The sequence below is a fragment of the Halobacterium sp. KA-6 genome (genome assembly GCF_021029015.1).
Taxonomy (GTDB): domain Archaea; phylum Halobacteriota; class Halobacteria; order Halobacteriales; family Halobacteriaceae; genus Halobacterium.
The window spans coordinates 1-54608 of sequence record NZ_JAJJZH010000012.1 but is presented as its reverse complement, the minus strand read 5'-3'; the positions used below and the strand labels follow the sequence as shown (position 1 = coordinate 54608).

Annotated in this window: 57 protein-coding genes, 2 tRNA genes and 3 pseudogenes (1 of these 62 running past the window's edge); 23 read left to right on the top strand and 39 right to left on the bottom strand. The window is 62.4% G+C overall.

Features of this window, described 5'->3' with window-relative positions; genetic code table 11:
- The 3 genes from LPA46_RS16950 to LPA46_RS16940 form a co-directional block, all read right to left on the bottom strand.
- On the bottom strand, window positions 1–883 hold the 5' portion of the coding sequence (locus LPA46_RS16950) for a UDP-glucuronic acid decarboxylase family protein (RefSeq protein ID WP_230893533.1). It extends 50 nt beyond the left edge of the window; only the first 883 of its 933 coding nucleotides appear in the window; it begins with the start codon at window positions 881–883; its stop codon lies off the left edge, out of view.
- Window positions 880–1746, bottom strand: a complete 867-nt coding sequence (gene galU / locus LPA46_RS16945) for a UTP--glucose-1-phosphate uridylyltransferase GalU (protein WP_230893532.1) — start codon at window positions 1744–1746, stop codon at window positions 880–882. The genes LPA46_RS16950 and galU overlap by 4 nt, the downstream gene beginning before the upstream one ends.
- Window positions 1747–1953: 207 nt before the next feature.
- Window positions 1954–2247, bottom strand: coding sequence for a DUF5779 family protein (locus tag LPA46_RS16940; RefSeq protein WP_230893531.1), 294 nt, complete (start codon window positions 2245–2247; stop codon window positions 1954–1956).
- A 76-nt stretch (window positions 2248–2323) separates the two neighbouring features.
- On the opposite strand from LPA46_RS16940, the gene LPA46_RS16935 reads away from it, so the two are divergent.
- Window positions 2324–2470: a DUF4806 domain-containing protein gene (locus tag LPA46_RS16935; protein ID WP_230893530.1), complete on the top strand. Its 147-nt coding sequence runs from the start codon at window positions 2324–2326 to the stop codon at window positions 2468–2470.
- Here LPA46_RS16935 and LPA46_RS16930 read toward each other — a convergent pair.
- The 3 genes from LPA46_RS16930 to LPA46_RS16920 all read right to left on the bottom strand — a co-directional run bounded on the left by LPA46_RS16930 (window position 2467) and on the right by LPA46_RS16920 (window position 4193).
- Complete coding sequence (locus LPA46_RS16930) at window positions 2467–2910, bottom strand: DUF5799 family protein (protein ID WP_230893529.1); 444 nt, start codon at window positions 2908–2910, stop codon at window positions 2467–2469. The genes LPA46_RS16935 and LPA46_RS16930 overlap by 4 nt on opposite strands.
- Window positions 2911–2981: 71 nt before the next feature.
- Complete coding sequence (locus LPA46_RS16925; RefSeq protein WP_230893528.1) at window positions 2982–3377, bottom strand: OsmC family protein; 396 nt, start codon at window positions 3375–3377, stop codon at window positions 2982–2984.
- Between the two features lie 90 nt (window positions 3378–3467).
- On the bottom strand, window positions 3468–4193 hold the full coding sequence (locus tag LPA46_RS16920; RefSeq protein ID WP_230893527.1) for a metal-dependent hydrolase: 726 nt from the start codon (window positions 4191–4193) through the stop codon (window positions 3468–3470).
- 81 nt (window positions 4194–4274) lie between these two features.
- On the opposite strand from LPA46_RS16920, the gene LPA46_RS16915 reads away from it, so the two are divergent.
- Window positions 4275–4472, top strand: a complete 198-nt coding sequence (locus tag LPA46_RS16915) for a hypothetical protein (RefSeq protein ID WP_230893526.1) — start codon at window positions 4275–4277, stop codon at window positions 4470–4472.
- A 57-nt stretch (window positions 4473–4529) separates the two neighbouring features.
- Window positions 4530–5513 (top strand): aldo/keto reductase, encoded by a 984-nt coding sequence (locus LPA46_RS16910; RefSeq protein WP_230893525.1) that lies wholly within the window; start codon window positions 4530–4532, stop codon window positions 5511–5513.
- Here LPA46_RS16910 and minD read toward each other — a convergent pair whose 3' ends face one another.
- The 10 genes from minD to LPA46_RS16860 all read right to left on the bottom strand — a co-directional run bounded on the left by minD (window position 5514) and on the right by LPA46_RS16860 (window position 15992).
- Window positions 5514–6458 carry a MinD/ParA family ATP-binding protein gene (gene minD / locus LPA46_RS16905; protein ID WP_230893524.1) on the bottom strand — a complete coding sequence of 315 codons (945 nt, stop codon included), beginning with the start codon at window positions 6456–6458 and terminating at the stop codon, window positions 5514–5516.
- Between the two features lie 48 nt (window positions 6459–6506).
- Entirely contained in the window at window positions 6507–8246 is a 1740-nt protein-coding gene (flaJ, locus tag LPA46_RS16900) for an archaellar assembly protein FlaJ (protein WP_230893523.1), read from the bottom strand.
- Window positions 8247–8248: 2 nt separating this feature from the next.
- Entirely contained in the window at window positions 8249–10138 is a 1890-nt protein-coding gene (locus LPA46_RS16895) for a type II/IV secretion system ATPase subunit (protein ID WP_230893522.1), read from the bottom strand.
- A gap of 15 nt (window positions 10139–10153) precedes the next feature.
- Entirely contained in the window at window positions 10154–10915 is a 762-nt protein-coding gene (locus LPA46_RS16890) for an ATPase domain-containing protein (RefSeq protein ID WP_230893521.1), read from the bottom strand.
- Window positions 10912–11364: a flagellar protein G gene (locus LPA46_RS16885; RefSeq protein WP_230893520.1), complete on the bottom strand. Its 453-nt coding sequence runs from the start codon at window positions 11362–11364 to the stop codon at window positions 10912–10914. Before LPA46_RS16885 ends, LPA46_RS16890 begins: the two co-directional genes overlap by 4 nt.
- Entirely contained in the window at window positions 11365–11811 is a 447-nt protein-coding gene (locus LPA46_RS16880) for a fla cluster protein FlaF (protein WP_230893519.1), read from the bottom strand. It abuts the gene before it with no gap.
- Window positions 11795–13150 carry a FlaD/FlaE family flagellar protein gene (locus LPA46_RS16875; protein WP_230893518.1) on the bottom strand — a complete coding sequence of 452 codons (1356 nt, stop codon included), beginning with the start codon at window positions 13148–13150 and terminating at the stop codon, window positions 11795–11797. Before LPA46_RS16875 ends, LPA46_RS16880 begins: the two co-directional genes overlap by 17 nt.
- 173 nt (window positions 13151–13323) lie before the next feature.
- Complete coding sequence (locus LPA46_RS16870; RefSeq protein WP_230893517.1) at window positions 13324–13794, bottom strand: FlaD/FlaE family flagellar protein; 471 nt, start codon at window positions 13792–13794, stop codon at window positions 13324–13326.
- Complete coding sequence (locus LPA46_RS16865) at window positions 13791–15686, bottom strand: methyl-accepting chemotaxis protein (protein WP_230893516.1); 1896 nt, start codon at window positions 15684–15686, stop codon at window positions 13791–13793. The genes LPA46_RS16870 and LPA46_RS16865 overlap by 4 nt, the downstream gene beginning before the upstream one ends.
- 72 nt (window positions 15687–15758) lie before the next feature.
- Window positions 15759–15992: a DUF7385 family protein gene (locus LPA46_RS16860; RefSeq protein WP_230893515.1), complete on the bottom strand. Its 234-nt coding sequence runs from the start codon at window positions 15990–15992 to the stop codon at window positions 15759–15761.
- 157 nt (window positions 15993–16149) lie between these two features.
- On the opposite strand from LPA46_RS16860, the gene LPA46_RS16855 reads away from it, so the two are divergent.
- From LPA46_RS16855 to cheF1, 3 genes are all read left to right on the top strand, one after another.
- Entirely contained in the window at window positions 16150–16725 is a 576-nt protein-coding gene (locus tag LPA46_RS16855; RefSeq protein ID WP_230893514.1) for an archaellin/type IV pilin N-terminal domain-containing protein, read from the top strand.
- A gap of 65 nt (window positions 16726–16790) precedes the next feature.
- Complete coding sequence (locus LPA46_RS16850) at window positions 16791–18011, top strand: HEAT repeat domain-containing protein (RefSeq protein WP_230893513.1); 1221 nt, start codon at window positions 16791–16793, stop codon at window positions 18009–18011.
- Between the two features lie 175 nt (window positions 18012–18186).
- Window positions 18187–19056: a chemotaxis protein CheF1 gene (gene cheF1 / locus LPA46_RS16845; RefSeq protein ID WP_230893512.1), complete on the top strand. Its 870-nt coding sequence runs from the start codon at window positions 18187–18189 to the stop codon at window positions 19054–19056.
- A gap of 37 nt (window positions 19057–19093) precedes the next feature.
- Here cheF1 and LPA46_RS16840 read toward each other — a convergent pair whose 3' ends face one another.
- From LPA46_RS16840 to LPA46_RS16795, 10 genes are all read right to left on the bottom strand, one after another.
- Entirely contained in the window at window positions 19094–19957 is an 864-nt protein-coding gene (locus LPA46_RS16840) for a CheF family chemotaxis protein (RefSeq protein ID WP_230893511.1), read from the bottom strand.
- 64 nt (window positions 19958–20021) lie between these two features.
- Complete coding sequence (locus LPA46_RS16835; RefSeq protein ID WP_230893510.1) at window positions 20022–20825, bottom strand: CheR family methyltransferase; 804 nt, start codon at window positions 20823–20825, stop codon at window positions 20022–20024.
- Window positions 20822–21298 (bottom strand): chemotaxis protein CheD, encoded by a 477-nt coding sequence (locus LPA46_RS16830; protein ID WP_230893509.1) that lies wholly within the window; start codon window positions 21296–21298, stop codon window positions 20822–20824. The genes LPA46_RS16835 and LPA46_RS16830 overlap by 4 nt, the downstream gene beginning before the upstream one ends.
- Complete coding sequence (locus LPA46_RS16825) at window positions 21295–22467, bottom strand: chemotaxis protein CheC (protein WP_230893508.1); 1173 nt, start codon at window positions 22465–22467, stop codon at window positions 21295–21297. The genes LPA46_RS16830 and LPA46_RS16825 overlap by 4 nt, the downstream gene beginning before the upstream one ends.
- Entirely contained in the window at window positions 22467–23054 is a 588-nt protein-coding gene (locus LPA46_RS16820) for a chemotaxis protein CheC (protein ID WP_230893507.1), read from the bottom strand. Before LPA46_RS16820 ends, LPA46_RS16825 begins: the two co-directional genes overlap by 1 nt.
- 3 nt (window positions 23055–23057) lie before the next feature.
- Complete coding sequence (gene cheA / locus LPA46_RS16815; protein ID WP_230893506.1) at window positions 23058–25058, bottom strand: chemotaxis protein CheA; 2001 nt, start codon at window positions 25056–25058, stop codon at window positions 23058–23060.
- On the bottom strand, window positions 25059–26105 hold the full coding sequence (cheB, locus tag LPA46_RS16810; RefSeq protein ID WP_230893505.1) for a protein-glutamate methylesterase CheB: 1047 nt from the start codon (window positions 26103–26105) through the stop codon (window positions 25059–25061).
- Entirely contained in the window at window positions 26102–26464 is a 363-nt protein-coding gene (gene cheY / locus LPA46_RS16805) for a chemotaxis protein CheY (protein WP_230893504.1), read from the bottom strand. Before cheY ends, cheB begins: the two co-directional genes overlap by 4 nt.
- A 178-nt stretch (window positions 26465–26642) precedes the next feature.
- The gene (locus tag LPA46_RS16800) at window positions 26643–27188 is read right to left on the bottom strand and encodes a chemotaxis protein CheW (protein WP_230893503.1); all 546 of its coding nucleotides are present in this window, start codon (window positions 27186–27188) and stop codon (window positions 26643–26645) included.
- Between the two features lie 161 nt (window positions 27189–27349).
- On the bottom strand, window positions 27350–27991 hold the full coding sequence (locus LPA46_RS16795; RefSeq protein WP_230893502.1) for a DUF7500 family protein: 642 nt from the start codon (window positions 27989–27991) through the stop codon (window positions 27350–27352).
- Between the two features lie 106 nt (window positions 27992–28097).
- On the opposite strand from LPA46_RS16795, the gene LPA46_RS16790 reads away from it, so the two are divergent.
- Window positions 28098–29000 carry a DUF7544 domain-containing protein gene (locus LPA46_RS16790; protein ID WP_230893501.1) on the top strand — a complete coding sequence of 301 codons (903 nt, stop codon included), beginning with the start codon at window positions 28098–28100 and terminating at the stop codon, window positions 28998–29000.
- A gap of 28 nt (window positions 29001–29028) precedes the next feature.
- On the opposite strand, the gene LPA46_RS16785 is transcribed toward LPA46_RS16790, so the two are convergent.
- The 3 genes from LPA46_RS16785 to LPA46_RS16775 form a co-directional block, all read right to left on the bottom strand.
- Window positions 29029–29313 (bottom strand): type II toxin-antitoxin system RelE family toxin, encoded by a 285-nt coding sequence (locus LPA46_RS16785; RefSeq protein ID WP_230893500.1) that lies wholly within the window; start codon window positions 29311–29313, stop codon window positions 29029–29031.
- The gene (locus tag LPA46_RS16780) at window positions 29310–29579 is read right to left on the bottom strand and encodes a ribbon-helix-helix domain-containing protein (protein ID WP_230893499.1); all 270 of its coding nucleotides are present in this window, start codon (window positions 29577–29579) and stop codon (window positions 29310–29312) included. The genes LPA46_RS16785 and LPA46_RS16780 overlap by 4 nt, the downstream gene beginning before the upstream one ends.
- A 117-nt stretch (window positions 29580–29696) precedes the next feature.
- Window positions 29697–31991: a DEAD/DEAH box helicase gene (locus tag LPA46_RS16775; RefSeq protein ID WP_230893498.1), complete on the bottom strand. Its 2295-nt coding sequence runs from the start codon at window positions 31989–31991 to the stop codon at window positions 29697–29699.
- A gap of 105 nt (window positions 31992–32096) precedes the next feature.
- Between LPA46_RS16775 and LPA46_RS16770 the strand changes: the two genes are divergently transcribed.
- The 4 genes and pseudogenes from LPA46_RS16770 to LPA46_RS16755 all read left to right on the top strand — a co-directional run.
- The gene (locus LPA46_RS16770) at window positions 32097–33194 is read left to right on the top strand and encodes a pyridoxal phosphate-dependent aminotransferase (RefSeq protein WP_230893497.1); all 1098 of its coding nucleotides are present in this window, start codon (window positions 32097–32099) and stop codon (window positions 33192–33194) included.
- Window positions 33195–33260: 66 nt separating this feature from the next.
- Window positions 33261–33551, top strand: coding sequence for a PRC-barrel domain-containing protein (locus tag LPA46_RS16765; RefSeq protein WP_230888658.1), 291 nt, complete (start codon window positions 33261–33263; stop codon window positions 33549–33551).
- A gap of 95 nt (window positions 33552–33646) precedes the next feature.
- The gene (locus LPA46_RS16760) at window positions 33647–34027 is read left to right on the top strand and encodes a DUF2267 domain-containing protein (RefSeq protein WP_230893496.1); all 381 of its coding nucleotides are present in this window, start codon (window positions 33647–33649) and stop codon (window positions 34025–34027) included.
- 92 nt (window positions 34028–34119) lie between these two features.
- Window positions 34120–34362, top strand: a pseudogene (locus LPA46_RS16755) (AEC family transporter); the annotation flags it as partial.
- 72 nt (window positions 34363–34434) lie between these two features.
- Here LPA46_RS16755 and LPA46_RS16750 read toward each other — a convergent pair.
- Both LPA46_RS16750 and LPA46_RS16745 read right to left on the bottom strand, forming a co-directional pair.
- Window positions 34435–35754 (bottom strand): transposase, encoded by a 1320-nt coding sequence (locus LPA46_RS16750; RefSeq protein ID WP_230893494.1) that lies wholly within the window; start codon window positions 35752–35754, stop codon window positions 34435–34437.
- Window positions 35751–35888 (bottom strand): hypothetical protein, encoded by a 138-nt coding sequence (locus tag LPA46_RS16745; RefSeq protein ID WP_230893493.1) that lies wholly within the window; start codon window positions 35886–35888, stop codon window positions 35751–35753. Before LPA46_RS16745 ends, LPA46_RS16750 begins: the two co-directional genes overlap by 4 nt.
- Before the next feature lie 140 nt (window positions 35889–36028).
- On the opposite strand from LPA46_RS16745, the pseudogene LPA46_RS16740 reads away from it, so the two are divergent.
- Window positions 36029–36697 (top strand): annotated as a pseudogene (locus LPA46_RS16740) (AEC family transporter); the annotation flags it as partial.
- 15 nt (window positions 36698–36712) lie between these two features.
- Here LPA46_RS16740 and LPA46_RS16735 read toward each other — a convergent pair.
- The 3 genes from LPA46_RS16735 to tnpA all read right to left on the bottom strand — a co-directional run bounded on the left by LPA46_RS16735 (window position 36713) and on the right by tnpA (window position 40041).
- Window positions 36713–38170 carry a DHH family phosphoesterase gene (locus LPA46_RS16735; protein WP_230893491.1) on the bottom strand — a complete coding sequence of 486 codons (1458 nt, stop codon included), beginning with the start codon at window positions 38168–38170 and terminating at the stop codon, window positions 36713–36715.
- 246 nt (window positions 38171–38416) lie between these two features.
- Window positions 38417–39655, bottom strand: coding sequence for an RNA-guided endonuclease InsQ/TnpB family protein (locus LPA46_RS16730; RefSeq protein WP_230893490.1), 1239 nt, complete (start codon window positions 39653–39655; stop codon window positions 38417–38419).
- The gene (gene tnpA, locus LPA46_RS16725; protein WP_230893489.1) at window positions 39652–40041 is read right to left on the bottom strand and encodes an IS200/IS605 family transposase; all 390 of its coding nucleotides are present in this window, start codon (window positions 40039–40041) and stop codon (window positions 39652–39654) included. The genes LPA46_RS16730 and tnpA overlap by 4 nt, the downstream gene beginning before the upstream one ends.
- Before the next feature lie 188 nt (window positions 40042–40229).
- Here tnpA and LPA46_RS16720 point away from each other — a divergent pair.
- From LPA46_RS16720 to LPA46_RS16705, 4 genes are all read left to right on the top strand, one after another.
- A tRNA-Lys gene (locus LPA46_RS16720) sits at window positions 40230–40303 on the top strand.
- Between the two features lie 457 nt (window positions 40304–40760).
- A complete protein-coding gene (locus LPA46_RS16715) occupies window positions 40761–41936 on the top strand; it encodes a GAF domain-containing sensor histidine kinase (protein WP_230893488.1) in 1176 nt (391 codons plus the stop codon).
- A gap of 430 nt (window positions 41937–42366) precedes the next feature.
- Complete coding sequence (locus LPA46_RS16710) at window positions 42367–42975, top strand: response regulator (RefSeq protein WP_230893487.1); 609 nt, start codon at window positions 42367–42369, stop codon at window positions 42973–42975.
- Complete coding sequence (locus LPA46_RS16705) at window positions 42975–43922, top strand: ATPase domain-containing protein (protein ID WP_230893486.1); 948 nt, start codon at window positions 42975–42977, stop codon at window positions 43920–43922. Before LPA46_RS16710 ends, LPA46_RS16705 begins: the two co-directional genes overlap by 1 nt.
- Here the strand turns inward: LPA46_RS16705 and LPA46_RS16700 are convergent.
- Window positions 43836–45089 (bottom strand): RNA-guided endonuclease InsQ/TnpB family protein, encoded by a 1254-nt coding sequence (locus LPA46_RS16700; protein ID WP_230893485.1) that lies wholly within the window; start codon window positions 45087–45089, stop codon window positions 43836–43838. The genes LPA46_RS16705 and LPA46_RS16700 overlap by 87 nt on opposite strands.
- A gap of 140 nt (window positions 45090–45229) precedes the next feature.
- Here LPA46_RS16700 and LPA46_RS16695 point away from each other — a divergent pair.
- The 3 genes and pseudogenes from LPA46_RS16695 to LPA46_RS16685 all read left to right on the top strand — a co-directional run.
- Window positions 45230–45847, top strand: a pseudogene (locus LPA46_RS16695) (ATPase domain-containing protein); the annotation flags it as partial.
- Between the two features lie 7 nt (window positions 45848–45854).
- Window positions 45855–47297, top strand: coding sequence for a PAS domain-containing sensor histidine kinase (locus tag LPA46_RS16690; RefSeq protein WP_230893483.1), 1443 nt, complete (start codon window positions 45855–45857; stop codon window positions 47295–47297).
- Window positions 47298–47328: 31 nt separating this feature from the next.
- Window positions 47329–47748, top strand: coding sequence for a universal stress protein (locus LPA46_RS16685; RefSeq protein WP_230893482.1), 420 nt, complete (start codon window positions 47329–47331; stop codon window positions 47746–47748).
- A 216-nt stretch (window positions 47749–47964) separates the two neighbouring features.
- Here the strand turns inward: LPA46_RS16685 and guaB are convergent, their stop codons facing one another.
- A complete protein-coding gene (gene guaB, locus LPA46_RS16680) occupies window positions 47965–49464 on the bottom strand; it encodes an IMP dehydrogenase (RefSeq protein ID WP_230893481.1) in 1500 nt (499 codons plus the stop codon).
- Between the two features lie 495 nt (window positions 49465–49959).
- On the opposite strand from guaB, the gene LPA46_RS16675 reads away from it, so the two are divergent.
- On the top strand, window positions 49960–50847 hold the full coding sequence (locus LPA46_RS16675) for a DUF5794 domain-containing protein (protein WP_230893480.1): 888 nt from the start codon (window positions 49960–49962) through the stop codon (window positions 50845–50847).
- A gap of 45 nt (window positions 50848–50892) precedes the next feature.
- On the top strand, window positions 50893–51117 hold the full coding sequence (locus tag LPA46_RS16670) for a DUF5795 family protein (protein WP_230888648.1): 225 nt from the start codon (window positions 50893–50895) through the stop codon (window positions 51115–51117).
- Here LPA46_RS16670 and LPA46_RS16665 read toward each other — a convergent pair.
- Entirely contained in the window at window positions 51114–51320 is a 207-nt protein-coding gene (locus LPA46_RS16665; protein ID WP_230893479.1) for a hypothetical protein, read from the bottom strand. The two genes, LPA46_RS16670 and LPA46_RS16665, sit on opposite strands and share 4 nt — an antisense overlap.
- Before the next feature lie 37 nt (window positions 51321–51357).
- Window positions 51358–51723, bottom strand: a complete 366-nt coding sequence (locus tag LPA46_RS16660) for a hypothetical protein (protein WP_230893478.1) — start codon at window positions 51721–51723, stop codon at window positions 51358–51360.
- Between the two features lie 31 nt (window positions 51724–51754).
- On the opposite strand from LPA46_RS16660, the gene LPA46_RS16655 reads away from it, so the two are divergent.
- Window positions 51755–51931 (top strand) — tRNA-Trp (locus tag LPA46_RS16655).
- A 144-nt stretch (window positions 51932–52075) separates the two neighbouring features.
- A complete protein-coding gene (locus LPA46_RS16650; protein WP_230893477.1) occupies window positions 52076–53590 on the top strand; it encodes a hypothetical protein in 1515 nt (504 codons plus the stop codon).
- Window positions 53591–53808: 218 nt separating this feature from the next.
- Here the strand turns inward: LPA46_RS16650 and LPA46_RS16645 are convergent, their stop codons facing one another.
- Window positions 53809–54429 carry a DUF6414 family protein gene (locus LPA46_RS16645; RefSeq protein WP_442908272.1) on the bottom strand — a complete coding sequence of 207 codons (621 nt, stop codon included), beginning with the start codon at window positions 54427–54429 and terminating at the stop codon, window positions 53809–53811.
- Window positions 54430–54608: the final 179 nt, after the last annotated feature.

Below are 54608 nucleotides of genomic sequence, written 5' to 3'. Positions count from 1 at the left end.
GCGAGACATCTGGCTCCCAACCGAGCTCCGAGCGCGCCTTCGAGATATCTGGCCGGCGAACCTGGGGGTCCTGTGGCGGGAGTTCTTCGTGGGTGATGCCGCTGACGCTGTCCGTCACGTCGATGACGAGCTCCGCGAGCTGGTTGATGGTTCGCTCGTCGGAGTTCCCGACGTTCACAGGCTCCTGGACGTCGGATTCCAGCAATGCCACCAGCCCGTCGATCATGTCGGAGACGTAGCAGAAGCTCCGCGTCTGCTCACCGTCGCCATACACGGTCAAATCCTTCCCAGTCAGCGCCTGTTTCGCGAAGTTCGGAATGACGCGGCCGTCGTCAAGGCGCATCCGCGGACCATACGTGTTGAAGATGCGCGCCACTCGAACATCCAGATCGTGTTCGTCGCGGTATGCACGGACGAGCGATTCGCCGTAGCGCTTGGACTCGTCATAACACGACCGCGGCCCGTACGGGTCGACGTTCCCGCGGTAGTCCTCGGGCTGGGGGTTCACTTCAGGATCGCCGTACACTTCACTCGTCGACGTAAAAAGGTACGTCGCATCCTTCTCTTTGGCGAGACCAAGGGTCTTGTGCGTGCCCAGCGCTCCGACTTTCAGTGTCTTGATCGGGTGCTCGCGGTAGAACACGGGCGACGCCAGGCTCGCTAGGTGTAATACGGCGTCGAGGTCGCCGGAGACGTGAATGAACTCCGTGACGTCGTGCTCGTGGAACGAGAAGTTCTTGTGATCGAAGGCGTCGCCGAGATTCTCCGTCTGCCCGCTCACGCGGTTGTCCATCCCGATGACCTCGTGGCCGTCCGCGAGCAGCTGATCGCAGAGATGTGAGCCGAGGAAGCCAGCAGCCCCGGTGACGAGAATCCGGCTCATTCGACTTGCTCCTGGAGGAGTGCTTCCACGGCCTCATTCATCTCGCCGTCGTCGTGCTTGAGCGCCATCTCGATGTTCGCCTGAAGCCAGCTCGGGATGTTCCCGATGTCGTAGCGGTCACCCTTGAGCTCCACGCCACGCACGTCCTCAAGCTCGCGAATCGCGTCCGTCAGCTGAAGTTCACCACCGACGCCCCTCTCCGTCTGCTCAAGGCGGTCGAAAATTTCTGGTGTGAGGACGTACCGCCCCGTGATCGCGAGATTCGACGGTGCCTCTTCCTGAGGCGGCTTCTCGACGAAGTCCTCGACGGGGAAGCTCCCTCCAGTCGATTCCTCGCCACCGAGGTCCGCGACTCCGTACGAGGGAACGTCCTCCCAGGGTACGCGTTCCAGGGAGAGCACGGACGACTCGTGTTCCTCGGCCGCCGAGATGAGCGACTCGGTGCACGTCGTATCACTCTCGATGATAGTGTCGCCAAGAAGGAGCGCGAACGGCTGATCGCCGACGTGCTTGCGAGCGTACATGACGGCGTCACCGAGGCCGTCGCGCTCCTTCTGGCGGACGTAGTGGATGTCCGCCAAGTCAGCGATCTCTTGGACGCGGTCCAGACGGTCAATCTTTCCGTCCTTCTCTAGGGCCTCTTCAAGCTCGTAGGACTTGTCGAAGTGGCGTTCGATCGCTTGCTTCCCGCGCCCCGTGATGATGAGGATGTCGTCGATACCGGCTTCGACGGCCTCCTCGACGACGTACTGAATCGTCGGCCTGTCCAATACGGGCATCATCTCCTTGGGTTGGGCTTTCGTCACGGGGAGGAAACGCGTCCCAAACCCCGCTGCAGGAATGACAGCCTTGGTGACGTCCATGAATTGTCCGACCGTCGGCCTTCCAGGTAGATACTTCTTGCCATTAGACCGATCCGGATCGTGAGGTCCCTGGTCCCGAACGGATGGACGCCGCTACAACCGACACTTGAGGTCAGGAACTTGGGATTGTCTGCATAGACTTCGTCGCGGCGGCTTCGCCCACCAAGAATCAACCTAATAGCCGCGCGATGCGACGTTCCCGAAGTTCTACAACCGGTCGGCGTCCACGCCAACGCCGGGTGGTGCGACGACGAGGAATTCTCGGAAGTGCATGAGCGTGCCGCCGGCGTCCTTGACGTCGCTGGCGAATCCCGAGGCGAGGTCGTTGAGATCGCCGTCGACGGCGAGTAAGAGGACGTTGCCGTCGTGGACTTCGTCGAGCCAGTCGCCGTCGGGCGTGGTGCCGTCGAGGACGCCGAGGACGACGCTCCCATCGAAGGACTCGGGAACATCGATTTCCTCCTCGGCGTTCCGCAGGTCGAGGTTGAAGCCGTCAGACATGGTCGTAGCGTGGGCGCGACGGGGCAAAAACCTTCCCGACAGTGGATTTATGCTCGCGGCGGCTGTAGCTACGTGTATGCCGGACGTCCACCTCAGTGAGGAGACCGTCGAGCGACTGGACGCGCTCCGCGAGGACGACGAGTCCTACGACGAACTCGTGGAGGAACTCCTCAACATCTACGAAGCCGAGGAGCTCACGCTGTTCCACTCCGGGGACGGCTAGTCGTCGGCCGCCGCACGTCGGACTGCCTCCCACTTCCCCTTGTCTTCGAGGTGGGACTGGAGCGCGTCGGCGTACTCGTCGGCGAGCTGCGTCGCTTCCGCTTCGAGTTCCTCGTCGCCGTCGTCGTCGCTGCCGAGGCCGAGCGCGTCCTTGATGCCGCCGACGACGCCACCGCTACTTTTCGACTGGTCGCGGCCGCCACCCATTGCCATCTGCTTGTCGACGTTCTGCATTTCCGGGAGGACGTGTTCGAGCTTCGAGGTGTCGGCGACGATGCGGGCGCTCTCGGGATCGTCGGCGTCCTCGATGTCGAACTCGACGGCGGTCATCACGAGCCCCCACTGGGAGTTCGACAGCGAGGAGCCGCGTACTCGGTCCGTGAATTCGGTGTCAACTGCCATGCGCGCGCCGACCACCATGTCCTGCCAATCGTCGGTCATGGCCGCGGCTACGCGGTGGGCGTGCTTGTATGCTACGACGAAAAAACGAGTTTCGTGTCGGGAGCGCGCGTTTAGAACGCGCCGGTCTCGCCGGTGATTTCGGCGTGGAGGCCCTCGCGGAGCGCGCTGTGGACGTGGCAGATGTCCTCGGCGCGGGCGACGATGGCGTCGAAGTCGTCGTCGTCAAGGTCTTCTTCGACGAGGATGTGGAATCGAATCGCCTCAAGGTCGTCCTCGTCGTCGAGGTCGCCCTCAACGTCGACGTCGATTCGGCCGAGGTCGTCGAAGCCTTCCTTGTTGCCGCCGACGCGGAATGCCGGGATGAAACACGACGCGTAGTCCGCGAGGAGAACGCCGTTGGGCTCAGGGCCTTCTTCCTCGGTTGCGTCGACAGTCAGTTCGTAGTCGCCGACGCGCGACCGCGTGACGTAGCCTTCCTCGGACGTACTGGTGACTTCGATTGTCATTACGTGCGAGGCAACTCGCGCCCGCGCCGTAAGCGTTGTTCTTTCGGAAGCCGGTCCGGACACGGTCCTCATGACCGCACACCAGACCCGTCAGTAGAAGTGCTCGGAGAGGTCGAACGTCTCGTCGCCGTCGAGCACCTCGACATCGGCGGGGCTGCCGGTGGCTTCGACCTCGCGCACGAAGTCGTCGGTGTCGATCTCGATGGGTGGGAACGTGTCGTAGTGCATCGGGAACGCGACGTCGGCGTCAAGCCAGTCGACGGCGACGGCAGCCTGCCACGGCCCCATTGTGAAGTGGTCGCCGACAGGAACGGCGACGGCGTCGGGTTCAAGGAACGGCGCGATGACGTCCCGCATCTCCGTGTGGAGGCTGGTGTCGCCGGCGTGGTAGAACGTCTCGCTGTCCTCGTCGGCGACCTGCGTGGGCTTGGTGTCCGAAATCACGTAGCCCGCGGGCATCCCGGCGGAGGTGCCGTAGCCGGTGTCGATGCCGTTGGAGTGGTCCGCGCGCACCATCGTCACGTAGGCGTCGCCGAGTTCGACGGTGCCGCCGAGGTTCATCCCGGTGGCGTCCTCGATGTCGTACTGGTCGCCGAGGTAGCCCGCGAGCTCGGGTGTCGAGACGAAGTGCGCGCCCCGGAACCGGTCCACGTCGGCGATGTGGTCGGCGTGCCCGTGCGTGAGCAGCACGTGGTCAGGGTCCACTTCCTCGGGGTCGGTGTCGGTCTTTGGGTTGTCGAAGAACGGGTCAATGAGCAGCGTCGTCTCGCCGACTTCGACACGCCACGTCGAGTGGCCGAACCAGGTCAGTTCCATAGCATCTCCAACTACTCCCGAAGCACACATAAAAGCTGACGGCCCGGTGGGTTCTTCCGAGAGCGCTACGCGCCCCCATCTATGGACGCCGCCCGAAAGTCCACGAATGGAAGCGCCGCCGACAGGCGCGACGGACTACTCGCGCTGGTCCTCGCCCAGCTGACGCTGCTGACGGCCGTCGTCGACGGTCTGAACCCGCTTGGTGTCGCGTCCCTGCTCGTCGTCGGCCTGCCAGCGTTCGCCGTCGGGCTCGGACTGCTCGCACCGGACTTCGACTAACCGGACAGCCTCGCGGCTTTCCCACACCGTTAGGTAGGTCCGGGTTCGTCGTCCGGTATGAAGCAGCGACGACTCGGCTCGACCGGGTTCGACGTCAGCGAAGTCAGCCTCGGGACGTGGGAAATCGGCGCCGACTGGGGCGATGTCGGTGAAGAGGAGGGCAAGGACGCCGTGCGCGCCGCGCTGGACGCAGGCGTGAACTTCCTCGACACTGCGGACGTCTACGGCGACGGCCGCAGCGAACGCCTCATCAGCGAAGTGCTAGACGAGCGCGACGAGGACCCCGTGGTTGCGACGAAGGCAGGCCGCCGCCTCGACCCGCACGAGGCCGACCGCTACACGCACGAGAACCTCGAACGGTTCGTCGACCGCTCCCGCGACAACCTCGGCACCGACTCGTTGGACCTCGTCCAACTCCACTGCCCGCCGACGGAGACGTACTACCAGCCCGAGACGTTCGACGCGCTCGCCGACCTCCAGAGCGCGGGCAAAATCAATCACTACGGCGTCAGCGTCGAGAAGGTCGAGGAGGGCATGAAGGCCATCGAGTACCCCGGTGTGGAGACCGTCCAGATCATCTTCAACCCGTTCCGGCAGCGGCCCGCCGAGCGCTTCCTCGAAGCCGCCGCGCGCGAGAACGTCGGCGTCATCGTGCGCGTCCCGCTCGCCTCGGGGCTGCTCACGGGCGCCATCGACGAGGACACGGAGTTCCCGGAGAATGACCACCGGAACTTCAACCGTGAGGGCGACGCCTTCGACGTTGGTGAGACGTTCGCTGGCGTCCCCCTCGAACCGGGCGTCGCGGCTGTCGACGAACTCCGCGAACACGTCCCGGATATGCTCACGCTGCCGCAGTTCGCACTCCGTTGGATTCTGGACTTCGACGCCGTCTCCACGGTGATTCCTGGCTCGACCTCACCCGAGCACATTCAAACCAACGTCGCTGCATCGAACGCCCGCCCGCTCACGCACGAGGCCCACGGCGCAACTCGTGACGTCTACGAGAAGTACGTTGAGGAGCACGTCCACCACCGCTGGTAGTTACGAGAATTTCGATTTCACGCGGTCGTAGAGTTTCACCCGTCGCTCGGAGGCGTCGTCATCGGCATTCAGGCCTGCCTCCTCGATCAGGTCCTCAAGGGGGATTTCGTATACTGGACCGTCGCCATCATCTACTGGTGCTGTTGGCTTCTCGGCTTCTCCGGTAGCGGGATCAACCCATTCGAAGCCGGCTTGCTCAGGAGAAGTCGCAGGTTCAATACCGATGCTATCCGCGAGTTTCGCGGCAAGCCTGGCATACGCGCGGGCCGCTGGGCTCTCCGGCTTCAGCGAGACGACTGGCTGTCCCTTTCGCACCGCGAGTTTCACGGCATCGTCATGGGGCACACTGACGGTTACGGCATCTGTTGTTCCCAGTGCAGTTGCGATTCCCTCAACGTCGTCAAAGCTGCCGTCGCCGGTACGCGTGAATACTGCCCCCACAACCGGTTTGTCGAGTTTCCCGACGAGCTTCCCAGTCTTCGTAGCATCGGTCAGTGATGCTAGCTCAGCAGTAGTCACGAGTAGAACGCCATCGGCGACGCTCATCGCCATCGCGATGTCATGGCTCAGCCCCGCACCAGCGTCAAGCAACACTACGTCGTTACGCTGGCGGAGATATTCGACTACCCGATGTAGGGATTTGGCGTCTGCTCGTGCGAACTGCTCTAAGTCAGTCGATCCGGGGACGAGTGTGAGGCCATTCACCGCATAGGTAGCATCAGCAGTCGACGCATCCCCGCCGAGCACGTCGTGCAGGGTGACGTCCGGATTAACGCCGAGGAGGCCAGCGAGGTTCGCCATACCGAGGTCAACGTCCACGAGGGCCACGTCAAACCCGTCGTCAGCGAGCGCGACCCCAAGGTTCGCTGTGGTCGTTGACTTCCCGACGCCGCCTTTTCCACTGGCGACAGCGAATACATATCCGTCCCCACCGGCCTCATTCATCGTACGAAAGTAGCAGACTACGATATATAAGTGTGGCCCAAGGAAAGGTCACACTGCAAGGAGTGATTCTACGAGCGTGAGTGTTAGCGAGCCGATGATGGCAGAGATCCACGTCATTACGACAAAGTGGATGTACGCGTTGACTTTGTGACCACCATCAATCACGCGAACCATCAGCGACGACAATAAGGCGTTAATGAGAATCGTCAACACCAGCAGATACTCAATTAATTGGATATCATATACTGCGGTATTAATAATCTCGCCGACGTCAAACGCGGGATTTGAAAAGTCAAGACCAAGGCCCGAAATGACGTCCACAACACCCAACCCGATAAAAAATGCAAACGTTGCTGCTGCTGTAATTCCATACAAGACACCAACCATCGTTGACGCTGCTTGATTGCGCTGCTGGCGAAGCTGTTGAACTTCGCTCATATTGCTGGAAATGAGATCGCCAAGGTGTTTTGGATCACCACCCATCTGCCGGCCGATAAGGTACATCTCGCTGAATTTCTGAATTAGATATGAGTGTGCGTCACCGGAGAAATACCGCCACGCCCGCTCCGCGTCAATACGAAGATTCAGGCGCTTATACAGGTCCTCTACAAGCTCCGTGAGTGCGCCGAAGTTCTTGTTTCGAAGCGTCTCAAGCACTCGCGTCGTCGTCGTCTGGCGAGCAGTTTCACTGGCCCCAAGTGCACGGATGAAACTCGTGAAGGCGTCGTCGCGATCTTTCACGCGTCGTTCCTCACCACGAGCAACCAGCCCAGGAATAACCAACGGCGTGGTCGGTACCGCCGCGTACATCGGCAACGGGATGGAACGCGGGTCAATTCCCGTCCACCCAAGGAACACCATTAATACACCCAAAGTGAGGGCCAGCGACAGTCCAACTCCGACTCCGGTCGAAATACGGAGCCGCCACTCCGTCCACGTGGTCCGATTTTCAGGAAAGTACCATAGTGGGTCGCTCGGTGAAATCGTATAGATTGCATAGAGGAAGCCAACTTGGATGAACGAATACAACACGACAACTGCCGACACGGTCAGAGTCGGATTCGCACCTGATAGGATCGGCAGGACTGTCGCGAATACCAGCGCGAACGTCACCGAAAGCACCATCGACAAATACAGATCTTTCATCACCTGCAGATTTTCTAATTGCCCCTCGTAGACGGTCGCATAGTTCCGGATGATGACATCCTGTTCGGACGTGAGATACGCCTCCAGACTCTCCCCGGAGTTAATTGTGTATGCTAGCCGGTCGAGAAAGTCCGCAACAAGGTCGCTCGGTACCTTGTTCGCACGCATTCGGCATGCGTCGTCAAGACTCTGATTCCACGCATCAATAAGCTGGACGATGCGTCGTGCTTCCTCCGCAAGCGGGCCATACTCGTATTCTTCACCAATACGGCGAAACACCTCCACCCGATCAATATTCGTCGTCGACAGGATAGTCATATGTGTGACGAATAAGTGAAAGCGATTCTCCATCCGTGTCCGACGCTGGTCAAGTTTGATTTTTGGGTACAGTAGCGCCGTTACCAACCCGAGCGCACCGAGCATCGGAACTAAGACAGCGACGAAGATTGGCAAATCGATAAGAAAAATGGCCGCCACAGTTGCGGCCAAGAATACAAACGCCGGCACAATAACAATCAACGCATACGTGTACGCCGGCATCGGCATTTGCCGGTAGGACGCGATAATTGAATCAAAGAGATCGCCGAGTTCGATGTCTTCGAGTGTTCCGGTCGGCTCAGCTTCGACGTCCTCGGTGGCCATTATTAGAACCCGCGCGTGATGGTGAACGGCAGGCCTTCGATGCCGTCCCGCTGGAACGACTCGATGGTCTCGTTGAACTCGTGGTACCCCGTCAAGTCCTCCTGGATGATGCGCTCCATGATGTCCGCGCGGAAATCCAGTTCGTCGTAGATCTCACGGGTGTCAGCATACCCCAGCAGCGTCGCAATCTGCTCTTCGAGGACGTAGGAGTTGTTCCGGCCTTGGAAGACAATCTCGTCCTCGACGGGGTCCCAGTAGAACGCCTGCCGGGTGACGACCCCACCCATCTCCTTGGAGTAGCCCTCGATTTCCTGCACCGAGGTAACCCGGCGCAACACGTCGTCGCCCTGCTTGACGCGGTTCTGGAACAGCGCGACGTCGGCGTTGTCCATGAACGTCTCCGGGACGTTGATGGGTTCGCCCGTGAAGCGCTGAATCATCGAGACGATGTCGCTGGCGTGGAACGTCAGCATGACGGGGTGGCCGGTCTGGGCCGCCTGGAACGCCATGCGCCCCTCCTCGCCACGCACCTCACCGACGATGATGTAGTCGGGCCGTGAACGCAGCGCGGCCGCGACTAGGTCGAACATGTCCACGTCCGCGGAGTTCTCGCCCTGCCCCTCCCGGGTGAGCAGTTGCTGCCACGTGTCGTGAGGCGGCAGCACCTCGGCAGTGTCCTCTGCGGTGTAAATCTTGGAGTCCCGGGGGATGAACGACATGATGGCGTTCAGCGTCGTGGTCTTCCCGGACGCCGTCTCCCCAACCACGAACACTGTTTGCTCGTTCTCCAGGCACAGCCAGAGGTACGCCGCCAGCTCGGGAGACAGCGTCCCCCAGTCGGTAATCTGACCGACCGAGAGCGGCACCTCGTCGCCCTGACGAATCGTCAGTGACGGCCCCTTCAGGGAGACGTCGTCGCTGTAGATGATGTTCACACGGGAGCCGTCCGGGAGCGTCGAGTCCACGATGGGGTCGGAGTCGGACACCGGGTCGCCGATGCGCTCGCCCATGTTCCGCAGCCAGCCATCGAACTCCTCGGGCGTCCCGAAATCAACGGTCGTCTCCAACATCCCGAACGTGCCGTGGTCGACGTAACAGTGGCTCGGGCCGATAACGTGAATGTCCTCGTTGTACGGGTCACGCATCACCGGTTCTAATGGCCCAAACCCAACGATGTTGCGGTTCAGCTGATAGCGGATGTTCTCGTACGTCGACTCAGTCACGGGGATCCGGCCGAATCCGAACGCTTCCTCTAATGCATCCCGAACGAGGGGGACCGCTGCGCGGACCTGTCTGGCAGCTTGCTTTGGTGCGGTTGCGACCCGACGTGCACCGGCCTTCACTTGTTTTCCGGAGAGGTCCCCAGAGTCCATCGACATCTGGCCGCGCTCATCACTGACCATCTGATCGGCAACCGATGACGTGTTGAAGTTCCGAACCAGCGTCCCGAGATTGTTCGGCAGTGACCGCACTCGTTGGAAGACGCCACCGTCCTCGTCATCGTTGATTCGAACAGTTTCTTCGAGGAGTTCCTCGATACGGTCGTCATACTCGGCTTCTTGCTCGGGCGCCGGCTTGTTCACCGACTTCTCGAGGATGCGCTCGCGGACTTGGCTGAATACCGCGGCTTCCGGGCCAGAGAGCTCCGGCTCGATGGTGTAGTACTTGGTGTCTTTCCCGAGGTCGCCGTACACATGGCAGTAAATCGGGCCGCCGACGGGGTAGAGGACGTTCGGCTTGTCCGCTTCCCACTCGTCGTCGGGCTCATCAATGAGTTCTGGGAACTCCCCCGTGAACTGCTTGAATCGCTGGAGGTACTCGCGCAGATGGGCGTTCCGACTCGCTGTCTCCCGGAGTTCGTGCCCGATCTGACGGCTCCCGTGGTCTGCCATAGTGGTGTGGTTGTGCTACGCTACGCTCCGACTCTCGATGACTATGCCGGTTCCGGACCGCACCGAATACCCGATCGTGTCACCGACCTGCTCGCCCATCCCGGCGAACCGCCGCACCGCAATCGAGCGGCGGACGTCGTTTCCAACCTCCGCCATCTGTAACTCGAAATACACGTCGGCGATGGAGCGGAACGGTCCGATTGCTTCCTCATCTACAGTACTGGGGTCCACGGTCAAAACGATGACCTTTCCTTTCGAGACCAAATCCCTGAAGAAAGAAATAATTTCTAGTGCAGCCTGACGCTCGTCGTTCTGGCGGACAAGCGCCTCAAACTTCGGGTCGTTGCGGAGGATAGCGTCGAACGTGTCGATGACGACGACGTCGGCATCCCACATCTTCTCGGCCTCCATCAGGCGCTTGAGTAACTGTTTGCGGTTTCCCTCGTCGGGGTCTTCGCCTCGTAACGTGCTTCCTCCGGAGTCGACGTCCGCTTGGAAGAACAACAGGTTCTCGTTGAGGAGATGTTCCTCGACGTCGTAGCTCAGCGAGTGCATCTGGTCGATAAACCCGCGCACGGTGAGTTCCGTCGACACCAGCGTCACTGAGTGTTGTTCCTCGCAGAGGCCGTACGTGATGCGCTGGCTCAACGCGGACTTCCCCGCGCCGTAGTCGCCCTCAACGAGGACGATGCTGCCACCCGGAATCCCGCCGCCGAGCTCGTTGTTCAACCGGTCGTGTTCGTCCAGCCCAAGCGAGTAGAGGTTTCGGGTGCTCATGGTGTTCTGAACTCCAACAGTTCTTCGTCGCTGTTAACTGTCATCACGATTCGGTGGTCGCCCGCGGAGAGGTTGTGCTCGAGCGTTACACGCGCAACATCTCCCACCTGCCAGCGCTCGCTGTCGATGACTGTTACAGTCGCCGGCGTGACGTACTCGCCATCGACGAGGATATCAAAGGAGTCTGGTGTCGGAGCTAACGTCCGTGATCCCGTATTCTTCACGAGTAATGTGATGTTACTCGTACCACTGTCGTAGATCGAGGACGGTGTCCCGGGATCACTAATCAGTTCAACGTCCGTCCGGATATCTTGGCTGACATCCACGCTGCGGTCACCAAGCGCCCCGCTGAGCCGCTGGACACCGTTTGTCATCGTTCCCGCGACTGACGCCGCAACAAGGATGCTCGCGATAAAGATGATGAGTGTCGACGAAGAGACGCTCGCCATTCAGGCCACCACCTTTGCGGTCTCTGTCACGCCGGATGATGTGACAAGTTTCACACGATCAGGTTGAGTAGCCATCCGGACCGTGATGTTGTAGGTTTCTCCGGGCAACCACAGTGTCGTATTCGACTGGCCCGCAACGTCCCAGGTTTCGTAACTGTCCCGGGGCTGGAATTCACCATCAATCAGGAGATCTGTCTCGTTAACGGTCAACGATGTCGACCCCTCGTTAGTTACGGACACGTTCACGTACTCGTTCCCGCTGGCATTGTATGTTGCATTAGTCACGTTCACGACCGTGTTGCGTTGTTCAAGGACTCTATCATCGTAGCTATCCTCGGCGTCTTGGACACGCTCGTATCCATTGTACGCGGCCGAGTAGAGGATACCGACGCAGACGAACGCGGCAATAAACAAGATTGCCGCGGAGCCACTAACGCTGAATCCCATTCCTGTGGAGGTCGTCGAAGCGGTCGACGATGGCGCGCTCGATGTTCTCGCTCGCCAGCTCGTCGATGTAATCCAGGCTCTCGAGGTGATCGTCCATCGTGAGTTCGGTCGTCCCGAACTCCTCGCGGTAGAGGTAGTCCGAGTCGGTCAATCCCTCAAGGTAGTCGAAGAGGTGGTCTCGGACCGGCTCGCCGATCCAGCCGATGCGCTCGTAGTAGTTCAGCGTCCGGACCGTGTTCTTCGGCCCGAACTCCGAGAGCAGGTAGTCCAGCCACTCCAAGGCGACGACGTCAGCGAGGTAGCCCGTCGGCGGCTCCGTGAGGTGTGGCTCGTCGCCATTCGAAGCGAACCCGAGCCCGGGTGCTGCCGGTGCCGCGCTAGTCGGCTCGTCGACGCTCGTCTCCTCTTCCTCGAACTCGAAACCGCCATCCTCCTCATCATCCTCAGTGTCAGCTTCGAGGTCCGAGTCGTCGAACCCGAGGTCGGAGTCATCGGACTCCACCGGCGCTGTGCTCTCGGCGCTGGCTGCCACCGGTTCGTCGTCGTCCTCCTCGGCCCAGTCAGCGTCGCCGGACTCGTACTCCTCTTTGAGGTCCTCGAACGAGGTGCCGTCGCCACCGGTTTCAGACTCGTCCTCGTCAGCTATTTCGTCGTCTTCGGCTTCATCGTCCTCGTCGAACTCGTCGAAACCGTCCATCTCGTCGTCGCCATCGTCGAAGCCGTCGTCGAACTCCCCCATACCATCGTCGTCGAGGTCGTCCTCAGCTTCGTCGTCCTCTTCGAAGGCGTCGTCCTCGAAGAAGTCGTCGGCGTCGGCGTCCGTGATGTCGGCGTCGAGGTCCTCTTCAGCGGTGTCCTCGCCGTCATCGTCGTCATCGAACAGGCCGAAGCTCTCGGCGCCCCCGCCGCCCATCGCGTCGGCGTTCACGTCGTCGACGAACGGGTTGACCCCGCGAGTCACCATCTCGTAGATTTCCAGGAGCTTGCGGACGTTCTCCTCGACGTCCTCGACGCTCTCGCTAATCTGTTCGTTCTCGCTGCGGACGGTGTTGGCCTTTGATGCGACGTTCGACACTTCGGTCTCGAGTTCCTCGATACGGTGTTCGAGCTCGTTGACGGACGCGTCCTGGCCCGCACCACCGCCCCCGCCATCCATGTCGTCGAATGACCCGAATTCGTCGTCGAAGTCGTCATCGAACTCATCGCCGCCGAACTCCTCGTCGCCGGCGGAGTCCCCTGACCCCTCCTCGTCGTCGTCGAGCCAACTGGCCATCCCGACGGCCAGCGCCCCGAGCTGCACGAAGACGAGCGCAGCCGGGGTGAGGTGGATAAACTTCATTCGAAGAGATACAGGTGCCCCGGACGTAATTAATGTTCTCCCCCAATTCTCAGAACGAACAATTGGGATCGTAGCGCCTGCAGTTGGCTACGTGACGTGAACGGCAGTAATAACGAGTGTATCGGCAGGATAGCGCCTCTGAGAGTTGGATGACTAGTTCCCAGTTTAACGTGTCACTCCATCGACGCGAGGCGCGCGATGAACACGAGACTGAGCACGTGGTCGGTCATCTCGAAGTCCGAGTGCGCCTCCTCGTCGGCCGGCCCCGCGAACCCACGAACGTGGTCACGGAGTTCCTCGGCCGCGTTCTCACCGACCCAGCCGATGGATGCGTAGTAGTCGATGGCGTCCAGCGAGCGCTTCACGCCACCACGCTCCAAGAGAAACTCCAGCCACTCGAACAGCGTAATTTCGGCGGCGTACTTCCCCGGCATCGTCTCGAGGTACGGCCGCTGAAGATTCTCCTCGCTCGCACTCGAATGCATGAACAGCAGCTGCTTGAGCTGGCTCGACCGAATCGCCTCGTCGGCAGTTTGTTCGTGCTCGGTGAGCCGTTCTTTGAGTTCGCGAATGTTCTGCCCGTCGCTCTGGCGGGCCGCACTGCGCAACTCTTCGGGGTCGTACTCGCGTGGGTTCAGGGTCATCCTTGGGTTTCCTCGGTGAGCCGCTCGTCGTTAGACGTCAACTGGTCGACGCTGTCGTCCAGCTCGCGCACCGCCTCGGACTGCTCGCTGGTCGCGTCGACGATACGCTGGGACGCATCCGCGGCCTGCTCGGCCTGATCTTGGACTTCCTCGATGGTAACGATGACGTCTTCGACCGTCGAGGCTTGTTCGTCGTTCGCGCGCGCGACCTCCGTAATTCCTGTGGCGGCCTCATCAACGGCGTCCGCAATTTCCTCGAGCGCGGTCAGCGCGTCGTCGATTTCGTCGCCCGCCCGATAAATCTGCTCGTGGGACTCCTCGACGGCGAGCACCGTCTCGTTGGCCTGCTGCTGGACGTCGTCGATGCTGCCCGCGATGCGCTCGGTGTGCTCGCGAGTCTCATTAGCGAGCTGTTTGACCTCGTCAGCGACGACCTCGAACCCGCTCCCGGCCTCGCCGGCACGCGCGGCCTCGATGTTCGCGTTCAGCGCCAGCAGATTCGTTTGGTCGGCGACCTCCGCGATGACGTCAACGACGTCTTCAATTTCGTCCATCTTCTCCTCCAGTTCGGAGACGCTGTCTACGAGATCGTCGCTAATGTCAATCACTTCGTCGGTCGCCTGGCTCGCGCCCTCACTGGCATCCAAGCCGTTTTCCGCAGCAGTCTGGGCCTGCTCGGCGGCGGCGGCCACCTGGTCTGAGCTGGCCGCGACCTCCTGCATGCTCGCCGAGAAATTCTGCATCTCGCTGGCGGCATCGGACAGCATCTCATTCTGTTGGCCGACCGTCTCCGCAATCTCGTTTGCGTCGTCTGTCGCGCGACGAATCGACGTCGCGAGCTCCTGAGTCCGCCCGTCAACTTGCCCGACGAGACGTTCAAACTCGTCAGCCATCCCGTTCAAGTCGTCGACGACGCCAAGCAAGCGCTCGTCGATAACGCCGTCGTGTTCGAAGGACGCGCGGCGGTCCAAGTGGCCATCCGACAGCGCGTCAATCGTCGAGCTGAGTTCGGTGACGAGGGCCTCAACGGCCTCGGTACGGCGGACATCGTCGGTACGATCTTCGACGGTCTCGACGACCCCAACGAGTTCACCGTCGGTGAATATCGGCGCAGCCGTGAACCGGATTTCGCGTTCTTCGCCGTCCGCGGTCACCATCGTACTGGTGTCGACGTAGCCGTTATCAGTCTCGTCAGCGCGCTCGACACCGAACTCGCGGTCTGCGGTCTCTGGCGCTTCGATAACCTTGTCCGCAAGTGTTTGGACGCGACGCCCGTCCGGGTAGAACCCCTCGCTGGCGTGACTCATGCCGACCGCTTCCTCGGCCGGGCACTGCGTGAGGTCAGCAAGCGCCTCGTTCCACGCAACAACTTCTCCGTCGGCGTCAAGCATGAACACGGGGACGCCAACACCATCCAAGAGTTCGTCGTCCTCGACGTTCAGGTCGTGGTCTTCGTCGCTGTATGCATCGACACCTGCTGCGGCGTTCTGTACGACGGCGTCGAGTCCCGTTCGGAGTTCCGCTTCCGCACGGTCAAGTGACTGCTCGTCAAGGTCCTCGTCACGCAATCGATCGAAGACCGAACGCACGACGCCGTCAACGGCGGCATCGTGTGCGGCGACGAACTCTGCGGTGTCCACACCAGCCGCTTCGTAGGCGGGCACGTACGTCGCAGGTTCCGGACCTGTTTCGTCAAGCAGGCTGGCGAAGTGTTCGTGGGCGTCGTCCGGGAGATTCGGGTCGAGGCGAGCCCCCTCGATCTCGTAGCCATCCCGGACCGCCGCCGCGTGTCTGTCCTGCCCGCCGAAGGAGAACTGGCCGGTGTCGGTGCCACCGTCCGTCGCCGGCTGCTCCGACCCCCAGCCGAGTAATTTTCGAAGCGTACCCAACATTCGTGGCCCAAGACGAGCCAAGTAGCTATAAAAGGTTTTTCCCAGCGTTACCAATTCGTATAATCACACCCGCTACGCGTGCGTAAACACAACTATTCGTTCTGACTCCCGGACGACACAGAGGTCGACGGATGGCTCGGGCGACAACTGACACGTCCGTTCAGTCGACACGAGCGCCTCGGTGAACGGCTCGCCACAGGAAGGACACCCCACAGCATCCCGGTTCTCGTATACCCGCTCCGAGCCGGTATCCCGCAGTAGCTTCACTCGGTGTCTGACCGCCTCGAAGTCGACCTGGTGATCCATACCCCCGAACACAGCTTCCGGGTGTTTAGGTCTTAGCGGACCTTTACTGCGGTTTTCATGGCTGATAACCGGGGGCATACCTTTTAGTATAGTTCAGGATTCGGTAGGGGTGAGCCCCAGTAGCCCATCACGGGAACGGGGCAGAGAAACCACAACCATGTTCGAATTCATCAACGACGAGGACGAGCGCGGTCAAGTGGGGATTGGGACGCTCATCGTGTTCATCGCGATGGTCCTGGTCGCCGCAATTGCCGCCGGTGTCCTCATCAATACGGCTGGATCCCTCCAATCGAAAAGTGAAGCAACCGGCGATGAAGCCAGTGCACAAGTCTCCAATCGCCTTGACGTCGTCTCCGCGTACGGTAACGTGGCGTCTAATTCTGTGACTAGCGTGGAGTTGAACGTTCGTCAGGCCGCTGGTGCGGACAACATTAACGTCAGTCGGAGCACCATTCAGTGGATTGGGCCAAACACCGCGACTACGCTAACGCATGGGAGTAGCCCGGCTACGGACACCTTTACGACCGAAGCTGTTAAAGGAGGTTCTGATCAGGTTCTAACTGAACAGTCCGACCGCATCAAGATTCTAATTGAACCACAGACGGCCGTCGGGAATGACCTGACAGAAGGTGACGAAGTGCAGTTGACGATTACGACGCAATACGGTTCCAAGACGACGTACTGGGCAAACGTTCCGGAGTCGCTTGAAGGCAAGCAGGCCGTCCCGCTGTAACGGCCTTCTTGCGGATCGTTTTTTGAACGCCACGCTTTTTGTAGTCGCAGTTCGTTTGCGTAGGCGTGCCTTCGCTGTACGGGCTTGAGCGCTCCGGTGACGTTGAGAAGCTTGTTGAACTGCTCCGGGAGAGCGAGAAGGAGACAGTTCGGCGTCGTGCAGCGGAAATTCTCGGGAACCTCGACGACCCCGGTTCGGAGGGGTTAGACGCGCTCGTTGAGGCGATGAGTGATGAGAAACCAGCCGTGCGTGCGGAGGCGATTGACGCGCTCACCAATCAAGAGGCAGTTGAAGCGTTGATGCAAGGGCTGGGGCAGTCTGTACCAGAGTCAGGTGCGACGTGGGCGCAGGCGGAAGCGTTCGCCAAGACTTTAGAAGCGGATGCTGCGGAACTCCGGATGGCGTCAGCGAACGTCCTTGGGTTGCTTGCTGTTGAGGATGCGGCGAAGCCGCTCGCTCAGCGGCTACCGGCCGAACCACACCCAAAAGTGCGGGCGCGGATTGCGCGTGCACTCGGTCGGATTGAGGAGCCATCGGTCGCGGGAGTGCTCGTTGAGCATTTAGAAGACGAACAACTACAGGTTCGCCAAGAAGCCGCGGAAGCGCTTGGCCGCCTGAACGGCCCAACCGCACTCGAGGGATTACTGCAAGTCGTCGATGACGACCATGAGGCGATGCGACGGACAGCAGTAAGTTCACTGGGACAGTTCGAGAATGCGAAACCAGTCGACGTACTGGTCGAGCGGTTAGGCGACGAAAGCGATCTCGTACGCCGCGCCGCAGTGTTCTCGCTCATCGAGATTCTCTCGAACGTGCCGCCGGATCGTAGTCACGAACTCCGGGAAACGATCGTTGATCGGATGGCGGCACGTAGCGACCCATCGATCGTGCATTCGCTCGTGGAAATTATCGAGGAGGGAACGCAGATTCACCAGCGCCGGAATGCCGTCTGGATGCTTGGCCGTGTTGTCGGCGGGAAATCCATGCAACGAGAGGCCGTCGAAGCCTTACGGGATGTGCTTGGCGAAGATGACGAACTCATCTCGCAGTTCGCGGCCACCGGGTTAGCAGAAATTGGCGGACGGATGGTTGAAACGGCACTGCTGGAGGTTATTGACAGCGACGAATACAGCGAGGACGCAGTCGCGATGGCAGCGTTCGCACTCGGGAAAGTCGGCGGCGATCGTTCACGGCGACGCCTCGAGAAACTCGTTGATGACACAGAGAACGCGGACGTCCGGCGACGCGCATTCTCGGCAATCTCGAAGCTCGGCGGTCAAACCTGACACACAGTACCGTGAGCCTCACTTGCCGGAGTGCGCCAATTTCAATCCCGAGAATCGCACGCAAAACGTTATATACGGCAGTACAATAACTACCCCAAGTAATGAGTACGGACGCGTCGGGCCGGCACGCGAACGACGGGAGCGGGACGCCCGCACGTCCGCTCGGGGCGGTCGAATGAGCGAGTCCGAATACAAGATCGCGGACGGCGCGGGCAAGTTCCTGCAGGCAGTCAAGGAGGGGCGGCGGATGAAGGACGCCGAGTGGACGAACGGCCGCATCCTCCTGTCGAACAAGCGCATCGTCCTCGCGGGCAACGACGGGAAGCGAAACGTCCCACTGTCGAAGGTGGCGAGCCTGAGCGGCCGCTACGACGTGAACCAGACGGTTGCACAGGTCAGCGACTACATCACCCTCCAATTGAGCGGGGAGAGCGTCCTCTTGGTCTCGATGGGCGGAAACACCGAGCAGTTCGAGACGAAACTCTACGGCGCGCTGCTCGACCAGACGGAGCTCCTCGTCAAACACCCCGCAGTGAAAGGCGGGGTCGTGCAGGATGCATCCTTCGAGCGCGCACGCATCAAAGTCGATGAAGACCAGTTGAGCGTCGCCCTCCAGAATGGGTCGTTCGTCTCTGTGGACCTCGACGACGTCGGCTCCGCGGAAGCCGCCTCCTTGGACGTCCAGGGCGAGAAGAGCCCAGTGCTGAAAGTCGAGCACACCGTCGAGGACGCGAGCGTGCAGACGTACTTCTCCAGCGACTCGCACACGTGCTCGATCCTGGAGTCACTATTAACGAAGGAAGCCGAGAAGAGCCAGGGGTCGGTGGACCTCTCCGAAACCGAGAAGCGCGTGCTGATGGCGCTGTACTCGGGCGTCTCCTCGTTCGAGATTCCGGACTTCCTCGGGATGGACGTCGACGAGGTCGAATCCATCTTCGAGCGCCTCATCGAGGTCGACGTGCTCGAAGAGGTGCGCAAGCGCCGCGAAGTTACCATGAAGACGCGCGGCCGCAACATCGCCAGCGAAGCCATCAACGAAGAATAACGGACCATTCTACGCCAAGCGAGGCCAGCCCGGCCGGTCACATATTGACGTCTTCGATGTGTTCGCTGACGGCGGCGCGGCCCATCGACGTGAGGTGGACGCCGTCCTCGTCGCGGACGAGCTCTTTCTCGAGCAGGTTGTTGAGGAACATCGTCAGCCGGCTGGCGTCAACGCCGAGCACGGTCGCGAGGTTGGCGTTCGGGCCGCTGGAGTAGATCGCGACCAGCGCCTCGATCTCCTCGCTGGAGAGCTCAATATCCGCCAACTCCTGCTTGAGAAGCGCGTACCGGAGACGGATGAACCGCCCGAGGAGGTTCATCTTCCTGCCCGAATCAAGCGCCAGCTCCGTCGTCACGGGGCCAGTAGCACCCATATGACGGACGGAGAGCAGCGGGCGCGTGGTTCCGCCGAGGTCGCGCTCGACGCGCTCGAAGTGCGTCACCGTCGACACGTCGATGTCGATAGTGACGTCGCCACGGAGTTCGACCGTGCCCGGGGAGACGGACAGCGTCGCCGACGCAAACGACTGGTCGGTGACGCGGCCACCACGACGCGCGGGATGTTTGACGTGCGCCTTCGACCCGTTCAGGAGACCCTTGAACACGAGGATGACGAACCGGTCGACGGTGTCGCCGGCGCCCTCGACGACGGCGACGCGGCGGTTGCCGTCGCGCTCGTAGGCAATAGTGACGGTGTCGTCGAAGAACTCCGCGAGGTCGCCGGGCGCGGTGTCGTGTTGGACGTCGAAGACGCCAGCCAGGGGGATGGTGACGCGGTCGCCGTCCGTGACGAGCACGATACGGCGTTTGCTCATCACGACGCGTCCGCGAACGGGTTTGGCGTGCGTGGCCGTGTCGGGGATGAACGACGTGACGAAGTCCGCGATAGCTGATTCCGACATGGCCCAGGTGTGAGCAGTAGTTGGTCAGTCAGATAGAATAAGCGTTACTCCTCGCCGAGCGCGGTCACTCCTCGGGGAGTCGCCGGTAGATGCGAATCCGAGGGTCCGCGGCCTCGAATCGCTCCTTGACGCCGCTCGGGAGGGTCTCGGTCTGCCCGAGGACGAGGTGGCCGCCTGGGCGCAGGGATTGGCTGACGGTGTCGAGGATGGGGTGTTTGTACTGTTTGTCGATGTAGATGCAGACGTTCCGACAACAGACGAGGTCGAAGCCGGATTTGGGGTTGTCCGTGATGAGGTCGTGGCGCTCGAAGGTCACGAGGTCTTTGACGTGGTCGGCGACGACGAACCCCTCGTCGCCGCGCTCCTCGACGTACGCCATCGGGTCCTCAAGGAAGGCCAGCTGGTCGCGGATGTCCGCGGTGCGCGTGCTCTGATAGAACCCTTCCCGCGCCCGGTCGAGGGCGTCCTCGTCGATGTCGGTCGCGAGAATGTCGACGTCCCGTGGGGGGATGCCGGCGTCGAGCGCGAGCATCGCTAGCGAGTACGGTTCGCGGCCGTCCGCGCACGCCGCCGACCAGATGGAGACTGATGCACTCTCGGCGGCGGTATCGACGAGCACGTCTTCGAGCGCCCCCCAGACCTTCTCGTCTCGGAAGAACTGCGTGACGTTGACGCTGAGCGTGTCCAGCAGCTCCGCACGCTCGTCGCGGTCCTCCCGGAGCACGTCCAGATATTCGGCGTAGGTGTCGGCGTCACAGCGCCGCATCCGTGCGGAGACACGGCGGTCGAGATACGCGTCGTCGTAGTAACTCGTGGCGAACGTCGTCTCGCGCTCGACGAACGCCAGGAGATCCTCGAAGTCAGTCAAATCACAGCCACCCCATCCATGCGGTCTATCGTCACGTCGCCGCTTGCCGGGCAAAAGGTCACCGACCGGCCCGTACTCCCACCGGTCTCGCTGGCGACAACCGGAATCTCAGCCTCACCAAGCACGCGCTCGGCGGCTTCGACGTTCCGGTCACCGATGGCTTCCCCAACGGAGATGTCCAACATGGCGGAACCACCAACGAGCTTCGCGGCGACCTTGTTGGGGTCGGCCCCACGGCGGTACATCGCTGCAAGCATCTGGTCGAGCCCCGAGTCGACGTACTTCGCGGGCGTTTCCGCGGGCGACGGCGCGGCCGGCAGCATCGCGTGCAGCAGCCCGCCAACCGCGGCCTCCACATCGTAGACAGCGACCGCGACACAAGAACCGAGCCCACTCGTCACGAGCGTGTCGTCGCCGTCGGCAACCCGCCAGTCGGCGACGCTGACGCGGGCCTTCCGCGTCTCGCTGCTCACGACTGCTCACCCCCGGTGTCGTACTCGGGCGGGAACTCGGGGGCGGCATCACTCGCAGAAAGTTCCGTCGCGATTTCCGCGACCGTGTCGGCATCCTCGGGACTGGGGAACGCGCAGACGCGACACGTCACCTCGTCGTTGAGCGCAACCGTCGCGTCCACAACAGCGACCGTGTCGGCGTGGCGGCCGTAGGCCGCGGCGACCGTATCCAGCACCGCACGGCCGTCATCGTGGACATGCGACGGCGTGGAGACGTCAATAGTCGTGTCGAGAGCGTTCGCCCAGCCGTCGAGCACCCCACTCGCAGTAATGTTCCCGAGTTCCGCGACCGCGCTCTCCGCGAGCGCCGCGTCCGGATCCTCGCCCGGAACGAGCGCGTCCGCGACCGCGCCGGCCTCGCTCTGATCGAACAACACCGCAAGCACCGTATTCACGGGGCCGTCGCTCTCGAAGACCGCGCCCTCGTAGGCGGCGTCGTCAAGCAGCAACGGCACGTCCTCAACGGGCACGAGATCGAAGTGCGATTCCACAGCGTCGGGGTCGATGCCGGTCATCGCGCCGAGATGGTCAGCGACCGCGTCCGCGCTGTGCGCGGTCAACTGCGCGTACGACGCGAGCGCATCCGACGAGAGGGAATCGTCGTCTGCGAGGTAGTCGACGAACTGCTCGGCCGCCGGCAGCACCGCGAACTGGCACGTCCCCTCGACACCAGCGAGCCCAATCCGGCTCTCGAAGACGAACGCAGCGCCGTCGGCGATGGCGACATTCTCGACGAGCGAATCGTCGTCGGCAACGGCTTCTGGCGGCTCGATGTCGATCGTGTCGGCGGCGTCCTCGGCCCACCCGTCGATGAACCCGCTGGTGAGAATGTTCGCCACCTCAGGGAGTGCACCACCGCCCATTCCTGTCTCCTCGGCGACGCGCGCGGCGAAGGGCTTCTCGAAGGAGACGAGCGCGCGGCCCGCGAGCGCACCGTCGAATGGCACCGCGATGCGCGTCGCTGCGTCGCCGAGGAACGCCGCCAGCCCATCGGCGTCCACGAGCGTGGTGCGCGATAGCTCGCAGTGGGCGGGGACGCCGGTCAGCGTCTCAAGCGCGTCGGCAGCGCGCTGCCCGCCTTCCGCGCCCGTATGGCTGAACGATGCCAGCGAGTCGAGGTCGACGCGCATCAGATGCTGTTGATCATCGAGACGAACTCCTCGATGTCCGGGAACGAGTAGATCTTCGCCTCGACGTCCGCGTCGGGCGCGGACAGCGTGGCGTCGAACACCATCGCAATCTCGTGCTCGCCGGGGTCGACGCAGTGCGCCACGATGTCGTCGCCGGACGCCCGGAAGAGGTTCGGCGTGGAGATGTCGATGGTGCGCCCGAGCACGTTCGCCCAGCCGTCGATGAACCCGCTGGTCATGATGTTGCCGACCTCCCGGATCGCGGAGCGCTCCATGTCGCTGTACGCGCCGCCGTCGTTCTCAACGCCACCCATCATCGTTGAGGCGACGCGGCGCGCGCTCGCGTCGTCGAACAGCACGAGCACGGAGCCGTAGGGCTTCTCGGTCAGCGGGACGTTGACCCCCACCTGCTTTTGCGCGCCGAGATGCGCGCCGAGATCCGCGACGTCGATGACGTTGATCTTCGTGATCTCCATCTCCGTCTCGACGCCGGTCAGCTGGCTGAGGTTGTCCGCGACCGTCGTCGCGCCCTCGCGAGCGAGTTCGTTCACCGTCTGCAGCCGCCGGATGTCTATCATCGTGCTCATGGGTTAGAGAGTCGAGACGTCCAGGATCGTCACCACATCACCCTCCCCGAGAACGGCCGCGCCCGAAAGGCCCGGAATGCCGGAGAGAATGCCCTCGAAGGGCTTGACGACGACTTCCTCCTGGCCGCGGACGTCGTCGCAGTGGACCGCAACCTGCCGTTCCGTATCGCGAATGCGGACGAGCATCCCATCGTCGTCCCGGGTGTCGCCGGGCACGTTCAACGCGTCGCCGAGCCGGACGAGCGGGTAGACCGTCTCGTCGTAGGTGATGACTTCCTCACCGTCAACGGTCTTCACGGGCTTCATGCGGGAGATCTCATCAATCGTTTTGATCGGGATGCCGTACTCCTCGCCGCCGCTCTCCACGAACAACACCTTCACGATGGCGACCGTCACCGGCAGCGTCATCGTGAACGTCGTCCCCTCACCGGGCACGCTGGACACCGACACCGACCCATCAAGGCGGGACACCGTATCGCGGACGACGTCCATCCCGACGCCGCGCCCGGACACGTCCGTCACCTCATCGTTCGTCGAGAAGCCGGGATGGAACACCAGATCCTCGATCTCCGCGTCGGTCATCTCCTCGATCTCGCCCTGGGATTTGATGTCCTTCTCAACGGCCTTCTCACGGACACGGTCGCGGTCGATGCCACCACCGTCGTCACGCACCTCGATGATGACCTGATCGCGGTTGCGCTCAGCCGACAACGTCACCGTCCCCTCCGGAGATTTCCCGTTGGCTTCCCGCACCGACGGCTCCTCAATCCCGTGATCGACAGCATTCCGCAGCAAGTGCATCAACGGATCGCTGATCTCCGTGAGAATCGTGCGGTCCAACTCGACGTCGTCGCCCTCCACAACGAAGTCGATGTCCTTGTCCTGCTCGCGGGCGAGGTCGCGGACCAACCGCGGGAACTTCCCGACGATCTTCTTCATCGGGACCAACCGCATGTCCATCACGGTGTCCTGGAGGCTCCCGGAAATCTTGTCGAGTTCGTCGAGTTCGTCGTCGACCTGCCGGTCGCTGCCCTCCATCCCGCGCCGGAGCTTGATGCGCGTGGTTACCAACTGTTCGACGAGCCCGTGGAGCTCGTCCAACTGGTCGACGTCCACGCGTACGGACTGAATCTCCGTGTCCGTCGACGCGACCGCCGACTCGCTGTCGTCCTCGCCGCTCGCTTCGGCAGCCGGTTCCTCAGTAGCAGCAGCCGGTTCGTCCTCGGCCTCGGTGGACTCGCCGGAAACCGCCGCGGTCGCATCCGCGGCGGCGTCAGTGAGCTCCGTGACCGTGGCGTCGTCGAGCTTCGGGAACGAGTGAACGGTCGCGGCGACGTCGGCGATATCGCTGGCGACGACGAGGTCGAAGCCGTCGTCGTACTCGCCGTCGTTGATGGCGTCCACACTCGGGTCGGCGCCGAGCAGGTCGAACTCCTCCTCGGCGGCGTCCAGCACGAACATCCCGTCGACGCCCTTCATCTGGGAGTCGCCCATGTCGACGTGGACGTGGAAAACGCGGCTGTCGACGCTCTCCACAGTCTCGGCGTCGACGATTGCGAACGGGTCCGCGTCAGGTGTCCCCTCGGCGTCCTCGGACGTTTCTTCGCCTGTCTCGACGGGTTCGTCGTCGGCCTCGTCGAGTACCGCGCGGACGGACGCGACGGTATCCGAGACGTCGCGTTCAACCTCGCCGTTCGCTTCAATTTCATCGAGGCACGCTTGGATTTCGTCGACGCCCTCGAAGATGCGGTCCATCCGGTCGCCCGTGACGGCGAGCTCTTCCTGCCGCATCGCGTCAAGCAGATCCTCGACAGCGTGGGCGAGGTTGCTCGCGTCCTCGAAGCCCATCGCGCCGAAGTTCCCCTTCAGCGTATGGGCGGTCCGGAAGATCGCGTCCATCGCCTCCTCGTTGCCGGGGTCGGACTCCAACTCCAGCAGTGCGTTATTCAGGTTCGTTACGTGTTCTTCGCCCTCGCGCACGAACGCTTCCAAGTAGTCGTCCATTCAGGAACTCCTCCGTATCGAATCAGTGATCGCTTCGGTCAGTCGGTCAGCCGGCAACACCTCGTCCACGCAGCCGGTCTCGATGGCGCGCTCCGGGATGCCGAACACCGCGCTGGTCGCCTCGTCCTGGGCGAACGTCGCGCCACCGGCGTCCTTGACCGCGCGGATACCGTCAGCGCCGTCCGTCCCCATCCCCGTCAACACGACCGCGACGAGCGGATCCGTGACCCGCTCGGCGGCGGACTCCATCGTCACGTCGATGGCGGGCCGCACGCTGTGGCGGCGCTCGCTCTGATCCAAGCGCACTCGCAGCCGGCCGTTCGAGTAGCCCGACACCTGCATGTGGTAGTCCCCACGCGCAACCAACCCCTCGCCGCCGCTGATGCGGTCGCCGTCCGCGGCCTCCTTGATGTCGTACTCGCTGGTCTGATCGAGGCGTTTGGCGAACCGCGACGTGAACTGATCGGGCATATGCTGGACGACCAACACGCGGAAGTCCGCCTCCCGCGGGAGCGCATTCAGAATCGACTCCACCACGTTCGGGCCGCCCGTCGACGCGCCAACGAGCAGCGTCGGATGATCGACGTACTCGGCATCGACGGCTGGCGTACTGGCTGCGGGCGCGGACTGCTGGACGTCGTGGCCCGCTGTCGGATCCGCTGCGGCGACATCCTCGACGGCCGCGACCAATTCCTCGCTGTGCCCCGAGAGTTCCGTCGAGATCGTGCCACCGGGCTTCGCGAACGTGTCGACAGCGCCTTTCTCCATCGCTTCCAGCGTCGCGTCGGCGTCCTCGGTGGTCAACGCGGAGAGCATCAGAATCGGCGTCGGGTGGCGGTCGGTGATGGCTTCGACCGCTTCGATGCCGTTCATCTCCGGCATCTCCACGTCCATCGTCACCACGTCCGGGTCGAGTTCCTCGACCTTCTTGACGGCCTGCTTGCCGTTCGCCGCGGTGTCGATAACGTCGACGCCGCCGTTCTCCAAGATGTCGCTGATGACCGTCCGCATGAAGTGCGAGTCGTCGACCACCAGCGCCGTCGTCATGCCGCTAACACGTCGGAGATGGCGTCCATCACGCTGGGCTTCTGGAACGGCTTCGTGATGTAGCCATCCGCGCCCGCCTTCACGGCCTTCTTCATCTTCTCCTCTTGGCCGATGCTCGTACACATGATGATGTGGGCGCTCGGGTCGTGGTCTTTGATGTCGCTGGTCGCCTCGATGCCGTCACGAATCGGCATCACGATATCCATCATCACGAGGTCAGGGTCGTACTGCTTGTACATTTCGACGGCCTCAACCCCGTTCTCGGCCTCGTCCGCGATCTCGAACTCCTCTTCGAGAATCTCGCGGAGCAAGTTCCGCATAAACTCTGAATCGTCCACCAGTAGGACCTGCTTCGCCATGCCTCCCTCGTTTGGTGAAGGGGCTAATAAACCCTCCTCCCCGATTATCATTCCGTTTAGTTTAGCCTGTTCCACCAGACGAGAACCACGTCCAACCACGAGTCTGCGGTCGACTCGAAGACGCAGCAAAAACAACACCAGCGAGACGACTCCCTGCGCCGCTCATCATGGGCGGCTATCAGGCGCGTGGCGTGTCGCCGTTCTCGTCGTCCGCAACCGCGCCGATCAATCGATCAATATCCAACCACAACACGAGGTCGACGTCAGCATCCTCGATGTCCTCGTCCTCATCCAACTCCTCGGTGAGCTTCCGGATGACGCCCTTCACGAGGTCGCGCTCGACGGCCGCGGTGCCGATGCGGCTCACATCCTCGCCCGTGTCGACCTGCACGTCGGCGTACTCCGAGACTTCCGTGACCTCGGCGACGCGCAGCCCGATCTTCTGCTTGTCGTCAGCGCGATCCAGCACGAGAATGTTGTCGGAAGCGAGATCGCCCTCGATGGCGAGAAACTCCCGTGGGTCAACGATCGCCGTAGTCTCCCCACGGAGGTCCATCACGCCCTCCACAGCGTCGGGCGCGCGGGGAACACGGGTTACTTGCTTGGATTCGACGATACTGTCGACGGCGTCGATGTCGATAGCGCAGACCTCGTTGCCGAGTTCGAACTCGACGACGTGGGCGGCTGTTTCGGCTTGCCGCTCGCCGCCCTCCAGGTTCATCATGGCTGTGAGAGTGCCGACCACCGATAAAACCTTTTCGCGGCCGTTATCAACACGGAAAACCGAACCTCGCAATCGACAGCCAGAACAGGCCGGGATGCCTCAGCGCTTGCCTCCGGGGCGACTCACAAAAAACGACCCACGGTGGTTCGGTACCGAGGACGTTATCGACGCCGTGGGAACACTAGGCCGTCGTCCTCGTCGACGGCGTCGACGAGATCCCGGATCGAGTCGTCCGGCCCAAGGTCGTGGGCCTCGAGATACGCGATGAGTCGGGAGGCCGGATAGCGCGCCTGCACGCTGGACTCCGAGAGCAGGATGCCGAGCGCTTCGTCGACGGGCGTGCCGGACGCGACCTGTTGAGCGTACCAGACGAGCAGGCCGTCGAACGCCGCGCCAATATCGTCGGTCGCGAGCTGCTGGTGGTTGACCGACTCCCCGGATTTGGCAGCGATGCGGTAGGCGTACTCGCTGTCGTGTTCGTCAAGCTCGTCGCTGAGCCACTGCTTCACGTCCCGACCCGTGACCTCGCCGGTATTCGCCGACTTGCTCGCGTCTGGTTCGGGGTCGCTCGCCGCCTCGGACTCCGCCTTGGCTTCGGGCTGCTCGGATTGCTCGGCCGCATCGCTGTCGCCGGCTGCAGCGCTATCCTCACCGTCGTCGGTCTCCGGCGGTTTCGGGGGGCCGTCGGGGCCGATGACGTACCGGTCCTCTCCGATAGCTGCCACCTCCTCGCGGGCCTCGATATCGAGCTCGTCCGGGGAGAGGACGGTTTCGTCGGAGTCCGAGTCGCCGGCTGGGGCCATACACCTGGATTAGACACGAGCGCTATAAAGTCTATCGTGGCCCGTCAGACGCCGATCCATCGACCGGCCACCCATCTTTTTCGCGTGCCGCGGTGTACAGCCGCGTATGTCGTGGTACACAGTCGAGTCGCTTGACGAGGCGCTCGACGAGACACAGTCACTACTGGTACCCGTCGACGTCGGCGTGTGGGTCCGGCTGGCGGTCATCACGCTGCTCGCCGGCATGACGCCGCCACAGACGCCGACGGTCTCTGTGGAGGTGCCACCTCAGGCAGTCATTGAGTACGGAGAGTCGTTCACGCGGCCGGAGTTCGTTGCCGCTGCGCTCTCGCTGCTCGCGATTGCCTTCGTCGTCGTGCTCGTGTTCGCCGTCGTTGGGTCGGTCATGGAGTTCGTGCTCGTGGACGCCCTCCGGTCGCAGAAAGTCCGCATTCTGTCGCCGTTTCGGCAGCGCCTCGGGTCGGGGCTGCGGCTGTTCGGCTTCCGCATCCTCGTCACCGTCGTCGTCCTGCTCGCCGTCGCTGCCGTCGTCGCGCCCGTCCTCCTTGTCGCGTCCAGCGAGACGGCGCTCCCGCTGCTCGCGCTCGTCGTGACGATTCCATTACTGCTCGTCGTCGCCCCCGTTACGGCGCTCGTTTCCGAATTCACGACGGCGTTCGTCGTGCCGCTGATGGCCGAACACGGCGACGGCGTCCTCAACGGCTGGCGACGCCTCTGGCCGACGCTGCGCGCGGAGTGGCGCGAGTTCGCGGTGTACGTCCTCGTGAAAATCGTCCTGCTACTCGGCGCCGGCGTCGTGTTCAGTCTCGCGGGCGCCATCGTCGCGGTACCCGTCGGCCTCGCGCTGTTCGGTGCCACGCTCACGCCGGTCGCGCTCGTTGCCGTCGCCATCGCTGCACTAGTCGGCTTCGTCGTGCTCGCCGCAGTCAGCGTCCCCGTCGTCACCGCGCTGCGCTACCACTCGCTGTGCACGCTTGCAGCGTCGGAGGCGGAGTTCACGCTCCGATGAACATCTGACTGGACCGTGACGACCTGCGCTAATCGTCGTCGCTACGGTAGGCATCGCCGCCACGTTTGCGGATTCGGAGAACGTACAGCGTGTTCGAGCTACGGTCGGCGCGACAGCCGAGGCGGAACGGACCGACGCGGAGCTTCTGGTGGGGTGCGCCCTGTAGTGGCTCGAGGTAGTCGAAGGGGTCACGCCACGGGTCGTCGACTACTTCGTCGAGCTTCGATGCGATTCGCTCCTGTGCGTACGCTTCGAGGGATGCGAACTGTCGGTCAGCAGTCTCGGTGAGCTCCCAGTCCCAGTCGTCGCTCATCCGTCATCGAGGTCGTATTCGTCCTTGACTGCGTCGCTGCTACGGGTACGGCCTTCCTGGATGTCCGTTTCGCCGGCGAGCATCGCCTTAAGATCTGCCCGGTTGAAGTCGGGGTGTTTCACGGCGTCGCGGAGGACGTCGCGGATGAACTCACTGCGGCTGTTATACCCTTCCTCTTGCCACGTCGCGTCCACGTCGTCGAGGAAGGTTTCCGTGATGCGGATGTTCACGGTGGTCTTCTCCGGGGGGTTCTCGGCTTCGGCCATGGTGTGTTGAATTTGTGTACCAAAAGCACATACATCTATCGGCGGCTCGGAGTCGATTCGAAACACGAGCGCATCAAGAAGTAGCGAACAGCGTTCGTCGCGAGCGAGCAGCGTGACTCACGTAATCGCACCCAACAAGTCGATGGCGAGGTCCTTGTCGAGATGGTTGTTGGCGTTCCCGCACTGCGGGGATTGCACGCACGCCGGACAGCCGTCCGCGCAGTCACAGGATTCGAGCATGGCGAGCGTGCGCTCGGCGAGTTCGGCTACGGAGTCGAAGCCCGCACGCGCCAGCCCAACACCCCCAGGATAGCCGTCATAAATGAAGATGGTCGGGCGGCCCGTGTGTGGGTGGACTGGTGTTGAGAGCCCGCCGATGTCGCCGCGGTCGCAGAGCAACTCGGTGGGGAACATCGAAATCATCGCGTGCTCGGCGGCGTGAATCGCGCCCGGGAGGTCGCCCGCCGCACGCAACTCCGCTTCGACGTCCGACGGCACCGTGTAGTAGAGCGCGCGCGTCTCCAGGGTCTGCTCGGGGAGGTCGAGGCTCACGGTCGCCTCCGACTCGCCGCGATTGGCGTTCCGACGCTCATACCCGGTGACTTGCTCGGTGAGCGTGACGTCCGCGAATCGCACCGGCACGTCGTCGCGTGCGAACGGCGTGCGCTCCTCGCGGTCCTCGCGGACGTCCATGTCCTTGTCCGTGAGGACGCGCGTGTAGTGGTCGGCGTACGTGGGCTGGAGGTCCGCGACGTCGTTGGCGAGGTCGAGGTCCACGACCTCGTAGCGCTGGCCCTGGTGATGGTAGATTGCGCCTGGGTGGGCGTCCCGGAGCGCGTCCGAGAACTCCATCGTCGCGACAGTGTCACCCGACGGGTCGAGCAGCCGGATTTCGCGGTCATCGATGGAGCGCAGGCTCATTTCATGTTGGGGGCTGCCGTCGCCGTCGTACGTCCAGCGCGTGCCGTAGTCGGTCTCGCGGCGTTCGAGCACGCCCCGGCGTTCAAGTGTTCGGACGCGCTCGGCGAACCGCGGGAAGTACTGGTCGTCCTCAGGTGACAGCCAGTTCTCGCGCGCGGCGGACGCGATGTGCGGGTCCAGCAGGTGCTCGTTCGCGGGGTCGACAATGGCGTCCTCGGGGTCCCCGTCGAACAGTTCCTCCGGGTGGTTCATCACGTACTGGTCGAGCTGGTCCTCGCCCGCGACGACCGCGACGGCGGCAGGGTCCGTGCCGCGGCCGGCGCGGCCCGCGCGCTGGAACGTGTTCATCTGCGTGCCCGGATAGCCATCTAACAGTACAGCATCAAGGCCGCCGACGTCCACGCCGAGTTCGAGCGCGCTCGTGCTCCAGACGCCGCGCAGGCTGCCGTCGTGGAGGCCGGCTTCGAGACTGCGCCGGCGATCGTCCGTCAAGGCCGCCTGGTACGCCGCAATCTCGCTGGCGAGGTCGTGCTCGCCGCGGTCGCGGAGGTCGTCGGCGGTGCCGGTGGCGTTGCGCTCGGCGCCCTGCCGGGAGCGCGTGAACGCCAGCGTCTGGTGGCCACGCATCACGAAGTCCGCCATCAGATTCCGCGTTTCGACGTGCGAGGAGCGCCGCCGGCCCCCGCCGCCGGCTTCCTCGGGCGGATTCCACAGCATCCAGTGCCGCGGCCCGCGCTCGCTCGTATCTCGCTCGACAAGCGCGAACCCGGACTCGGGTTTGCCCGTTACGTGGGCGGCGTGCTCGACGGGGTTGCCGATGGTCGCCGAACAACAGACGAAGTCGGGGGCGGAATCGAATCGCTCGCAGACCCGCCGGAGACGGCGCAGCACGTGGGAAACGTGGCCGCCGAAGACGCCGCGGTACTCGTGGACCTCGTCGAGCACCACGGTCTCCAGCCCCGAGAAGAACCACTCCCAGAGCCGGTGGCCGTGGGGCAGCAGCGCGTAGTGCAGCATCTCGGGGTTCGTCAGCAGGACGGTCGGCCGGCGGTCCCGCACGGCCTGTTTCTCCGAGCGCGAGAGCCGCCCCGTGTACGTATCCACCTGCACGCGACTCCCGAACCCGAGGTCAGCGGCGAGTCCCGACAACGTCTCCTTCTGGTCGGCGACGAGCGCGTTCTGCGGCGCAACGTAGAGTGTCCGGCCGCCGTGGTCCATCGCGCGCTCGAACGCCGGCACCGTGTAAGCGAGACTCTTCCCGCTCGCGGTCGGCGTCGCGACCACCACGTCGTCGCCGTCCCGTACGGCGTCGATGGCGTCGGCCTGGTGCTCGTAGAGCGCGTCGATGCCGCGGTCGGCGAGCGCCGACTCGAGGCGGGATTCGAGGGTCACGTCCCGCGTGCCTGCGTCGCGGCCTGGGAGCGTGCGCTCGTCGACGAGTTGGTCGTCGTAGTGGGGGCGGTCCCGGAGCCAGTCGGCGAGGTCGTCCACGCCAGTGGGTCGGGGCTGGTCGGCCTAACGGCTTCCGGTGGTCGTACTCACCTGAACTGGTCGCGAGCGATAACTACTTTCCCACCGCGGGACCGAGACGGGGACATGTTCCCGCGGCTGGAGTACCTCGAGTGGATTTCCGGACGACCCGAGGTCGCGCTGTACGACCTCGCGTCCAGCGACCTGCGCGGCGACCGCGGCCACGAACCCGAGGCCGTGCCCGAGCCGCTAGAGGGCCTCGACGACCCACCAAGGGGCGCAACCCTCGAAACCCAGATTGCCGGCGAGTACGGCGTCGAACCCGAGCAAGTACTGATAACGCCCGGCGCAACAATGGCGAACGTCATCGCTGCGGCGACCGCGCTCCACCTCGACCCCGACGAGGACGCGGAGGAGAAACAGCGCGTGCTCATCGAGAAACCGAGTTACGAGCCGCTCGTGAAAACGCCCGGGGCGCTCGGCGCGGAGGTCGACCGGTTCCTACGCGGCGACGTTTACCGGCTCGACGTCGAGCGCGCGGCGAACGCGCTCACGGAGTGGACCGAACTTGTCACCGTGACGAACCGCCACAACCCCAGCGGCTCGCTGGCGGAACGCGAAACACTCGCAGACCTCGCGGACGTCGCCAGCGAATCAGACGCGCGCCTGCTCGTCGACGAAGTGTACGCGCCCTACGTCACCAACCCGCGGGACGGCCCGTTCGGCGGGCCGACCGCGGTCGGACTCGACAATACCGTCGTCACGAGTTCGCTGACGAAGTTCTTCGGGCTCGACGACCTCCGTATCGGCTGGCTGGTCGCGGACCGCGAGTTCGTCGAGCGCGCACGCTCGGTGTCGATGCACTTCCTCGGCGTTGCGGACACAAGCCGGGCGCTCGGCCGGCGCGCACTCCACAACAAAGACCACCTCGCGGAACGCTCGCGGACACTCCTCGTGGAAAACACCGAACTATTCGAGGAATTCCTCGCCGAACGCGACGACGTCGAGGGGTTCCTCGCGGAAGGCTCAACGTTCGCGTTCCTCAACCCCACCAACGTCGACGGCAACGAACTCGCCGCCGCAGCGTGGGAAGAAGGCGTCCTAGTCGTCCCCGGCCGGTTCTTCGGCGAAGACGAACGCGTCCGCGTGAGTCTCGGGCGCAACCCCAGCGAAGTCGCGCCCGCACTCGACGCGCTCGGCGCAGTCCTCGATCAATTCCAGTAGCCGCGTCGGACGCCCGTGAGACGCGAGCCTCGAACACTTATGGGGCACCGCGACAATCACTACGACATGGACTCCGAAGCAGACGAAATCACCTCACTCGTTGGCCGCGAGGTGTACTCGAACAATGGCGTCTTCGTCGGGGAAGTCGAAGACGTCCGCCTGAACCTCGACACAGAAGTAGTGAACGGCCTCGCGCTCAGCGAACTCAACCCCACGCTGTTCGCGGACACCGAGACCGGGAAGAAAGGCGTCATCATCCCGTATCGCTGGGTGCGCGCGGTCGGCGACGTCGTCCTCATCAACGACGTCATCGAGCGCTACGAGAGCCCCAACGAAGACGCCGAAGTCGCAGTCTAGCGCCGTTTCTGCGGTTTGGTCTCCGCGCATCCACCGGCCGCACGCTGAATCGGGCAGCAGACTCAACTTGCTGCTGGCCGACGGGCCGTGTGGGTATGCCTACCGAACTCGTCGAGCACGCCCGCGAGTACGACTCGTTCGACTCCGACGAACACGCCGAGGAGACGGTTGTCGCGGTGCTGGAGACGCTGGCCGAACGGCTCTCCGAGGGCGAAGCCGAAGACCTCGCCGAGCAACTCCCGACGAAGTACGCCAACGAACTCCAGTCGCCCGCACCCCGCCACCCACAGAAGTACTCGGTGCCGGAGTTCCTCGACCGCGTAGAGCGGCGCGCGGACCTCGACTACGAAGGCCGGGAGCCGAAGACCGCGGCCGTGTTAACGGCGCTCGTCGACACGGTCAGCGGTGACGAACTCGCGCTCGCCCGCGAACAACTCCCCGAGGAGTACGACCGCCTCTTCGAGGCCGACGCGTAACGCCAGCAGGCAGGGTCGCCAAGCGCGGCGCGACCACTACTTCTCCTTCCTGAGTCGAACCGTGTAAGGTGCCGCGCGCGCTCGGCGGAGACATGGAAGTTGTCGGTCGGTTGCTCGCCCTGCTCGTTTTGCTGCTCGTCGGAACGGGGCTGCGAGTCGCTGGCGTGCTCGACGACGCGCGCACGGAGCGGCTCAACGACCTCGCGTACTTCGTCGCGCTGCCCGCGCTCGTGTTCGTGTCCACGTACGACCGTAACGTCGCCGAACTCATCTCCCCTGCGCTGTTTGGCGGGCTGCTGTTCGTACTGTTTGCAACCGCGGCAACGGCGTGGGTGACATCCTCGCCCGCCCTTTAGGGCGGGGCTTCCACCGCAGGTGGAATACCAGCAAACTGCTGGATTGAGGTTTCAAGACGTGTTCGCGTCACCGGTCTCCGGGTTCGCCCCCGCTCCCACCGCTGGTGAGCTAGACGAATCCTTGTCATCGGAAGCCCGCCTCTCGGACGGGAGTCCCTCGCTCGGTGACGTGTCTTCGTGGGCCTGCCACTGGCCCCCGCTCCGAGGCGAGTCATCGCCTGCCGATTTCCAAGGCAGGCTCTCTCCCCACGGATTTAGCCGATTGGCAATGTTCGCTGCTGCGTTCAAATCCGCTTGGTACTCCGACACCCAGCACGCCTCGTTCGTACATTTGAACGTGCCTTGATGCGGTCGATACCCAACGTGTTGACACGCATGGCATGTTTTCGACGTGTGGTGCGGATGTACGTATTCCACAGGAATACCGTGTTCCGCTGCCTTATCCTCAATGCGTGACTGTAAACGGGAGAACAGCCACTTGCCGAGGCGTCGATTCCAGTACTTCCCAATATCCTCGTCGGTGATACCCTCAAGGTATTCGAGGACGATGACCGGGTTCTCGAACTGGGACGCGTACTCAACGGCCCGATGTGAGGCTTTCTCAATTTCGTCTTCGATGGCGTCTTGCCACCGCCCCCACACGAGATCGTCCAAGAGGTTCGACGCATATCGTGGTTTCAATCGGTCTTCAGTACTGGCTTGTTTCTGGCGGAGATGTCGGACGCGACCACCATCCACGAACAACGGATCAACGGGCGTGTCGTCTCGGAGGGCACAGCCCACCAAGAGCTTGGATTCACCCACATCGAACCCGACAGGGGTCACGTCGTCACTCTCTGGCGAACACGAGTGGTCTGGTTCGGCTTCGTAGTTCGCGGTGACGTGCAACACCCACCGTTTTCCGTCGCGTTGCAGGCGGAGTTCGCCAGCCCACACACTGTCGTCTTCGTCGTCAATCAGAGAGTGCCACCAGTGTTCTTGCTCGGGATTCATCTGGAGTGGTATCCAGAAGTTCGTTCCGCGACCGGGAAGTGGGACTTCCCAGCAGATTTCGTGGTGGCGGTCTTCATCGTGGTCGAAGACGGCTGCAGTGTTGGCGTAACGGATGGGGTGGTCGTCTGCGAGTTGACTCGCGTTGTACGTGTCTTCGTCCAAGAGGTTTGGAACGTATTGTTTGAGTGCGTTTTTCGAGTGCCAATTGAGGTCTTCACCGCTGACAACCTCGTTGACGGCAGTCATCGTGTCGCACCCATCGTTGAAACTGCGATGGAGGAGCGTTTCGTATCGTTCGTGTTCGTCGTGGAGCTTGCGCTGCTTGTGCTGAGTGGGTGGGGCAAGATACGCTTTGAGCGTCTTGCACTCCGCACTCATTCTTCAGTAGCGTTGAGGCCCTGTTCGACGAGTTCGGCGTAGGCGAAGTCCATTCGCAGCCCGTTCTCTCGGGAGTACTCTTTCACACGTTCGTGGAGGTCGCTTCCACGATCGATGGCAATATCAACTCGCATCCGTTATTCAGTACGTTTTCTCGTATGTTAAATATCCGGGTTGGTGTTGGGTATTCAGAGTGCTGTCACTCGTGGTTTGCGCAGTCAAGTGACGCGATTCACGCCCGCCGTGAACGGCGGGATTCTCTCGCTGTTTCAAGATAGTACACCGGAATCAGGCCGAACGCCACCGCCGAAGCGTCGCCGTCACGCAGTCGTACCATTCGAACCTCGGCTACCTCGGGCTGCCGCTGGTCGCCGCGACGTTCAGCGACGATGTGACCGCCATCGCGAGCGTCGTGCTCGGCATCGTCTCGCTGGCGCAGGTGCCGCTGACGGTGCTCGTGCTCACCACCGTGAACGACGCCGACGCGTCGGTCCGCGAGGAACTGCGGAAACTCGCGACGAACCCCGTGCTCGTGGCGCTTGTCGCCGGCCTGGTTGTCGGGTCGGTCGGGCTCACGGTCCCCGGGCCGGCGACAGCGGGTCTGGACCTGCTGGGGACGCTCGCGCTCCCCATCGCGTTGCTCTGCGTCGGCGCGTCCCTGGACGTCGACCTGCCGAACGTCGACGTCGGGGCGACCGGCTCCGTCGTCGCGCTCAAAATCGTGCTGATGCCCGCGATCGCGTGGGCGACGTTCTCACTTTTGGGTGTGGACACCGCGACGTTCACCGCTGCCGTCGTGATGCTCGGCACGCCCACCGCGGTGTCGACGTACGTGTTCGCCAACGAACTCGGCGGCGACGAAGCGTTCGCGTCCCTGAACGTCTTCCTCACCACGCTGGTCTCGGTCGGAACGCTGTTCGTCCTCATCAGAGCCGTCAGCTGAAGTCCGAGAGAAGGGTTAGTTGCCGTTCGAGCTGCTGGAACTCTCGGATTCGACGCCCATCGCGTCGAAGAGCTTCTGCGTGACTGCTTCCTCGGTCAGCGACAGTAGTGTCTCGCGGTTCTCCTCGGTGGTTTCGATGCCCGTGAAGATGCCGAGCGGGATTTCGGCGGACGCCTGCGTGGAGTGGCCGGCTGCTTCGCCGATGTTCTCGAAGGCGTCGCTGAGCACGCGGCCGATGTTCAGCCGGATGTCCTTCGAGCGCGCGGCCAGGTAGATGGTGTCCTCGACGATGCCGAAGACGGCGGTCGTCGTGATACCCTCTAGGTTCAGGAGTTGAGAGGCGGCCTGCGAGAGCGCGTCCCGGTCGCTAATGAACCCCGCGTTCGAGACGAGGTGGCTACCCTGGACCTCACGGTTGGCGATGGCTTCCGCGAGCACGTCCAGCGTCTCCGGGCTCATGTTCGGGGACTCCACCTGTTCGAGGGTGTCGTGGTCCGCGAACGGGTAGAGGTACGCCGCCGCGGTGAGGTCCGCGGGCGTCGTATCCCGGCGGAAGTCCAGGGTCTCCGCGCGAATCCCGTACAGGAGTGCGGTCGCGACCTCCTGGCTCACCGAGAGGTCGAACTCCTGGATGTACTTCGTGAGAATCGTCGAGGTCGCGGAGACGTTCGGGCGCACGTCCGCGAACTCCGCGTCGAACTCCTCATCGACCTCGTAGTGATCAAGGAAGATGTCGACCTCGCGTTCGAGCGAGACCTCGCCAGCCTTCGCCGGGTCGACGAGTGCGACCGTGTCATAGTCGTCGATGTCGACGTCCTCGTACGGCGTCAACTCGATGTCAAGCAGGTTGACGAACGCGCGGTTCTCTTGGTGGCCGATATCCCCAAAGTAGAGGATATCCGCTTCCACGCCGAGGTGGTCCGCGATGGCGTTCAGCGCGGCCGCCGCGGCGATAGAGTCCGGGTCGGGGTTATCGTGCGTGACGATGGCCAGCCGGCCCTCCGTTCCCTCGATGACCTCCGCGAGCTGGCGGGCCTTGTACTCCAGTTCGCCGGATTCGAGCGCACGCAGCGCCGCGTCTGCAATAACTGACGACGGGTTGATGACGACGTCCGCACCCAACTCCGTGAGTTCGTCGCTGGTCACGGGATCGCTAGCGCGTACGACGATAAACTGGTCGTCGTCACGCCCACGAATGTTCGTAACTGCCGCTTCATTCGCCTCAATATCGGAGGCCAGAATGAGAACAACATCGCGGTCGGCGACGAGTTCCGCAACCTCCTCATCGCGGATGTCCGCGGCCTGGGCGTTCAAGTCCTGGTCGCGCAGCGCCTCTACCCGGGACTCATCGCGATCCACGATGAGAACATCCTTACCCCGTTCGACCAACTCCTCGGCGACCGCGTGGCCGACGCTCCCGCAACCTAGAATGGCATACGAGGACATCGAGGAGATGGTTGCCCGGCTACTCATGATGTCCCGGAATAACGCAGGCCGTCACTTAATGTTCCCGACCTGCTGTCGCTAGCCGAGAGATCTGCTCGTTGGTCGTCTCAGCCGGGTGGTTTCATCCACTGAGCTGTCTCCATGATTGACGCTTGTTGAGTCGAACTGAATTCGACAGCCCGCAGGGGACTGGCATCCCAATTGACCTCCTCCCGCGCCTGAAGGCGCGGGAATCCCACCATGGGATTTCAGGCCGGGCGTGGCCCGACGGTTTCAAGACGCATTCGGTCCACGCGTCGGTTGCTGGGTGTCAGCATCGGCGTGGGTGTCTTGTGGCCCGGTCAACGAGGCCCCATCCGCAGCCGAGTCATTGCCACTCGTGTGTTTTCGTGGGTGGCTCTCTCCACTGCGGTAGCGATCTGCAATATTTATCGCGCCGTTCACGTCTGCTTGATATTCCCCCACCCAGCAGTCGTCGTTCGTACATTTGAACGTCGCCTGCCGGGGACGATATCCGACTTCACTACAAGCGTGGCATTCCTTGGAGGTGTTGCGCGGGTTCACCACCTCGACGGGGATGCCTTTCTCGATGGCTTTGTACTGGATTTGGGCGTGGAGTTTGGCGAACCCCCAGCCGTGAAGACGCCGATTCATATACTCGCCGTAGTCCATCGACTCCCGAATGTACGTTAGATCTTCCAGCACAAGCACGGGGTTCTCGCTGGATTCGGCGTACTCGATGACTTCGCGGGTGACAGTGTGGAGTATATCGTCTATCTGCGCCCACAAGTCCTCACCGTAGGATTCGGGGAGACGCTCGCTTCCGCGTTCTTGGAGGCGTCGTGTGGCGGTGAAGTAGGTTTTGCGGAGCCGACGAACGGTTTTGCCCTCGTCGGCCCACAGTTCAGGAGCGGTCGGAGAACCGTGTTCGTCGCGGTGACACACCGTGACGAGTGAGGCTTCTCCGATGTCCACACCAATCGGCGTCCGTTCCTCGGCGGACGCCTCAGATTGTTCCTCCACGTTGCGGGTAGCGGTGACGTGCAGATACCACGTTCCGTCCCGCTCGAACAGCCGACTCTCACCCATTTCCGCGTCCCCCGCGTTCAACGCTTCCAGCCAGTCCCGTTGGTCGGGATTTGGCTGTGCTGGCATCCAGAGGTGGTAATCCTCGTGGTGGGGGATTTTGACGTACCACTCGATAGCGTTCTCGGCCTTATGATCGAGGCGGAGTCCCTCATTCGTGAAGCGGACAGGGTGGTCGTCGTGAAGTTCGCCCGCGTTGTACGTCGTCGTGAGTTGCGGGACGTACTGCTTGAGGGCATTCTTCGCGTACCCCGAGAGGTCGTACTCAACCACGATATCGTTCGCTTCGGTCTGGGTGGTGCATCCAGCGTCGAACGCCTCCTGGAGGGCTTGCTGGTAGGCTTGTCGTGTTTCGCGGAGCTTCCGCCGTTTGTGCGCGTTCGGCTCCACCAGTTTCAGTTCCAGCGTCTTCGTAAGCTCGGTCATATGTCGACCTCCTCGTGACGCTGAATGTAGTCCTGGATGGTGTCGCTGGAGACGCTACCCACTGTTTCTGCATAGTAGCCGCGTTCCCACCCGATTTTCTCGCCGTCATGGTCGGCGTAGCGGTGGTTGTATTTTCGTGAGGAGATGCCTTTGAACCAGTTGGCCAGCAGTGATGGACTGTGTTTCGGCGGGCTACTGACGAATAGATGGATGTGGTTGGGTTGGACGGTCAGATCTAGGATCTCTAAGCGCTTGTCGTCGGCGATTTCGTGGAGGATGTCTCGCACACGGCTGGCGACCTCGCCTTCGAGTACCGGCTGACGGTACTTCGGCACCCACACTATGTGGTAGTTGAGGTCGTAGGTCGCGTGCCGTGTCGCCTTCATCCGTGTTGTACACTATGGTTCGTCTGCGTCTTCATACATTCGGTAAAGCGTGGGAAATCCAGTAATGGCGGGACATGTGGATTGATGCACTATACCTATCGCTCGACCTCCGACTGAAGACGGAGGTATGCGCTATCGGTCTGAATCAGAACGTATTTGAGTTGCAGCATCGAACGTTGGAATGCGTTGGGCCGGTAGCTCAGTTTGGCAGAGCGACGGACTCTTAATCCGTCGGTCGCGTGTTCAAATCGCGCCCGGCCCGCTTTCTCGAAGACGGATACTGAGTCAGACTGTTAGTGTCTGAACTATTGGTTTACAGGGGTTTCGGGGATTAGTAGGTTCGGGTACACCCGTCGTTTTGGCGTCATTTCGAGTTTGATGCGCGTTCGTCCACTCCCGGGGTTTTCAATTGTCGACTGAGATGGAGGCGGATGTGGGCGTGCGCGATTGATGTAGATGGAGGCTCGTATCTGTATCGCGGGAGAATATTTGTCATTTACAGCCGACAGATTCGATCTTAACTAGCCAGTGTCTCCGTTGAGAACTTGATTGTTATCTGTGAGGAAGGGCTTGGTGTAGACAGGGAATATCTCGAACGTGCCATCGGTATATTACCAGAACCGTTGTTTGATTCCTTCTTACTTCCTAACAGACGGACTGGTAAGATATGACCCTCTTCGACACCAGACACTTAACCCCAAGACAACTATATACGGAATATGACTGTTTCCGGGGGTGAGGAGTCAGAGAGGATGTCGGAAAACGAAGCGCTACGCCGGATGTACCGCATCACTGCGGATACTGAACGCAGTTACGAGGAAAAGGTACGAGACCTTCTCCAAGTAGGCTGCACGTATCTTGACGTGGAAATCGGCTTTCTCACCGAAATTACCGAAGGACAACAGTACATCGTCGAAGCCAGTGGCGACCACGAACTGCTTCAGCCCGGCGAGTCCTGCCCGCTCTCGGAAGCGTACTGCCGAAAGACGATCGAACTCGAGGACGCACTCACCGTCCAACATGCGTCAATCGATGGGTGGGAGAATGACGCCGCCTACGAACGGTTTGGGCTTGAAGCCTACATCGGCGCGAAGGTTGTCCTCGATGACGAGGTGTACGGCACGTTTTGCTTCGCTGATTCAGAGCCACGCGAGAAGCCTTTCTCTCCGATGGAGGAAACGTTCGTCGAGCTGATGGCTGAGTGGGTGAGCTCCCAGCTGTTCCAGCAGCGCGCGACCGAACGCATCAAACAACAGCGCGATCAACTCGAAGAGTTCGCCGGCATTGTCTCCCACGACCTTCGGAATCCGATTAATGTCGCTCAAGGCTATCTCGACTTAGCCGAGAAGACGGGGGACCCAGAGAGCTTCCAGCAGTGCCGGGACGCACTCGATCGCATGAACGAGATGATCGACGAGTTGCTTGTTCTTGCTCGTGAGGGCCAAGAAATCAGCGAGACAGAAACTATCGACCTAGCAGCATTAATTGAAGAGTGCTGGTCGCTTGTCTCAACCCACGACGCAACGATTTCGGTGACGACCAACGCAACGATCAAAGCTGACCGAGGTCGCCTCCAGCAACTCTTTGAGAACCTCTTCCGAAACGCAATCGAACACGGGGGCAAGAATGTGACCGTCCGCGTTGGAACGCTCAGTGCTGAAGACGGCATCTACATCGAGGACGACGGTTCCGGTATCCCTGAAGAGGACCGAAATCAGATCTTCGAGGATGGCTACTCAACCGGCGAGTCTAGTACTGGCTTCGGACTTGCTATCGTGAACCAAATTGTTGAGGCACATGGTTGGGAGGTTTGTGCCACTCACAGTGCTGATGGTGGCGCACGGTTCGAGATCACGGGCGTTACTCTGATAGAGTGCGAGGAGCCTCAGTCGTAGGTCTTCCTCCTGACGGAGTATTGTGCGAGATTCTCCAGTAAGAACGCATGTCTGGGGTTGGTAGCTGACACGCAATATACGAGTTCCGCTGTAATCCATCCAAAAGGCGGTAGTTTTCGTCGGCTGGACGTCTCCTAGTAGTGGCTGTATTTGGAGTGCGTACGCCTGAGATCGGCTAGTAGCCATTCAACTAGCCAGTAGAGCAGATTTGGGAACACCTGCCAGGCGATGCGCTCCCTCTCTGACATACCCATCTCGCCTGCCGCGATATTCGTTGTCACTGAATCACTCACACACCTCAAGGCACTCGACCGTTCGTCCCATGGCCGGAAATAGATAGAAATCTGAAATACCTGTCGTCTATTTGTACACTTGTCGAAACGACTTAACGTCGTCCCCGTCTCTGAAGAACCAGAACACGTTGCCGCTTATGGACCAAGAAAACACACCAGTGGTCCTCGTCGTCGACGACGAGAAGGACCTCGCCGACCTGTTCACCGCGTGGTTGTCGCCCGATTACACCGTGCGGACCGCCTACAGCGGGCAGGCGGCGCTCGATTCACTCGACGACTCAATCGACGTTGTCCTGCTGGACCGCCGAATGCCGGACCTCTCCGGAGACGCCGTTCTAACGGAGGTCCGCGAGCGCGACCTCGACTGCCGGGTGGCGATGGTGACCGCCGTCGACCCGGACTTCGACATCGTCGAGATGGGCTTCGACGCGTACCTCACCAAGCCCGTGACGAACGAGGACATCCACGACGTCGTGGAGACGCTGCTAACGCGCAAACACCACGACACCGCGGTTCAGCGGTACTTTCAACTGGTCACGAAGCGCGCCGCGCTGGAAGCGCAGTACGGCGACGACGCCACCAGCGACCCGAAGTACGAGGCGCTGCAGGCCAAAATTGAATCGCTGGAGCGCGAGACGGACACGCTCGCCAGCGAGTTCGACGACGAGGACTTCGAGGCACAACTCCACCGCATCGAACAGGACGCCGACGGGGACGTCCGTGACGCCGACGGAGGGAGCATCTGATGCCTGGTATCGAGGAACGCGTCTCGACGGGGATCGACGGCCTCGACGCGGTGCTGAACGGCGGGTTCGTCCCCGGGCGGGCGTACCTCGCGCGCGGCGAACCCGGCACCGGGAAGACCATCTTCGGCTATCACTACCTCACGGCGGGCGTCGAGAACGGCGAGACAGTGCTGTACGTCAACCTAGAGGAGTCCGTCGAGGACGTGAAGGCGAACGCGGCCGCGGTCGGCTTCGACCTCGACGACGTCGAGTACCTGAGCCTCACGCCCGAGAGCGAGGTGTTCACCGAGAGCCAGTCGTACAGCGTCTTCGCCGCGGAGGAAGTCGAGGCGGACGCGTTCAACGAGGCCATCGTCGAGCGCATCGAGGAACTGGACCCAGCACGCATCTTCATCGACCCCATCACGCAGCTCCGGTACCTCTCCGGGGACGAGTACCAGTTCCGCAAGCAGGTGCTGGCGCTCCAGCAGTTCCTCGGCGAGCAGGACGGGACCGTCCTGTTCACCTCGCAGGCGACGCCCAACAACCCCGACGACGACATCCAATTCATCGCGGACGGGACGCTCGACCTCGAACGCACGCATGAGACGCGCACGATATCCGTCCCGAAGTTCCGCGGATCCGCGACGCAGGGCGGTGAACACACGTTCCGCATCACCGACGACGGCGTTCGGGTGTTCCCGGAACTCCAGCCCGGCGAGTACAAGCAGACGTTCGTCTCCGAGTCCATCTCCGCGGGCGTCCCGGAACTGGACGAACTGCTGCACGGCGGGCTCGAACGCGGCACGGTCAGCGTCATCAGCGGCCCCAGCGGCGCGGGCAAGACCACCACGAGCACGCAGTTCGTCAGGGACCCACCGCTAAAGCGGTGGGCTTGTCAGTGGACTCCCGGTCTGGCCGATACTCTCGGCAGGCGAATAATCGCCATTCCCGTTTACTGTCCCTGACTTCAGCGCGACCTGACAATTCGCGCGTCCAGCCCCAGACTTGAGCCAGTGCTGGACAAGTCGCCACCCAATATTTCGGGCGGCATTATAGTCGCTATGAAGTTCCTTCCCACACTTCAGACACGCAAACTCATCCCCACGACGATTCTCCTTGTGCGTGAATCCGCACGCAGAATGGCTACACCGTCGACTCGTGTACTGTGGGCGGACATCGTCAACAAGAATTCCGTGGTCTTCGGCTTTATAGGCGACAAATTCCTGCAGTTGCTTGAACGCCCACTGCTGGAACTTCTTCCCGTTCGAGATTCGTTCCCGAATCTGCTTCAGGTTCTCAAACGCGATGGCGTCACAGTCGTGGCGCCGCGCTTCACCAACGATAGCGAGGGCAACTCGGTGCAGGTAGTCCTCGCTCCAGTTGCCGAATCGATTGCCGATACGCTTGAGTGTGAGATGAGCCGATCGAGTGCCTGTCTGTTGTAGGGTGCCGCGCTTGCGCTCGTACTCGTCCCGCTTGTGGTTGAGATAGTCTGCGTTGCCGAGGAATGCCCCGGTGCTGGTGACTGCCAGATAGCCGTCGACGTTGAGGTCGACGCCGAGAACCGTTCCGTTCTCGACTGTCGATGTGTCCGTCTCTGGCTCTTGCTGGAAGTTCACGTGCAGGTAGTACGTGTCGTCGCGCTTGTGCAGTGTCGCACTGGATTTCTCCCACTCGTCGCTGTTCCAGTACGTCTCGAAGGGCGTGTTACTCGTGTCTTTGGGGAAGACGTATTCAGCAGTGACGCGCCCGTCAATTGTTGAGAGTGTACAGTGGTCGTCGTTGAACGTGATGGTTCGGCTATCGTAGACGATCACGGAGCCGCGGAACGTGGGCTTGCTGATCGGTTGATCTTCCTCGAAGTAGAGTTCCTTGCAGGAATCGAGGGCTTCTGCTGCAAGCGATCGGGCGGCTTGGACGTGGTTGGCGACGAGATCGGTTTGCTCGCGAACGTCGTCATACGTGGCGTCGTTCAGCGTATTCTTGTTCGTCTCGATGTTTGCCGGGTTGGTACTCCAGCCGCAGTCTGCGACGTGTTGTGCTGCGTGGCGGAACTGCTCGAACGTCTCATCGAGGAGCGTATCTCCGTCCGCAAGGACGTCAAGTTTCACCTCACAGTTCCGGTTCAGCACGTAATTCACATTTAGTCAAAATACTATTTAATAGTATTGACTCTCGATTGGGAGTCGGCCTGGCGGTACCCGTGGGTCGTGTCCCGAGAGAGTCGGCTTCCTCCCACGGCTAAAGCCGTGGGTTTCCGCCTCGAAATTCTATGAAGGAGGCCGCGGGCCGCGGCGAGCGCTCGGTCGTCTACCTCTTCGAGGAGAGCCGAACGACGTTCCTCACGCGCTCGGAAGCCGTCAACATCCCCGTCGAGGAGATGGTCGACCGCGGCACGCTCGCCATCGAAGAGATGGACCCCCTTGACTTGACGCCCCAGGAGTTCGCGAGCATGGTGCGCGAGGAGGTCGAACAGCGCGACACCGAAATCGTGATGATCGACGGCATCAAGGGGTACAAACTCGCGCTCGCGGGCGACGACGAGACGCTCGTGCGGCGGCTGCACGCGCTCGGCCGCTACCTCAAGAACATGGGCGTGACCATCGTCTTCGTCGACGAAGTCGGCCACCTCACGGGCGACTTCCAGCCGACGGAGGTCGGTATCAGCTACCTCGCGGACAACATCGTCTTCCTGCGCCACGTCGAGGTCGAGGGCGAACTCCGGAAAGTCATCGGCGTGCTCAAGAAGCGCACCAGCGACTTCGAGCGGACGCTGCGCCCCCTCGAGATAACCAAACACGGCATCAAAGTCGGCGAACCCCTCACGAATCTGCGCGGCCTGCTGACCGGGACCCCGGAATTCGTGAACGACGGAGCGTCGGATTCCTAACCCCGCTATGTCGGGCCCCCACACGGAACAGCAGTCCGAGGGGGTCTTCGTGGACGACGAACCGCTGTGCATCGGCGCGGTGCTCTCACACGACCAGAACCGCGCGCTCCTCACGGAGTGGCTCGACGCGACCTACGACGTGCTCACGCCGGCGACCGAGGGCGTCACGTTCGATGACGTCGCCGAGCGCGCGGACCTGCTGTTGCTCGACGAGGGCGCCTACGACAGCCACGCCGACTGGGTCGCCGCCTACCGCAACCGCGAGGAGTCGCTGTTCTGTCCAGTATTGTTGCTCGTGTCCAACGACGACCTGCGCACCGCCGCGGACGTCTGGTCGAGCGTCGACGACGTCGTCTCCGTGCCGGTCCAGAAGGCAGTCCTCCACGCTCGCATCCGCGGGCTGCTGTCGCGGCGCGGCCTCTCCCGGGAACTCGCCGCCAGCGAGGACCGCTTCCGCACGCTGTTCGAGACGAGCCCCGACCCCGCGATAGTCGTCGACGCTGACGGGTTCGTCGTGGACAGCAACGCCGCGTTCCGCTACCTCGTCGACGTCACGGGCGAGTGCCACGGTCGCCCGCTGGACGCCTTCGACGCGTTCGACCCTGCGTCCGTCGAGGAGATGCGTGCGTCCCGGCATGGCGACCGCGACGAGTCGACGGTCATCCCCGTGCAGACGGCGACCGAACGCCGCTACGTGGAGTGCAACGGGAACGACCTGGACACCGAGCCGGGCCACCGGATTCTCATCCTCCGGGACGTCACCGAGCGCATCCACCACGAGCGGGAGCTCCAGCGGCAGGTCGACCGGCTCGACGAGTTCGCGGGCGTGCTCGCCCACGAGATGCGGAACCCGCTGGGCATCGCCTGCGGGTGGCTCGACCAGGCCGAACGCACGGGCGACCCGGAAGCCTTCGAACGCGTGGAGACCGCTCACGAGCGCATGACCGAGATGATAGCGGAGCTCCTCCAGCTCGCCCGGCAGGGCAGCGTCATCGGCGAGCGGTCGTCCGTCCCGCTGGCGGGACTGGTCGCCGACTCGTGGGCCAGCGTGACGACGGCGGACGCGACGCTCCACGTCGACTCGGCGCTGACCGACCGAACGGTGTCGGGGGATCCCGCCCGCATCCAGGAGGTGTTCGCGAACCTGTTCCGGAACGCCGTGGAGCACGGCGGCCCGGGCGTCTCCGTCGAGGTCGGGGTGACCGACGACGGGCGCGGTGTCTACGTCGCCGACGACGGCCCCGGGCTGGCCGGCGTCGACCGCGGCCAGTTGTTCGAGTCCGGGTACACAACCGCCGATCACGGCACCGGATTCGGGCTCGCCATCGTGAAGCAGATTGCGGACGCGCACGGCTGGACGGTCAGCGCGACCGACGCCGACGGTGGCGGCGCGCGCTTCGAACTCCGTGGCGTGCTGGACGGCGACGATCCGTCCGTCGAACGCGCGTAGTTTTAAGCCCCCGTCGGACGTCGTGGGGACCATGTACCGCGTGCTGGTACCGGTCGACGACGACGTAGATCGCGCACTCGCGCAGGCTCGATACGTGGCGAACCTGCCCGACGCCGCCGAAAGCGTCGAAGCTATCGTACTGTTCGTGTTCACTGGGGACTCCGAAGATCTCCCGGAGGACGTCCAGCAGTTCAAGTCCGCGAGCCGCATCCAGTCGGTGCGGCGCGCACAGGAGTTCCTGGAGGACGCGGGCGTCGACGTCCAGGTTCGGGACGACTCTGGGGACACCACCGACGACATCATCGCGGAAGCCGACGAGTACGACGTCGACGCCATCGTGCTCGGCGGGCGCAAACGCTCGCCCGCGGGGAAGGCCATCTTCGGCAGCGTCACGCAGTCGGTCATCCTGAACGCTGACCGCCCGGTCGTCGTGACCGGCGAAGAAGCCTAAGCGCGGCCCGCTCCCGCTCGAAGGACCGCGACCATAACGCATTTTTCCGAGCCGTCGCATCCCCCAGACATGGCGTTCGAAACGTACGAATGCCAGACGTGTGGCGACGACTTCAAAGCGTTCGAGGATTCGAAAGCGGCCGCCAACCAGTATTGTAGTCCGCGTTGCGAAGTCGACGGAAAAGGACTCTGAGCGGCCAGCGCGGCGCTGGCTACGTTACTCGTTCTGCGGGCTGTAGTTGGGTGCTTCGTCCGTAATCATCACGTCGTGAGGGTGGCCTTCGGTCTGGCCCGCGGCGGAGACGCGGACGAACTCCGCGTCCGCTTTGAACTGCGGGATGGTTTCGGCGCCGACGTAGCCCATGCCGGACTGGATGCCGCCGACGAGCTGGTGGAGTTCCTGGGAGAGCGGGCCCTTGTAGGGGGTCGCGGCCTCGACGCCCTCGGGGACGAACTCCTCGTCCTCGTCTTCTTCCTTGAGGTAGCGGTCGCCGCCGCCGGACTGCATCGCGCCGACCGAGCCCATGCCGCGGTACTGCTTGTACTTCTTGCCGTTCATCGTGATGACGCGGCCCGGGGCTTCCTCGGTGCCCGCGAAGTACGAACCGAGCATGACGGCGTCGGCGCCCGCGGCGATTGCTTTCGCGGCGTCGCCGGAGTACCGGATGCCGCCGTCCGCGATGACAGGGACGTCCTCGGGGTGGGCGACGTCGGCGACCTCGGAGACGGCCGTAATCTGGGGCATGCCGGCGCCCGTGACGACGCGCGTGGTGCAGATGGAGCCCGGCCCGATGCCGACCTTGATGCCGTCGGCGAAGTCGACGATTTCCGCGGCGGCCTCGCTGGTGCCGACGTTCCCGACGACGACGTCGGCCTCAACGGTTTCGCTGATTTCGCGCGCGGACTGGATGACGTTCTTGTTGTGGGCGTGCGCGCAGTCGATGAACAGCACGTCGGCACCGGCGTCGTCGGCGGCGGTCGCGCGGTCCTCCTCGAAGGGACCGACAGCGACGCCGACACGCAGGTGGCCTTCCTCGTCGCGAGCGGCGTCCTCGTGCTCGCGGCGCTCGAGGATGCCCTGCATCGTGACGAGGCCGACGAGGCGGTCCTCGTCGTCCACGAGCGGGACGCGCTCGATCTTGTGCTCGTACATGAGTTCGAGGGCGTCGCGGGCGTCGACGTCCTCGCTGGCGGTGATGACCTCGTCGGTCATCGCCTCGCGGACCGTGTCGGACTCGCCGACCTCGAGGTACGGGCGGATGTCCGTCCCGGAGATGATGCCGAGCACGCGGTCGTCGTCGTCGACGACGGGCGCGCCGGAGACGCCCTCGTGGCTCATCATGCGGTCGACCTCGCTGACGGTCTGCTCGGGCGTCGCGGTGACGACGTTCTCGCGGTCGATGACGAGTTCGTCCGCGCGCTTCACGCGCTCGACTTCGGCGGCGGTCTCCTCGACGTCCATGTTGCGGTGGAGGACGCCGAGCCCGCCCTCGCGGGCCATCGCGATGGCGAGGTCGGACTCCGTGACGGTGTCCATCGCCGCGGAGAGAATCGGCGTGTTCAGCGAGACGTTCGTGGAGACTTGTGTGCTGACGTCGGCGTCGTCGGGTTCGACGCGGCTCTCCGCGGGGCGGAGGAGCACGTCGTCGAAGGTCAACGCCTCTGGAACGCGGAGTTTCTCGGAGAATCGGCCGTCCGTTGAAGGGTCGTGCGCCATGTAAATCGTCGCGTCGCCGGTGGCAAAAACGTTCCGAGATTGGGCGAACGTGCGTGAACCACTCCCGTGGCTACCCCAGTCCCAGCACGTCCGTGTATCGCCGCCGCAGTATCCCACGAACGCACAGCGAGTACGGATTCGACCGACGAACGTCAGAATTTCCCTACGTGTATCGTCGTATTTCCGACCATCGTCAACGAGTTCCGACGGACAGTAGTTCGGTACTTAAAGACAGGTTTTGGTCCGCTATCACATGCGGCCGTCTCTCACGCAATCTTTATGCATCCGACCCTAATGGTTGTACATATGGACTCCATCAGTCCCGAGGCAGTGCGTACCGCCGGTAACCACACCGTCGACTCCGCCGCACGCACATTTTTCGGCAAACTGATGGACACATTCTGGCTCGGAACGCCGGCACTCGCGCTCTCGACGCCGCGCGCGTCCCCGCATCGCCGGGCCAACCAAAGTTCGTCTAGGTTAGGCCGGTAGTTCATGAGTAGCTCACGCCACCCCGTCGCCCTCCGCCTAGAGCAACGCGTAGGCGGCGACACGCGGCTACTCGCGACCGTCATGCTGCTCCCGCTCGTGGACGGCATCTTCGCCGCCCTCGTGCTCGCGGGCGAACTGGACACCTACATCGGCATCGCCCAGATTGGGCTGCTCGTCTTCGGCGGGAGCGCGACGCTCGCGGTCATCCTCGCGGAGATGGACGAGGACCCGCGCTCGCAAGCCATCACCGTCCTCGTCGTCGGCACGCCGCTAATACTCGTCGCCGCCGCCGAGGCAGCGCTCGCGCCCACCATCGCGACCGTCGTCGACATCCCGACGTTCGAGCGCTTCGCCGCCATCGTCATCCTCGCCATCGCCGCAAAGACCGCCAGCTCCACCATCGGCGACTACCTCCCCTCCCCCAGCATCATCATCGGCCTCGGCTTCGTCGCAAGCGTCCAGCCCGCGGGCGCCGAACTCGTGTTCAAGTCCGACCCCGTGTTGATGCTGCGCGCCGCAGCCGCCGGCGGCGTCGCCGTCGGCTTCGCGCTCGCGGTCGTCGCACTCCAGCCGTACCTCCGCCAGGTCGTCGACATCGACCGCTTCCGGTTCGGGAGTGCCGTCGCGCTCGGCACGCTCGCACTCTCCGTGTTCGGGCTCGTGCCCTCGCAGGCGCCGCTGGTCGTCTTCGCCGTCGCCGGCCTCCTCGCGTTCGACCCCGAGGAAGCCGACGTCGACACCCCAGATGTCCCGCCAGCCGCCGACGACGGCCCCGACGGCGCAGCCGCACCGGCCGCGACGCCCGACGGCGGCAGCGACCCCGACGACGACGAAGCCGCCTACGGCTACCCCGGCGAAGACGGCGCCGAAGAACGCGCGCCCTGGCTGTGAGGTAGCGAGGAGAAGTCTTTAGCCGCCCGCGGCCGTCCCGCCGGTATGTCCGACAACCGCGTCGTCGAAGGCCGGATGGTCACCCCGAAGAAGCTCGCGGAGCTCGTCGAAGGCGAGTCCGTGATGGACGCAGAACCCATCGAGGACGCCGACCGCGACTGCCCCGAGTGCGGCGGCGACGTCCTCTCGGTCGGCTACATGCCCTCGGTGACGGAGTTCGTCACCGGCTACAAGTGCCAGGACTGCGAGTGGAGCGCCCGCGAAGACTAGCGACTCCAGCGCACGTCTTCTATTTCGTCGCCGCTCGCGATTACGTGCCCGACCACTTCGCCGTCCCCGCAGTCCTGGACGTCGATTCGCTCGTAGGCGTCCGCGACGACCTCGCGGAGGTCCGCGTCCAGCGCCTCTGCTTCCTCGACGCCGAGTCGCATCTTCCCGCCGATTTCCCGGACCACGATGGGGTACTCGGTCATGCCCCCGGGTTCGCTCTCAACTCGGAAAGACCAATCGCTACGCGAGAACCTCGTAGTGCGCGACTGTCTCCTCGTAGCGCGCGAGCAGCTCCTCCGCGCGGTCGAGAACGTGCGCGGTCTCGTAGTCCTCGCCCGCGAACGCCTCGATTGCGTCCCACGACGCGAATCGCGCGATAGTCACGAACTCTACCTCGTCGCCCGCATCGCGGCGCAACACCTCGAAACTCTCCAACGCGGGAATGTCGCGTTTCGCGTCCGGGAACACGGTCTCGGTCACGAACGCCTCGTACTCGTCGGCGTCGGCGGGCTCGGTCCACCCACGCCACACGCGTGCAATCACGCCCTCGAATACGGACGGGTGGCCCTTGTCGGTGGTGACCTGAGACGCCGAATCGAAACGCACTTAGGACAAATCACCGTACGAAGGAACGCGAGGGGCTGTGGCCAAGCCAGGGATGGCGACTGACTCCAGAGGCCACGCGCCCGGGACGAAATTCCAGACTGGTATACCGAGCGGCCGACTGATCATCGGTCCGCGACGACGACCCTCTGGAGTTCCGAGGCGCACCGGAGATATCAGTCGATCGGGGGTTCAAATCCCTCCGGCCCCATACCCTTACTTCCGACACACAAAACCGCCAGACATCGGTGCGTCTGGTGTTTTCAAGACGTAGAAGGTCGACCGGTTGCATGAGCAACTCCGGCACGCGACGAAGGGCAAAACCATCACAAAAGGTACAGCCAACCTCGAGTCGGTGAAATACCGAACCGGGGCACCCATAATCCTCTCTGGAGAGCAAGAGGTCCAAGAGTCGGCCGTCCGCCGGCGCTCGGTCCTGGTGAACTTTACTACCGGCTCAACAGCGGACGAGTATCGTGGCGCCTACAATCGGTTGCGGGACCACGAGTTGTGCCAGTACGCGATCGCCTATTACAAATGGCTCACTGGGCAAATAACTCCCAGCAAAATCCGAGAGGCCTGGGCCGAAGCTGACGATTTCGTCGACGAAGCAATTACAGCAGATATCGGCGAATCGGAGCGGAACGGACTGATAACAGTCTGTGTCGGGATGAAGCTGTATCAGTCATTTGCGGCTGATATGGGAGTCGATTCCGGCGAACTGCCTAGTGTCGAGGATCTCATCGCCGGGCTCGAGCACGTCGTCGAACGGATCGGCCCGGACGGTCACCGCCGGGAGCACGTCGACGACTACGTCGAGCTGGTAACTGCGGTCGCTCAGGACGACTACCTCAGCGAGGGTGAGCACTACAGAGTCGTGAACAGCCGAAAATGGGGTAAAGAGTGCTTATCGCTCCATCTGCCGAGCGCTTACCCGTCCGTCCGGAGGTACATCCAAGATTTCAATCTCGATGAGACGGTCCTCAGCAAGCGGGATTATCTCGATAATTTCCGTGACAAGATGGGAGAAGATGAGAGCTACGTACTGGATGTCAACCGCAAAATCAACGGGCTCGAGAACGGCTCAAAAGCCGTATATCTCGACATTCGGTCGGCCGACGACCTACTCCAAGGATTCCAAGCGGCTGCGTTCATCGATGTCGACGACTCCGAGACCGACGATGGCAAAGAGGCCGACACTAACGCCGCCGAGCCGAGTCAGACGCCGATCACGAATATACTTGAGGAGACCGCAACAGCGACCATCCCGAAGCCCGTCCAGGGGATGGTCTCTGAATCGGGCGTCTCCAAGATCCGCGACGGGACCAAGATCAAGCTTGTCGCGGGTTTCGACGTCGTTGATGTGATTGACTGGGACGGTGACCACGATCTCGAGCAGTACGTTGGGAAGACAATCCAGATTGTGCGGGCTCAGGCCGGCGAGTACGACGGCGACAAGCAGATCGAGTTATCCCCCGGGTCCGAGATCAAAGTCGTTGAGGAGCCGACTGAGGGCGGACAGACGGGATCGATGACGCGGCCGACGACGACGAGCCGACTCAAGCGGAGCGGATTGACGACGTCCGGACGGCGGTCGGCGAGATGGCTCCAGTCGGCGACGGTGCGCTCTCCGCAGCACTCTCGGACGACTACGCGCCGGACAAGGTCCAGGCGACGCTCGAGAAGGTGGCCGAGCAGGGTGATATCCACGACCCCGACGGCGACGGCTGGAGGCCGACGTAACGATGTCCAGCAATCCCGCCCGCTACGACAACTGAAGCGATCCTCACTGGTTCAGGGCCCACCAGCGGGAACTGTCGAAGCTCCCGGATCCGAGCTGTCGGTGGCGGTGGTAGGAGGTAGCCGTTAGTAAGCCGATCCTCGAGCAGGCTAAACGCCGGGGCGTGACCCGTCCAGTAGGTGGCGGTAAGCGGCTCTGGCGTACGGAAGAATCTGCGTGGGATATGCTCCGGCCGGTTATCGACGAAGACAGCGCAGAAATGAATCATCAGGCGACGATAGAGATTTACCAATAGGTTCGGGTGTGCGAACCCCTCCGGTTCGAGTCTCTGGTATTCCGGAATATAATCACCAATAAATCGCGGTGAAGCTCACTTCCAGATACCACTCGTCATCTTTTTCCTCAGGATGGAGATCATCAAAGTTGGATGCCAGAATCTTGTCGATAAGATCACTACGTTCTGTACGGCTCAGCTCGTAAGTGTATCCACGGTCATCAATCTCCTGCTCAAGTTGATCCAGCGCATCTTCGATACCTTCGAGTCGAGTCGTCGTTTTTCCAGTGTCTTGTAGAGTTGTATCTACTACGTCGCCGACGGGGCCCTGTTCAATATCGAGGTCGGCCTTATCCTGCAAATCTTCGATAAACTTCTCTAACCGAGGCCGTAGCTGGATCTGACTCTGTTGCTTATTGCTTTGGTCTGAATCCGGAATCTCAAACGCTTCCGGGAGATCGTGAACTGAGTCACCAAGGTCCGAGTCAATAGAACTGATTACGGATGCCAGCTTAATCGGCATCCAGTCACCCATAACTTCACCGTGTTCTAATCGGCAATAAACACTGTACTCATCATCTTCAAATAAAAATCGTGTTTCTTCTTGCCAGAATTTTTCAGAGTTAACGAATCCTACTATATTTAGTCGATCATAGTCAATATTATGCTCTGATGCATATTCTTTAGAGACAATTTTCGGCGTGTCATCCTTAACTACGACACCGTAGTTCTTTACTTCACCTACAATCAGTACATCACAAAGCCGGTTAGTTGAGACGTCTGCTTGCTGAAGGTGTGTCTACAACCCAGCAAGCAGACGGTGAAATCCACGAGGACCAGCTTCTTAACTTCCTCGTCAACGCTCTTGACGAG

What these genes read in the sequence shown, in the direction of transcription:
- galU (WP_230893532.1), bottom strand. Translation starts at nt 1,746, where the DNA reads ATGGACGTCACCAAGGCTGTCATTCCTGCAGCGGGGTTTGGGACGCGT.
- LPA46_RS16940 (WP_230893531.1), bottom strand. Translation starts at nt 2,247, where the DNA reads ATGTCTGACGGCTTCAACCTCGACCTGCGGAACGCCGAGGAGGAAATC.
- LPA46_RS16935 (WP_230893530.1), top strand. Translation starts at nt 2,324, where the DNA reads ATGCCGGACGTCCACCTCAGTGAGGAGACCGTCGAGCGACTGGACGCG.
- LPA46_RS16930 (WP_230893529.1), bottom strand. Translation starts at nt 2,910, where the DNA reads ATGACCGACGATTGGCAGGACATGGTGGTCGGCGCGCGCATGGCAGTT.
- LPA46_RS16925 (WP_230893528.1), bottom strand. Translation starts at nt 3,377, where the DNA reads ATGACAATCGAAGTCACCAGTACGTCCGAGGAAGGCTACGTCACGCGG.
- LPA46_RS16920 (WP_230893527.1), bottom strand. Translation starts at nt 4,193, where the DNA reads ATGGAACTGACCTGGTTCGGCCACTCGACGTGGCGTGTCGAAGTCGGC.
- LPA46_RS16915 (WP_230893526.1), top strand. Translation starts at nt 4,275, where the DNA reads ATGGACGCCGCCCGAAAGTCCACGAATGGAAGCGCCGCCGACAGGCGC.
- LPA46_RS16910 (WP_230893525.1), top strand. Translation starts at nt 4,530, where the DNA reads ATGAAGCAGCGACGACTCGGCTCGACCGGGTTCGACGTCAGCGAAGTC.
- minD (WP_230893524.1), bottom strand. Translation starts at nt 6,458, where the DNA reads ATGAATGAGGCCGGTGGGGACGGATATGTATTCGCTGTCGCCAGTGGA.
- flaJ (WP_230893523.1), bottom strand. Translation starts at nt 8,246, where the DNA reads ATGGCCACCGAGGACGTCGAAGCTGAGCCGACCGGAACACTCGAAGAC.
- LPA46_RS16895 (WP_230893522.1), bottom strand. Translation starts at nt 10,138, where the DNA reads ATGGCAGACCACGGGAGCCGTCAGATCGGGCACGAACTCCGGGAGACA.
- LPA46_RS16890 (WP_230893521.1), bottom strand. Translation starts at nt 10,915, where the DNA reads ATGAGCACCCGAAACCTCTACTCGCTTGGGCTGGACGAACACGACCGG.
- LPA46_RS16885 (WP_230893520.1), bottom strand. Translation starts at nt 11,364, where the DNA reads ATGGCGAGCGTCTCTTCGTCGACACTCATCATCTTTATCGCGAGCATC.
- LPA46_RS16880 (WP_230893519.1), bottom strand. Translation starts at nt 11,811, where the DNA reads ATGGGATTCAGCGTTAGTGGCTCCGCGGCAATCTTGTTTATTGCCGCG.
- LPA46_RS16875 (WP_230893518.1), bottom strand. Translation starts at nt 13,150, where the DNA reads ATGAAGTTTATCCACCTCACCCCGGCTGCGCTCGTCTTCGTGCAGCTC.
- LPA46_RS16870 (WP_230893517.1), bottom strand. Translation starts at nt 13,794, where the DNA reads ATGACCCTGAACCCACGCGAGTACGACCCCGAAGAGTTGCGCAGTGCG.
- LPA46_RS16865 (WP_230893516.1), bottom strand. Translation starts at nt 15,686, where the DNA reads ATGTTGGGTACGCTTCGAAAATTACTCGGCTGGGGGTCGGAGCAGCCG.
- LPA46_RS16860 (WP_230893515.1), bottom strand. Translation starts at nt 15,992, where the DNA reads ATGGATCACCAGGTCGACTTCGAGGCGGTCAGACACCGAGTGAAGCTA.
- LPA46_RS16855 (WP_230893514.1), top strand. Translation starts at nt 16,150, where the DNA reads ATGTTCGAATTCATCAACGACGAGGACGAGCGCGGTCAAGTGGGGATT.
- cheF1 (WP_230893512.1), top strand. Translation starts at nt 18,187, where the DNA reads ATGAGCGAGTCCGAATACAAGATCGCGGACGGCGCGGGCAAGTTCCTG.
- LPA46_RS16840 (WP_230893511.1), bottom strand. Translation starts at nt 19,957, where the DNA reads ATGTCGGAATCAGCTATCGCGGACTTCGTCACGTCGTTCATCCCCGAC.
- LPA46_RS16825 (WP_230893508.1), bottom strand. Translation starts at nt 22,467, where the DNA reads ATGCGCGTCGACCTCGACTCGCTGGCATCGTTCAGCCATACGGGCGCG.
- LPA46_RS16820 (WP_230893507.1), bottom strand. Translation starts at nt 23,054, where the DNA reads ATGAGCACGATGATAGACATCCGGCGGCTGCAGACGGTGAACGAACTC.
- cheA (WP_230893506.1), bottom strand. Translation starts at nt 25,058, where the DNA reads ATGGACGACTACTTGGAAGCGTTCGTGCGCGAGGGCGAAGAACACGTA.
- cheB (WP_230893505.1), bottom strand. Translation starts at nt 26,105, where the DNA reads ATGACGACGGCGCTGGTGGTCGACGACTCGCACTTCATGCGGACGGTC.
- cheY (WP_230893504.1), bottom strand. Translation starts at nt 26,464, where the DNA reads ATGGCGAAGCAGGTCCTACTGGTGGACGATTCAGAGTTTATGCGGAAC.
- LPA46_RS16800 (WP_230893503.1), bottom strand. Translation starts at nt 27,188, where the DNA reads ATGATGAACCTGGAGGGCGGCGAGCGGCAAGCCGAAACAGCCGCCCAC.
- LPA46_RS16795 (WP_230893502.1), bottom strand. Translation starts at nt 27,991, where the DNA reads ATGGCCCCAGCCGGCGACTCGGACTCCGACGAAACCGTCCTCTCCCCG.
- LPA46_RS16790 (WP_230893501.1), top strand. Translation starts at nt 28,098, where the DNA reads ATGTCGTGGTACACAGTCGAGTCGCTTGACGAGGCGCTCGACGAGACA.
- LPA46_RS16785 (WP_230893500.1), bottom strand. Translation starts at nt 29,313, where the DNA reads ATGAGCGACGACTGGGACTGGGAGCTCACCGAGACTGCTGACCGACAG.
- LPA46_RS16780 (WP_230893499.1), bottom strand. Translation starts at nt 29,579, where the DNA reads ATGGCCGAAGCCGAGAACCCCCCGGAGAAGACCACCGTGAACATCCGC.
- LPA46_RS16770 (WP_230893497.1), top strand. Translation starts at nt 32,097, where the DNA reads ATGTTCCCGCGGCTGGAGTACCTCGAGTGGATTTCCGGACGACCCGAG.
- LPA46_RS16765 (WP_230888658.1), top strand. Translation starts at nt 33,261, where the DNA reads ATGGACTCCGAAGCAGACGAAATCACCTCACTCGTTGGCCGCGAGGTG.
- LPA46_RS16760 (WP_230893496.1), top strand. Translation starts at nt 33,647, where the DNA reads ATGCCTACCGAACTCGTCGAGCACGCCCGCGAGTACGACTCGTTCGAC.
- LPA46_RS16750 (WP_230893494.1), bottom strand. Translation starts at nt 35,754, where the DNA reads ATGAGTGCGGAGTGCAAGACGCTCAAAGCGTATCTTGCCCCACCCACT.
- LPA46_RS16745 (WP_230893493.1), bottom strand. Translation starts at nt 35,888, where the DNA reads ATGCGAGTTGATATTGCCATCGATCGTGGAAGCGACCTCCACGAACGT.
- LPA46_RS16735 (WP_230893491.1), bottom strand. Translation starts at nt 38,170, where the DNA reads ATGAGTAGCCGGGCAACCATCTCCTCGATGTCCTCGTATGCCATTCTA.
- LPA46_RS16730 (WP_230893490.1), bottom strand. Translation starts at nt 39,655, where the DNA reads ATGACCGAGCTTACGAAGACGCTGGAACTGAAACTGGTGGAGCCGAAC.
- tnpA (WP_230893489.1), bottom strand. Translation starts at nt 40,041, where the DNA reads ATGAAGGCGACACGGCACGCGACCTACGACCTCAACTACCACATAGTG.
- LPA46_RS16715 (WP_230893488.1), top strand. Translation starts at nt 40,761, where the DNA reads ATGACTGTTTCCGGGGGTGAGGAGTCAGAGAGGATGTCGGAAAACGAA.
- LPA46_RS16710 (WP_230893487.1), top strand. Translation starts at nt 42,367, where the DNA reads ATGGACCAAGAAAACACACCAGTGGTCCTCGTCGTCGACGACGAGAAG.
- LPA46_RS16705 (WP_230893486.1), top strand. Translation starts at nt 42,975, where the DNA reads ATGCCTGGTATCGAGGAACGCGTCTCGACGGGGATCGACGGCCTCGAC.
- LPA46_RS16690 (WP_230893483.1), top strand. Translation starts at nt 45,855, where the DNA reads ATGTCGGGCCCCCACACGGAACAGCAGTCCGAGGGGGTCTTCGTGGAC.
- LPA46_RS16685 (WP_230893482.1), top strand. Translation starts at nt 47,329, where the DNA reads ATGTACCGCGTGCTGGTACCGGTCGACGACGACGTAGATCGCGCACTC.
- guaB (WP_230893481.1), bottom strand. Translation starts at nt 49,464, where the DNA reads ATGGCGCACGACCCTTCAACGGACGGCCGATTCTCCGAGAAACTCCGC.
- LPA46_RS16675 (WP_230893480.1), top strand. Translation starts at nt 49,960, where the DNA reads ATGAGTAGCTCACGCCACCCCGTCGCCCTCCGCCTAGAGCAACGCGTA.
- LPA46_RS16670 (WP_230888648.1), top strand. Translation starts at nt 50,893, where the DNA reads ATGTCCGACAACCGCGTCGTCGAAGGCCGGATGGTCACCCCGAAGAAG.
- LPA46_RS16665 (WP_230893479.1), bottom strand. Translation starts at nt 51,320, where the DNA reads ATGACCGAGTACCCCATCGTGGTCCGGGAAATCGGCGGGAAGATGCGA.